The organism is Psychrobacter sp. M13 (assembly GCF_030718935.1).
GTDB classification, from domain to species: domain Bacteria; phylum Pseudomonadota; class Gammaproteobacteria; order Pseudomonadales; family Moraxellaceae; genus Psychrobacter; species Psychrobacter immobilis_G.
This window is the reverse complement of record NZ_CP132194.1, coordinates 1,152,503-1,210,173: the sequence shown is the minus strand read 5'-3', so window position 1 is coordinate 1,210,173 and position 57,671 is coordinate 1,152,503. Positions and strand designations below refer to the sequence as shown.

Sequence of the window (57,671 nt, the reverse complement as noted above, 5' to 3'; positions counted from 1 at the left end):
TGCCTAAGATTTCTTCCCAGTTAGGGCCCCATTCAATCTTTTGCATACGCTTGCCCGTGATCAAAGAACGTGGGCGCGCAATCGGTTGATACTTACCGATAGGGGCGGTATGTAGATGCTGATAATCAAAATCAAACGGCTCATAATAGTCGTCAATCTCCGGCAAATCAGGGTTGGCAAAGATATTAGCCAATACGCGGAATTTACCACCGATACGCGGATTAATAGTGCCATTAGCATTACGTATCCAGCCACCTTTCCATTTATTTTGATTTTCCCACTCTTTGGGATAACCAATACCTGGTTTTGACTCAACATTATTGAACCACGCGTATTCCATACCTTCGCGGCTGGTCCAAACGTTTTTACAGGTGACTGAACAGGTGTGGCAACCGATACATTTATCAAGGTTAAGCACCATGCCGACTTGTGAACGAATTTTCATGGGTGTGTGCTCCAGCTATCATTAAAAAGCATAATTAAAAACTTGTCTTATCCTAAAATACTGCAATGCCGTTTTATCCATCGATAGTGGTTGGCAATGGGCGCGGCAGTTCATCATCTGGTTTTTCTTCTAACCAGTCGATTTTTGACATTTTACGGATAACGACAAACTCATCGCGGTTACAACCCACTGTGCCATAGTAGTTAAAGCCATAAGATTGCTGGGCGTAGCTACCGATCATATGGGTGGGCTTTAAGATGGTACGGGTCATTGAGTTGTGAATACCGCCACGAATACCGGTTTGCTGCGAGCCTGGGATGTTGACTAGTTTTTCTTGAGCGTGATACATCATGACCATGCCCTCTTTGACCCGCTGACTGACAATAGCCCGGGCTGTTAGCGCCCCGTTAGCATTGAACAGCTCAATCCAATCGTTATCGACGATACCTGCCTTGCGCGCATCTGTTTCAGACATCCAAACACAAGGACCACCACGGCTTAGGGTCAGCATTAGTAGGTTTTCAGAGTAAGTACTGTGAATACCCCACTTTTGATGCGGTGTTAAAAAGTTTAGGACAATCTCTTTATTACCATTAGGCTTAGCGTCTTTGATGATTTCAGTGGTTTTGGTATCGATTGGTGGACGATACTGCTGCATCTGTTCACCAAAGGCTTGCATCCAAGGATGGTCTTGATAAAACTGCTGGCGACCCGTGATGGTGCGCCAAGGAATCAGCTCATGGACGTTGGTATAACCTGCGGTATAGCTGACCTTGTCAGACTCGATACCTGACCACGTTGGACTTGAGATAATCTTGCGCGGCTGCGCGACGATGTCTTTAAAGCGGATTTTTTCATGCTCACTAGATTTAGCCAAATGGCTATGATCGCGACCCGTAAATTCAGACAACGCAGCCCAGCCTTTAACCGCAACGTGGCCATTAGTTTCAGGGGCGAGCATTAGGATGGTTTCACAAGCGTTGGCAGCGGTCTCTATACGGGGTCGACCTTCAGCAACACCAGTATTCACAATTCTGTAGTTCAAATCGCCTAAATTAACAATTTCTTCTTTAGTATCCCAGTTCAGCCCTTTAGAACCATTACCTAACTCGTCCATGAGTGGCCCAAGCGCGGTGAATTTAGCATAAGTATTAGGATAGTCACGCTCAACGATTTTAATCATTGGGCAGTTTTTACCAGGAACAGGTCTTTCGCCAGCGGTCTTCCAATCCGTACCACCAAAAGGCTGAGCCAGCTCACCTGGGCTATCATGTTGCATCGGATAAGTGACCACATCGGTTTCAACGCCTAAATGCCCTTTAGAGACTTCAGAGAAGGTCTTGGCAATACCTTTATAGATTTCCCAATCGGTTTTGGATTCCCAAGCAGGATCAGTAGCAGCGGTCAAAGGATGAATGAACGGGTGCATATCTGAGGTATTCATGTCATCTTTTTCGTACCAAGTTGCGGTCGGCAAGACGATGTCAGAGTACAGACAAGTTGATGACATGCGAAAATCTAAGGTCACCACTAAGTCAAGCTTGCCTGTAGGACCCTTTTCGACCCAATCGACCTCTTTAGGTTGCAGATGCCCCGTCGGGTTTTCCTCATTGAGTAGACCGTTTGAGGTGCCCAAGAAGTACTTGAGCATATACTCATGACCTTTACCTGATGAGCCCAAAAGGTTTGAGCGCCAGATAAACATATTACGCGGGAAGTTCACAGGGTTATCGGGAGATTCACAAGCGAAGCGTAGGCTGCCTTTATGTAGCGAGTCAACGACGTATTCCTCGATGTCTTGACCTTTGGCTCTTGCTTCGGCGGCGATAGTCAAAGGGTTACGATTGAGCTGCGGCGCTGAGGGTAACCAGCCCGCCCGTTCTGCTTGAATGTTGTAATCCAGCATATGCTCTGGGAAGAACTTTTTATTCGCCAGTGGTGATAGTATCTCGTGCGCTGAGATGGTCTCGTGACGCCACTGCGAGCTGTGCGCATAGAAGAAGCTCGTACCTGCCATTTGACGTGGCGGACGATGCCAGTCGAGTGCAAATGCCAGTGGTAGCCATCCGGTTTGTGGGCGCAGTTTTTCTTGACCCACGTAATGTGCCCAGCCGCCGCCAGACTTACCGATACAGCCGCAGAGCATGAGCATATTGATGACACCGCGATAGTTCATATCGAGGTGATACCAGTGATTCATACCCGCACCGATGATAATCATCGATTTGCCGTGGGTTTTATGCGCGTTTTCAGCGAACTCACGGGCTACTTGAATCACGCGCTCACGGCTTACGCCTGTTATCACTTCCTGCCAAGCAGGCGTGCCTGGTACGGTTGCATCGTTATAATCGTCAGTGACATGATCGCCACCATGACCACTATCGACGCCTAAGCTGGCAGTGGTTAAGTCAAACACTGTGGCAACCGTAGCGGTTGTGCCATCGGTAAGGGTTATGGTCTTGCAAGGAATCGTTTTTTGCTGGATCGCCTCACCAGGTACACAGTTAAAATGAGGATGCTCGACATTACCGAAGTAATCAAAAGCGACGGTACAAGTCTCAGCGCTGTCTTTTAGGCTTAGAGTTAAATCAAACGCTTTACCCGTTGCGCCGTCTTTTTGCTCGATGTTCCATTTGCCTTTTTCGCCCCAGCGATAACCGATCGAGCCTTGTGGCGATACCAGCTCGCCCGTTTGACTTAAGCCAATCGTCTTCCATTCTGGGTTATTTTCTTGACCTAAATCATCGACCAAATCTGATGCTCGCAGATAGCGACCAGGACGACGCATGCCCTCCTCGCCCTCTATCATAACTAAGATAGGCAAATCGGTATAACGCTTGGCGTAGTCGTAAAAATAGTCGCTTGGCTGCTTGAGATAGAACTCTTTTAAGATAACGTGACAAAACGCTTGCGCTAATGCCGCATCCGTTCCTTGTTTAGGGTTAAGCCATAAGTCAGTAAGCTTTGACACTTCCGCATAATCAGGGGTAATAGAGACGGTTTTGGTGCCTTTATAACGAACTTCGGTAAAGAAATGCGCGTCAGGCGTACGCGTTTGCGGCACGTTAGAGCCCCAAGCAATAATATAGTCCGAGTTGTACCAATCCGCTGATTCAGGCACGTCCGTTTGCTCGCCCCAAGTCATCGGTGAGGCTGGTGGTAGATCACAGTACCAATCATAAAACGATAGACAAACACCACCAATCAAAGATAGATAGCGGCTACCTGCGGCATAGCTAACCATTGACATTGCAGGAATCGGTGAGAAGCCAACAATGCGATCAGGGCCATAAGTCTTAGCCGTATAGACGTTGCTAGCCGCGATGATTTCATTGACCTCGCCCCATGTTGAGCGGATAAAGCCGCCCATGCCGCGCTTAGACTTGTACTGTTCGGCTTTGATAGGGTCTTCGACAATACTGCCCCAGGCATCAACAGGATCTGGGAACTGGCCTTTGGCTTCGCGCCATAGCTTGAGTAGCGGCTTACGAACTTTAGGATATTTGACCCGATTAGCCGAGTACATATACCAGCTATAACTAGCACCACGTGGACAGCCGCGCGGCTCATGATTTGGCAGATCTGGACGGGTTTCTGGATAGTCCGTTTGCTGCGTCTCCCACGTTACTAGACCGTTTTTAACATAAATCTTCCAAGAGCATGAGCCAGTACAGTTGACGCCATGAGTTGAGCGCACAATCTTGTCGTACTGCCAGCGGTTGCGGTAAGAATCCTCCCACGAACGTGACTCTGCACGAGTCTCGCCATGTCCGTCAGCGAACTCGCCTTGTTTACGCTTAAAAAAACGAAATTGGTCAAGTAAATGGCTCATATCTCTATCCTTTATGTTGATGCTCGTTATATATCTAGCCCTAGCATGCGTTTAATAAATAGCTTTGATGCTTAGTCCTAACAGAGAGTTCTAATATTTGGTCTAATGCTTAGCTCTATGAATACAGCTAACAATACTATTTCGGTATCATCATTTTATGAAACCTTACATAGCCTGACTATTGACTAATATGAGCATGGAGCTACTCCCTTAGTAGTAGTGCTCGATGTTCGCTATCCGCTTGAATCTGATAAAAAATTAAATAAAAAAAGGCTACTCAGATAAGTAGCCAAACCGAACAATCATTTTGGATTTATTTTTTAGATTTAAAACCTCTTAACAAGGGATTTCAGCATGACTGCGGCTGTAATACCACCAAGTTAAAACGATACAAACGATATAGAAAATAATCAAAGCAATGAAAGTACCAGATACTCCTAGACCTGAACCAAACATCTTCGGTACAAAGAAAGCACCATAAGCTGCGATAGCTGCAGTAAAGCCAACAACTGCAGCTGACTCTTTACGTATTTCAATGAACAACGCTTCTGTGCCTACTCTACTAGGATGTAGACGCTCTAAAAAGGTTTTGAAAATAACAGGGATCATAGTAAAGGTTGAGCCGTTACCGATACCTGTAGTAATAAATAGCACCATAAAGCAGATAAAATAACCGACAAAGCTGCCTTGACTGATCTCACTAGGTAAGAAGTACATCACCCCAATGACAGCAATAACCATCACTATATAGTTCCAAAAGGTTACTCGTGCGCCACCTATTTTATCCGATACCCAGCCGCCTATCGGACGAAATATGGCACCGACAAATGGCCCTAAAAAGGCGTATTTAAGAGGGTTGATTTCAGGAAAAGAGCCTTTTATCAGCATTGGAAAAGCGGCAGAAAAGCCAATAAATGAGCCGAAAGTTGCCATATATAGAATGCACATAATCCAATTATGCTTACGGGTAAAGATAACCGATTGATCTTTAAACGATGCTTTGGCAGATGAGATATCATTCATCATAAACCAGGCCGCTATTGAGACAACAAAGATAAAAGGTACCCAAATAAATCCAGCATTTTGTAAGTACAGCTCTTTGCCAGCAGCCGTGACTTGCGGCGCGCCGCCTAAAGCGCCAAAGACACCTAGCACAATAACGACAGGGATAGCGAACTGCATGACTGAGACACCAAGATTACCTAAGCCCGCATTTAGACCTAGCGCGGTGCCTTGCTCTGATTTGGGATAGAAAAATGAAATATTAGACATAGAGGAAGAGAAGTTCGCGCCACCAAAACCACACAACAGCGCAATAATAGCAAAGGTTATGAATGGTGTATTTGGATCTTGTACCGCAAAGCCCATCCATAATGCTGGAATAAGCAAGGATGCGGTTGAAATTGCGGTCCAGCGTCTACCCCCAAAAATGGGCACCATAAAAGAGTAAAATATACGTAGTGTTGCCCCCGTCAGTCCTGGCAGCGCTGCTAGCCAAAACAGCTGACCATCATCAAAACTAAAGCCAATCTCAGGTAAGTTTACGATGACCGCGCTCCATACCATCCAAACCGCGAAGGCAAGTAACAGGGCAGGTATCGATATCCATAAGTTACGCGTAGCTACTTTTTTACCACCATTTTCCCAAAATTCTTGCACCTCAGGACGCCAGTCAGTAATTAGTTTACCGCCTTTTGTATAGTGTTTATTACTCATGCTCTTCCTCGCTTATCACTGCTTATATAAGTCGCTAGATATCATCAAGTAGTAGAAAACAGACTCTGAACCTCTGCGATATCGTCCACTACCTTTGCTTATCCGCCCTATTTTTTATCTTATTTTTGATCAGTACGGTTAAATCAGTACCGTTAAAAAGTCATTTATGAATAAAACCTTATATCTCACCTTACTCTGAGTGTTGTTTTATTAGTATTCATACATGGTGGTATACTGGCACCCTAAAGGAGTAGTCTTTAGTAGGTTTAAGGCGCTATCCTTCTCAATCTGTAGGGTAAAAGTTAAAAGGGTAAGAAGTTGAATAAGCAATGAGTGATTATTGTTTGGCTTTTTTATCCCCTAAATTCGTTATAGTATTTGATAAGTGAAGTGTTATTGATGATCAGAAAGTTTTTACGTCATTCTTTACCAATTCAAGCATGGGCTAGCGTTTGTGCTATTGCTCTGCTGTGCTTGGTGTCAGCGGTCGGCAGCGGTATGTTGGCATGGATATCAGAGACCGATGCTCAAGCCATTAATACAGCAGGATCAGTACGGATGGCCGCTTATCGAATTAATTTTCAATTGGCGACTGATTTTGTTGATGTTAATCCTACTGGTAGTGCTAGCACTGATATAGAAAGCTCTTCGCAGGTAAATGACTCTACTAGCCAGCAGACAGCTAATACCTTGACTGATAGCAAAACGGCTCATGTGCTTGGAGATGATGCAAAAATAGCGATTCTCATCACAGATATGGAAGCTAGGCTGGGAAAGTTAGATACTTATTTAATAGAAAGTAAGCGTAAGCATAAACTCATTGATCAAGGTTTTGACAGCATTGAAAAGCAGTGGTTACAGCAGCTAAAGCCTGCATTGATATTACAAGATAAAAGAGCTTTTTATACCGCCTCATTACCTTATGTTGATGATGTGGATGCGTTAGTGAGTGAATTGCAGTATAGGAATGAGCGGCGACAAAACTGGCAGCAATTACTGCAGTTTGCCTCGCTAGTGCTGACTATACTTATTATGATGGTCGGTTTACATAAGCTTCGAAGAAATGTGCTTTTGCCTGTAGAGCAGCTTATTAGCGCCAATACAAAATTTGAGCAAGGCCAATATAATACGAGAGTCTCAATATCAGGCTATAGCGAATTTGTGGCCTTAGGGAGCTCTTTTAATAAGATGGCTAAAACCATTGATACTTGTCAGGCCTCACTTGAAAACGAAATCGATATCAAAACTCAGCACTTAGTGACCGCCAATAGTGCATTATCCCTACTTTACGATTTTGCGCAGCACTTAACCACCAGCCAGTTAAGCTTGCATAAACTTGACAGCTTAATTACTGACTTTGGCGAGATACTGCCGCACCTAGAGCTCACCTTGTGCCTACAAAATGATGTACTTAATCATAAAGACTCTATAGCCTTGCACAGTGATAATATGCAAGAGCTGTGCGCCAAACTCACTTGTGATAATTGTAGTATCAAAAACAATGAGCATACTAAATCTTATCTTATCGCCCATCAAAAGGCTAAATTTGGTGAGTTAAGAGTGCGGCCTAAGTCTATGCTACCGACTACCCCGCCACAATCACAATCGCCTGATTTATCAACTTCTAGCGCTGCCAAGATGGGTGAAAAAACTTTTCAAAGATCACCGCAAGCCTCCAATCGTATTCCGATCATTGATGAAAATAGCCCATATTTTCGCTTTGAAAATGATGAGCTCATTACTACGCTCACCAGCCTAATCAGTACCGCGCTATCACTACGTAAACAAAGACAGCAGGAGTATCAGCTGGTGCTGTTTGAAGAGCGTACGACTATTGCAAGAGAGCTGCACGACTCTTTGGCGCAGTCCTTGTCCTATCTTAAGATACAGATTAGCGTGTTAGAAAAACACCTGAAAAAAGCCTTCACCCAACAAGAGATAGCAGCTGAAAAAAATGTTTGGGCGCATATTGAGCACATAAAAATAGGACTCAAATCTGCTTATCAGGAGCTAAGAGACTTACTAGTGACCTTCCGACTGACTATTGATAATGACAATTTTGATGAAGCCTTGCACGAATCGGCTAGCGAATTTGCCTTAAAAGGTGGCTTTGATGTGACCGTGAATAATAACGTCATGACGCTCAATCTAACCGCCGCTGAACAGGTGGATCTTATTCAAATCGCCAGAGAAGCCTTATCAAATATTAGCCGCCATGCTCATGCCAACAATGTAGAGATTGATTTTGGCCACAATGATGAAAACACTCATATCGTTATGGCGATTATAGATGATGGGGTGGGTATCGCAGGCGAGGTTGATCAATCCCTACATCATGGCCTGATGATTATGGAAGAGCGCGCGCACAGTTTGGGCGGCATCTTGATCGTGACTGATAATGAGCCAAAAGGCACGATTATAGCGGTTGAATTTGCTCCTGATTTTTTTAACCAATACTAACTTGATAGCTTTTAAAGCTCTTTTTACTCTGTTTTTAATTTGCGAGAATTCTATGAGTACTATCGTTTATACCGCAGCTTCACCTGCCAAACTATTACTAGTCGATGACCATCCTATGTTACGCCGAGGCATGTCAGATTTACTCAGTCTTGAGGGCGATGTCAAGGTGGTGGGCGAAGCAAGCGATGGCAAGCAAGCCTTAGACTTTCTACAAAACAATGCGGTTGACTTAGTTATCCTTGATCACAATATGCCCGTATTGACTGGTATTGAAACTTTAAAGGAAATCAAAGCTCGACATATTAAGGTAAAGACGCTGTTGTTTACCGTCTCTGATAGCGGTAATGATGTGCAAGAAGCATTAAAATTAGGGGTCGATGGTTACCTATTAAAAGATATGGAGCCTGACTTAATCATTGATGATATCAGGAAGATACTGCGAGGAGAGCTGGTCATTAGTCCAAACCTTGCGTCGATATTGGCACAGACACTACGCACCCCAAGTGCTAGTGACATTGCGGGCAACCTGACAATAAGAGAGCTTGAGGTCATTCAAATGATCGCCAAAGGTCTCAGTAATAAAATGATCGCTAATAAACTAGATATCGCAGAGTCAACAGTAAAAGTACATGTGAAGCACATTCTTAATAAGACGGGCTTGCGTACTCGTGTAGATGCTGCGGTATGGACTGTGAATAACTTGTCTAAATAACTCTTGATCAAAACTGATACATATAAAAACCAGCTAATTATAAATTGGCTGGTTTTTATATGTATAGGAAAAATAAAATTAGCCGTTATATTCTTTAGCAATCTGAATATCTACCGATGACATTTGATACTCATCACCAAAGGCATCTGCAGGCTCTTTTAACCAAAAGAAGCAAAGTACCCAAGCAATAAAGGCACCGATTGCGATAATAAAGAAAAACTGATTAGGCTCCACCAATGTAAATACGAATAAGTAGAATACCGCGCCCACGTTACCATAAGCGCCCGCTAATCCTGATATCTGACCTGTGAGACGACGCTTAATAGATGGAATAACGCCAAAGGTTGCGCCTTCTGCCCCTTGGACAAACACTGAACATAAAATAGTAAAAATCACTGCGATAAATAATGGCCACTCTGCATTTAGTAATCCCATCAGTGCAAAGCCAATCCCTATACCGAACATATATACCAGCATAACTAGGCGACGGTTGCCTATTTTATCAGAGATATAGCCACCGAGTGGCCGCGCCCATAAGTTCACAAAGGCAAAGGTTGAGGCGACAAGACCCGCTACTGTCGGATCAAGCGTCCACGTTGCCGCAAAGAACATCGGAAGCATCGATACTACCGCCAGCTCTGCGCCAAAGTTGGCAAAGTAGGTGACATTAAGAGCTGCAACAGAGGTAAACGGATATTTATCATCCTCAGGAATACCCGCTTTGATAATCGGTATGTTGACGCTGATGGCTTTATAGATTTGATAAACCACCATCAAGGCTATAAAGCCATAACATACCCATGCGCCCGTATCGCTCAAAAACCCCATACCTTGCGTGCGATAGACCAGTAATGACAGCACACCATATAACGGAATAATAAATAAGCAATAAAGCAGCAGATCCGCCCAAGTAGAGACTTCTAGGGCGCCCGCCTTACGTGATTTTTGATGCGTATTGACGTCTGGCCCATCGGTAATCAAGAACCAATAAGCAACGCCGTATGCTGCCATGAGCACGCCCGACAAGGCAACCGCCCAGCGCCACCCATCATCGCCGCCAAAGAACTGTAGCGCCACTGTCGGAATGGTAATCGCTGCTGCTGCCGAGCCAAAGTTGCCCCAACCAGCATAAAACCCTTCAGCAAAGCCAATGTCTTTAGGCTTAAACCAAAGCGCGGTCATATGAATACCGACGACAAAGCCCGCTCCAACGATAGACATAAACAATCGTGCTACGAATAGCTGCATCGCTGAGGTGCCAAAAGCGAAGAACCAAGTCGGTATGGCCATGACTACCATCAAAATTGAAAAGACTCGTCTAGGACCAAAGCGATCTAGCGCCATACCAACGATGACGCGACCAGGAATAGTCAACGCGACGTTGGCAATCAAGAATAGCTTGATGTGGTCGGGCGTCAAGTAGCTTTCCGTTTGCAGCATAGATGTTGCAAGCGGCGCCATATTGAACCAGACATAAAAGGTAAGAAAAAAAGCGATCCACGTATAATGAAGCGCTCTTATATCGCGACGTTCCATCTCCAGCAGCTCTTTTGCATGCATAGCACACGCCCTCCTTATTGATTAAAATATGGAGGTAATGTACCAACAAATACTGACGTTAACTATTGAGCAAAAGCGGTATAAAATACATACCAAGTACTACTTAAGAGGGATGAGGGTAGAGCCAAAATAGGCCTTGGATAGCGAGTGTAATTTATAAGAATAAAGCATATGAAACATGATTTAAGACAGCAATTGCTGAAGCTCTTTATTATTGAGAGTAATATCGGCAAGAGTATAGTCATCCATTACCTTGATAAAGGCTTGTGTGGCTTCATAAAACACGCCTTTTAGCTGGCATGAAGGATTAATAGTACATAGGGTCTTAGACGGACTATCAGCCAAGTCAATCTTCTCCTTGTCCGCACTCACCTTCTCGCTTTCCTCTTTGCTTTTCTCTTCGTCTAGTGCCTGCCGACTGCTATTACTGTCCACACTATTATCTGCGTTTTCGGCTACAACATCACCTTGCAAGAACTTGTTTCCAAAGCAAGGAACAATGGCAAAGTCCGGCTCAGTATGACGCAAGATCTGACCTAAATTAATGTCTTTGGCGGCCATAGCCAGTCGAATACCACCATTCTTACCACGTACACTATCTATATAGCCAAGCTGCGCGAGTTGATGCACGATTTTAGTCAAGTGGCTTTTGGATATCTGATAGCTATCCGCAATGTCAGATATCGTTGCCAAAGTTTCAGAAGTTGGCATCACTGCCAAATACATCAAGATTCGTAGCGCATAATCACTATAATTAGTTAGACGCATAGTATTAGCCCATTTTTAAGGTTTATTTATAATTTTCATAACTCTAAACGTATTATATTCTTAAAGCCTATACAAATCTTTATAAGCTCAGTATCTATCCCTTTTAAATTAACCAAATAACTTATCAGGACGCGCCCTAGATAACATCGGAATATAAGTCATACAGAATAAAGCAAAGCAGAGTATCCATGAAGTCTGCGCTATCATTAGCCAAACGATATAGTAGTCCATCGTGATAAGCGGCATAAGCACTCGAAAGATAAAGACGCCAATCATTAATACAAACATCACTGACACCGCCTTTGATGGCTGATGAATACTGCGACCCGTATGCCCTAAAGAGACGCGCGACATCATTGCCAAAGTCATCATGCCAACGCCTGATAGCGCTAAAGCATGCAGCGCTATACTATGGCTAAAGTGCAACCAAGGCTGCAGCGCAAATAAAATAAAGCTGCTGCACATGCCTACAAAAGCTAGATACAATGACCATAACAACGGTTTTCGCCAGATACCATGATGATACCAGCCCAGCAAACGAATGCCATTAACCAAGGCTACACTCAGTGCACTGATGGTGATTAAGTATTTATTAGGATAAAAAATATCAGCAAGCATAAACACTAAAAAAGTAACTAAGCTTAAGATATCGAGGACTTTACTGTTTTTGACTTTGACTTGTTCGGTACTCGTCGCGCTGATACCACGCTCGATAAAGAACGGCACGACTCGGCGACCAATAGTGAGCACTAGCGCGATAATGATATATAAACCAAGATAAATACCGACTCGCACATAGCTCATGTCACCACTATAAATACCCCAATAGCATAGACCATTACCGATCGTTAATAGTACTAGCTTAGAGATAATACCCATCTGTTTATATTGCTTGACCGCCATTACCGCTTTGGCGATGACCCAAGCCATCGATACCATAAAAGCCAAGTCCCCTACTGCCGCCAGTGCGAACCAAAGATTGGCGCTACTCACGCCTATTCCCACTAGCCCCCAGCTTATCCGAGCGACTGCCCAGCATGAGAAAATGCCCAGCAGCCGATAGCCATAGGGCATCATGACCCCTGTCCAAGTCTTAACTGCCGTCAATAAAAATCCTGCAATCACTGCTATGGTATAGCCATATAACATCTCATGCCCGTGCCAATACAGCGGGTTGATAGCAGTGACATCGATATCCGTCTTACCCATAAACACCAATGCCCAGAGCAGCATGGTTAACACTGCAAATAGCCCTGCGGCACTAAAAAATATACGAAAGGCAAGGTTTAAAATAGGATGGGGTGACGTTGGACGGCTCGTCGGCAACTGGATGTGCAGCATGTTGAGCACCTTATAGCAGGGCAAATCGGAAGATGGTATTACTAAACACTAGCAAAAGACACTTTGGATAAAACTATTTTTAAAGCATTATTTTGAAGACACTGCTTTAAAATAATCAATAAAGATATATTTAAAATGAATGTTTATTATAATACATAATGTCTGCTAGAGATAGTCTAAGTTGAGCGATGCTATAGAAATGGTTATTAGGCACTGTATAGTTAAAATACTTTAAAAGTGTGACAGTATTACTGGTATAAATTTTTGCAGCCTCTGTCAGCGTGCTCGCAGCAAGCAAAAAAAGTTATACCAGTAATACGCGATGATATTACTTTTATTCAATTATATATATTATTGCAAATACTAAAATACCCGCGAAGTGCGGGTATTTTTACAACCTGAGTTATGGCTACTCTTCTGGCTTATCGAACAGCTTTTCAATCGGCTTACTATGGATAGTTGAGCTGTTAAACAGTGACTTGCCCTCGTTTTTGCTCTCATTGCCGCCTTCTGTCCAAAAGTTAATATTAAACTGCGCATCATCGCTGAGCTCGACACGGTGCCAGTACTCAGGCGGACTAACCGCAAATTGTCCTGCCTCAATCACGATAGTTTGTTCAGGATCAGTTGCCGCCTCATTGGCAAAGCCGTAAAAAGTAACCACCCCTTGCATGACGCAAATTTGGCCAAAGACGCCTTTAGCGGTATTATGATGAGTCAGCAGAGCTTTAGGGACTTTATCTTTAGTGAAAAAATGTGTAGAACGTTTTATTTTCCAGTGACTTGGAATAACTTGACGATTCATAGTGACTCCTTACTGATTACATTTTATTTTGATTACTCTATTTAATAACTAACAGCTTTATAGTTAACGCAGCTCATCTAAATGCTTAATGTCATCTGGACTAGCTTTATAAATAGCGTCAAGCTCAGACTCTGTCAGATATTTTTCGGTAACGGGGAACAGCTCGCGCTCCTCAAAACGGACATGATCATATAATAAGCCTGCCAGCGCTCTAACCTGTTCGACGCTAGGCAAGCTCGATGCTGTCTTTAGAGTGGCGGCAATATCGGCAGTAAGCTCACGCAGCTCTTTATGCTGCCCCTCCAGTTTATCAAGCACAGCGGCGACCTCGGGTTCTTCCTTGCGATAAGGCTGCAAGCCCTCAACAATTAAGTCATCTTCGAGTCTAAAGTGATCCTGCATATCACCCATATAAGACGATAGCGCTTGCCAGTGTTCAGCGATCTGCTCTGGATTATCAGCGCACTCTTTGCCATGACGCCCGATATTTAAGCCAAGATGATGCTGTCGCGATAGAGGCTGTAACTGTTTGGCACGTTTCATAAATAAGCTCCCAAAGTTATTAATGTTATTAATGTTATTGGCATTATAGTCACTGAATAAAACACTATAGCGCCAGTCTACTCCTATTATTCATAAATACGAATGATAATTATTTAAAATTATGAATATAGTGCGATGATATAAAAAAAGCCTACCAATGAAGGTAAGCCTTTTGAACGCCTTTAAGTCTCAACTCATTCACTTGCCTCATTAATCCTGTAGCTTTTGCCAAGCACTCATACCGCCTAGATAGATATCAATATTACCAAAGCCTCTGAACTTATCATAATCAATAATATATTGATATACCGCCACATCCTAAGTCTAAGCTAATATTCATAGCGTATGCTACTTGTATTCCCTAACCAAATAATGCGGAGTACATACTATGAGCCTGCCTTTATTAAGACCCTTGTTATTAACAGTCGGTGCTACCTCGTTGGTATTTTTTGGCGGTGTCATTGCCTTGGCAATCCAGTCGTCTGAATCTATTGATCTCTTATCAGAGCCGACGTTATCAGCACCTAGCCTTGTTGATCAAAATACTAATGTATCTTCTATTGCTGCGCTGACTTCTGCGCAAGCGATAGCATTGGCCAAGCAAGACATGCCTAGTGCGCAACTACAAGCGACGCCTGAGCTTATCAACTATAACGGTACAGTTGCTTATGAGGTGCTATTGGATAGCGGCACGGCTTACATTGATGCCAATCTAGGAGTTGTCCTTAATCCAGTGGCTACCGATAACTATCGTGCTGATGACTTTGATGACAACTATGAAGATGGTCATAATGATGATTATGAAGACGATGACGACCATTATAAGAGTGAGAAACACGGCAATAAAAAACACGATGACGATGATTATGAAGACGATGAGTACTATAAAAACAATGAACGTTTAATCACAACGATTTACGAGCAGTATGACGATGATAAGGATAGCTAAGATGACTAATACTAAATCAAATTCGTCCCAAACGGCTGACAAAAGGGTTAAAAAAGCAGACCCTTTTGCGGCACTCAAAAGCAGCATTATGATGGTTTCAATCGTAGGCACTATGGCAGGATGGTTAGTGCTACTCAATCAAGAAACCGCTAGCCAACCTATAGATACTGCCCTATTCAATGCTTCTGTTTCTAAGAATAACGAGAAGGCTGCTGAGCCAATGCCAGTCGTAGATATTAGCCAGCTGCGACAAGTCAATGAAATCCAGCCTGTCGAGGCAATAACCGTCGTCGCTCGTACCCGTTCCTCTCAATAAATAGAAAAGGCCAGCAGTTATTACGTTAATACCCTATCGCAAAAAGTGGAGCCCGCTAATGATAAATAACGTATCTCATGAAAATGCACCACAACTGGCAACGATTAAGTTGTACGCGATGGGTTGTCACATTCAAATCAGCTTAAATACTGCAAGGCTAAATACAGAAAGGCTGAGCACGCCATACTCGCAAGCGTCTATAGACCAGCAAGTCGCTTTATTGGCAGATGATATTCAGCAGCAACTCGTCTACTGGGAGCACATCTTTAGTCGTTTTGATGACACTAGCGAGCTGATGACCCTCAATAGTAATACTGGCCAATGGACTAATGTGAGCGCAGAATTATTTGCGATGTTGCAGCGTGCCATTTATTTTGTGCCAAAAACTCAAGGCTTAGTAACCCCAACTTTACTAAAATCTATGTGGGTAGCGGGCTATAAACAGTCATTTGAAGCGCTGCCAAAACACGCTATATCATCCCTGCCCATTAGCACTACCAATACTGCTTCAACCGCTATTACGGGGGCAAGTCTACAAGATACGTCTGTAACGAATGATGCTCAATTAAACCACGCTAATCAGCACGCAGAACGTATCCGGATGCGCTTATTAGATAATGGGCAACAGCAAATTTGTCTACCAACGGGTATGGCGCTAGACTTAAATGGTTATGTCAAAGGCTGGTGCGCTATGCAATTGGCTGAGCAAATTAGCCAACTGCATAACTGGCATTTTCCCTGTTTAGTAGATATGGGTGGTGATATAGCGATTGGTGTCCCAAGCGATCAAGACATAGATAAGCCTATCGTTTGGGGAGTTGCTGTCGCCAAACCGCATCTTATGAATGGCGAGCCAATTCAAGATCAGGAAGACGTCGCAATCCTTGCTATCAAATCTGGCGGGGTCGCAACCTCAGGTCAAGACTATCGGCGCTGGTGGCATAAGGGCCAATGGCAACATCATTTAATCCATCCTCATTATTCTCGTCCAGTAAGCAGTGATGTCCTAACCGCAACTGTACTCGCTGACGATACCCTAATGGCGGAGGTGTACGCTAAATACTGTGTGCTACTTGGCGTTAATGAGGCAATGGCATGGCTTAACAAAAATCATATTGCGGCACTTTTGATTGCTACGGATAACCAAGTACTGACCTCCCACGCCATTTCTTCAAATTTAGTTCATTCAGAATCAATAGCGATTTAAATGATGAAGATAGATTTTTGAAGAGCTGTACATCAAAAAGCCATTCATTAAAAAGTCGTTAGGTATATATCCATAGGAGCATAGCTATGCAAACGAATCATCTTATTAGTAGTCATAATGACTCTAAATTGACAGCAGTAGCTAGAGTCTTATGGATTATATTAATTTTGGGCATTGGCATTTCGGCTGGTGGCTATGCACTTTTAATATGGGGAGATGCCACTGTTCAATTACTGAGCGCCACTGATAAGCATTTTTGGTATTTATCGCGAGCCAGTGGAATTGTCTCCTATAGCTTATTCTGGTTAGCGATGGTTTTTGGCTTATTGCTAAGTACCCGTTTAGGCAAAACTTTTAATAATGCTCGGGTATTTGCACTGCATCAATATTTAAGTCTAATTGCAGTGGGCTTTGCCGCCTTTCATGCTGGTATATTGTTAGCAGATAATTATCTAAACCTTAATTTATGGCAGATATTACTGCCCTTTGGTTTTCAGACAGATCGTGTGGGTGTTGCATTAGGACAGCTAGGGTTTTGGCTGTTATTTATCTGCGCTTTTAGCTTTTATATTAAGCAATACCTTGGCCAATCGGCCTGGCGATGGCTACACTTTTTGACCTTTATGGCTTACATGCTGATCAGTATTCATGTGTTTATGGTGGGATCTGACAGTCGAGCACTGCCATTATTATTATTTTATGCAGTCAGTCAGACGGTGGTGTTTTTACTGATAAGCTATCGGCTATTGATGTTAAGACAACTCAGATGATCCGAGATGAAGTTATAAGCTACAATGTCACCATGAACTTTATATTTGCAGTATTTGGGGATATCTATGCATCACTCTATTCATGACGAGGCACACCTAAGTAATCGTAATCATTGGTTGCGGGCAGCAGTACTGGGAGCAAATGATGGTTTGATTTCAACCGCCAGTTTATTAGTCGGCGTGGCTGCGGCAAATCCAAGTCACCAAACGTTACTATTAACGGGAGTGGCAGCATTGACTGCAGGCGCTTTATCGATGGCGGCTGGTGAATATATCTCAGTATCTTCACAAGCAGATACTGAAAAAGCGGATCTGAAGAAGGAGCTCTACGAGTTAACTCATAATGCTGAACGCGAGCTTATTGAGCTGACGAAAATATATGAGACACGTGGACTTGATCACACTTTGGCGCATCAGGTCGCGGTAGCATTAACCGAGCACGATGCGCTTGAAGCTCATGCTCGTGATGAAATAGGCCTGACTGATCTTAGCCAAGCAAAGCCGATTCATGCGTCAATCGCCTCAGGGTTATCGTTCATTGCTGGTGCCCTATTACCTATTATTGGCATTATGATCTTGCCTGAGTCAACGCTAGTCTGGTCATTAGCGACTGTAACCCTGATAGGTTTGACTTTGCTTGGGTTAGTGTCCGCACGCTTGGGCGGTGCGCCTATTGTTCCTGCTACCACTCGAGTAGTGGTTTGGGGCGCGCTTGCCATGCTAGCAACGTCGTTGATTGGGCGCTTATTTGGGGTAGCGGTTTAGAGCACACTTTATCCCAAAACATGCCCTTTATCTTAACGCTTTCTTAACACGCTGTTGATTATGCTAAAGAAGAGGTCATTAAGATTTGCTAGAGACCTTTGAGTAACTTCGACCATTGTCATTACTATCACTACACTCCTAAAAAACATCTACTAAATTATTGAAAAATAGAGTATAAAATAAATATAAGCTAATTAAAAACATTTAATCTAACTTAAATTAGTAAGCTCTTTATGTATTAGAATCTAACAATGGAATGTCGTTATGGTAAGATTTTTTCTCAGGCAATACCTAACACATTTTTATAAAGGGCTATCGCTATTACTGATCATAGTCAGTAGCACTGCTACCAGTTATGCGGCCAGTTACGTCATTGACTCTACTCAAACTAATGTACGTTTTGCGCTTGATAACCTCAAAACCTCTAGCACTACTGGCGGCTTTTATAACGTTAAGGGACAGCTCCAATATGATCCAAGCTCAAAAGTGGGCACTATCTCGCTTATTATCCCTATCAAATCTTTAGATACAGGTAATAAGGCTTTCAATCTTAAACTAACAGGTCCTGAATTTTTTGATATTCAGCAGTTTCCTTTGGCACGTTTTGAGTCTAGTAAATGGTATTTTAATAATAGTAAAACCAGTCCACAAGTCACTCAAGTCGATGGCAACCTTACCTTGCATGGTGAAACTCATCCTATCAGCTTAAGAGCGAATAAGTTTGAATGCTCCCTAAATCCTACTGTTAAAAAAGAAGTCTGTGGCGGCGCTTTTACAGCGACCATTGACCGAACCAAATGGAATATCAATAAGTATATTTTGTTTGGTATGACTAAGAATCTCACTTTAAATATTCAAGTTGAAGCCACTAAACAATAGTTTTTGAGTATGATAATAAGTTAAACCAACATAAGTAATATAGTTTTTAGTAGAATAACTTAGTATTATCTGCCAGCTCTATAAGGATATTATGCAGCCCACATCTATAAGACTTTCAGCATCAGTATTAGGATTGTTACTTAGTCTAGTATCTACTGCTGCATTTGCTGATAGCGAGCCAACTGTTGGCACTCTTAGCCCAATTAGCTTGCCCAACGTTAGCCCTGCCAATAGTGATTTGGCTAATCGTGGCGCTTATGTGGCGCGTACTGCTGACTGTATGGCTTGTCATCGCGAGGATTATAGTGGCGGTGTGGCGATTGAGACGCCTATTGGCAATATTTATTCAACCAATATTACGCCTTCTCGTCGCTACGGTATTGGTAATTATACTGAGGCAGATCTCAAAAAAGCGCTGCAAAAAGGCCGTTCGCCTGAGCATCAGATTTATCCAGCCATGCCCTATCCTTCCTATCATGGTATGAGCGATGACGACATTAGCGCCCTATTCGCTTATTTCCAGACTGTGCCGCCCGTAGAAGAACCCCCTGAAAAAACCACTAAGCTACCGTTTCCGTTAAATATTCGGACGTTGATGTTGGCTTGGAATGTCATTAATGTGCCCTCCACCGAGAACCGCACAGGATTAACGCCAGTGCAGCAACGCGGAGAATATTTAGTCAATAATACCGAGCACTGTGGGACTTGTCATACTCCGCGCAACTTAACACAAGGTCTCGATAAAGACCGCTATCTCTCTGGCGCGCCACTGGGCAAATGGTTCGCGCCAAATATCACTCCTGATAATAATACGGGTATTGGGCGCTGGAGCGAAGACGATATCGTCACTTATCTACGTACTGGAAAACTTGATAAACGCGCTTATGCAGGTGGACCGATGGCTGAAGCGGTCGCTCATAGTACGCGCTACTTAACTGATGCAGATTTGAGCGCTATGGCGGCTTATCTAAAAGTCGTGCCTGTTATCAAAACGGATGATTATCTTATACCTCTAAATACAGCTCGCTTGCCAAACCCTATCAGTAGCTCTATTACTTACGATTTAATTGAGCAAGAAAAGTATATATCACAGGCCAAAGCTAACTCTGTAACTAATGCCAGTATTAATAGTATCAATTCGCCCAAAGCGCTATACCTCACGCATTGTGTCAGCTGTCATGGTGTCGACGGCTATGCTCAGCCCGATGCTCGTTATGCCTCGATAGTAGGGCTTAGCAGTATTCGCCGCGCCAAACCTGATGCGCTAGTGAATGTTATTGGCTTTGGCGCAAAAGGCGCGTTAAATACTGCCCCGAAGATGCCAGGTTTTGAAAAAGATTTAACCCATGCACAGATTGCCAGTATTGCTAATTATGTACGCGTTAATTTTGGTGGTTTAGCCACTAGTACTGTCACAGAAAGTGATGTCAAAAACATAATGAAATAGCGACTTATACAGTCATGGACGAATGCTCTATAACAAGGATATATAATGATTGACCCACTTCAAGCACCAACGCGTAGACAACTATTAGCGATGATTGGCAAAACCGCTGGCGCAACGGCGATGTATCAGGCGATGACCACTTTGGGTTTCGCCTCCGAGTCTAGCTTTAAGCAGCAGATGGAGCTAAAGGGCGCGCCTGCTGGCTCTAGTATCGTTATTTTGGGTGCTGGTTTAGCGGGTCTTACAGCAGCTTACGAGCTACGTAAAGCAGGCTATAAAGTCACTGTACTTGAGTACCAAAATCGCGGTGGCGGTCGCAGTTGGACGCTTAATAGCGGAGATAAATACACTGAATTGGGCGGCGCGGAGGTCAGTTGCGACTTTCAAAAAGGCAACTATTTTAATGGCGGTCCGTGGCGCTTGCCGATTCATCATTATGCTGTCTTTCATTATTGTAAAAAGTTCAACGTTGCGCTGCAGCCCTTTATCCAAACTAATGATCGCGCCTACCTACATCGCACCAATCATTTTAATGGCGCACCGCAGCGCTTAGGCGAAGTACAAAACGATGTGCGCGGTTATGTCTCAGAGCTATTATCTAAAGCGGTTAATAAAGGCAGTCTTGATAGCACAGTAAACAAAGAGGACAAGGAAAAGCTGCTAGAAGGTCTAAAAGGCTGGGGCGTCCTTGATAATAATTATCGCTATGTCAAAAGCCACGCAACCAGCAAGCATCGCGGCTACAGTGTCTATCCAGGTGGCGGTCTTATGCCCGATGCCAAGCCCTCAACGCCTATTCCAATGGATAAACTACTAGCGTCAGGAATGTGGGCTAATTTGTATAACGACTATACTGTCCATGTCCATCAGCCAACGATGTTTCAGCCCGTCGGTGGCATGGGTAAAATCGGCGATGCGTTCACTCGTGAATGCCGCGACATGATTACCTTCAACGCCAAAGTCACCAAAATTAAGCAAGATGATAGCGGTGTCAGCGTTGATTATGTTGATGCTAATGACGTTGATGGCACTGCCAAAACCGTACGCGCTGACTGGTGTATCTGTACTATTCCGTTATCAATATTGACGCAAATGGACATTAATGTCTCAGAGCCTATGAAGCAGGCCATGGCAGCCGTCCCTTACGATAGCTCTTATAAAGTCGGCTTAGAGTTTAAGCGCCGCTTTTGGGAAGAAGATGAATGGATATATGGCGGGATTAGCTATACCGACTTGCCTATTACCCAAATATCTTATCCTTCACAAGATATGTTCAAGACAGGCTCAGGGGTATTACTCGGTGCCTATGGTTTTGGGGAAGCCTCTTATAAATTTAATAGTTTAACGCCTAAGCAGCGTATCGATGTCGCTTTGCAATACGGCAAACAAATCCATCCCCAGTATCCCAAAGAGTTCCGCTCTGGTACTTCGGTGGCATGGCATCGTATCCCTTGGGTACTTGGCTGTTATGGTATTTGGAGCGAGTCAAGCCGTGATCAATACTACGATACCTTATGCGCCATCGATCATCGTATTGTCTTAGCAGGCGAGCACTGCTCACATATTCCAGCATGGCAAGAAGGCGCGATACTATCCGGTATGGACGCTGCAACACGTTTGCATCAACGAGCCAAAAGTCTAGGCTAATTAACCTTAGATGCTGATCAAATTAGTAGTAATTTAATAATATATTTACAGGCGATTATAGCAATGATAAAACCTAACCTGTTTGCTCTATCTGTGATAACCGTAGCGTTTAGCGCTACCACTTTATCTGGCTGTAGTCGTTATAGCAAAGAGCAAACTGCTCATACCGCACCGACGTTAGCTAATTTGCAAGAGGCGCAAAACGTATTTGATAATCAAGCCAGCCGTAATAATGGCGCTTGGGGCGGCGTGTATATGTCTAAGGACGAGCTTAGAGCGCCACAAGCTAATATCGTCGATATCGACTCGATACCACTAATGGCAGCGGATATTGACTTGCAACCTTGGCTTAAGAAATTCGAAGGTAGTTTGCAAGGTAAAAAAGGTTTTTTTAGTACGGATGGTAAGAAGCTCTATGATGATTCCTGCGCAGGTTGCCATATGCAAGACGGTATGGGCGCTCAAGGCGCAGGCTACTATCCAGCGCTCGCTAATAATACTAAAATGCAATCGAAGTACTATATCATTAGTACCGTTATCAACGGTCTACGCGGTATGCCAAGCTTTCATAGCATGATGAGCGATCAGCAGATAGCCGCGGTCACGCAATACGTGCATAGTGATTTAAATAGTTTTACCGATATCGTCACTGCGGACAATGTCGCGCAATTACGTCATGAGTTTCCGCCAGGATCTGATCCAAGTGAATAAAGTAAAAATAATTTTCAACGCTACGTCTTAGTACTTAATACTCTATCTTTAAGAGTTTTAATATTCACGCTAAGAGACACTGCTCGTTCAATCCTCTTAACGTCTTCTTAACAGGCTGCTTGCTATCGTAGGGAATCTCATTCCTTACTATCCTGTTGAGAAGTCCACTTATGTTACACTCTCAAGCACTTAGCGCTGACAGTACTCAAGCTCATACCAAGAAAAGCTATCTAAGCAAGGTTTTTGATCGTGAGATTAACCTTAGCTTTTTGATTATCATCATCGCGCTGTATTTAGTCGCTACTGCAAATATTGGCTTCTTTGCACAAGTATTAAGCATATATCCTTTTAGCTCGAATGTTGGCTTTATAGTCTCTATAACAGGCTTGTTATTTGGCTTAATGTGGCTAGTTATTCAGTTGCTATGCTATCGACCAATCGCCAAACCTGTGCTAATAGCTTTAGTTCTGATAGCGGCTGTTTGTGGGTATTTTACCGATGCTTATGGCACCATATTTGATCGTAGTATGCTGGTCAATAGCTTACAGACTGATCAGGCAGAAGCGATGGGACTGATGGCACCAAGTTTTTTTATTCGGCTGCTGTTCTTGGGCGTTGTACCTGCTGTTATTATTGCTAAGCTTCGTATAAAGCACGCTCCCTTAAGACGCGCGATACTGCAAAAGGCAGCCACTTTGATAGCGGCTATTGCCTTAGTAGCCGTGTGCTTATTGCCCTTTGGCGATCAATACGCCACCTTTTTTCGCCAGCATAAAATGGTGCGCAGTTACGCCAATCCTATCACCCCTATTTATTCTGTCATCAAGTTTGGAATGGATTATACTGCTGAGCTGCGACGCCCTGAAACAATGATCATGCATGCCACTGATGCCAAACGTAGCACCGCTAATGGTCGTACAGCAAAACCTAAACTCATGGTATTTGTGGTAGGTGAAACGGTACGCGCGGATCATATTGGCCTGAACGGTTATCAGCGCGATACAATGCCACTACTCGCCCGCCAACCCGATATTTATAGCTTTAAAAACGCGAGCTCTTGTGGTACTTCTACAGCTTACTCAGTGCCTTGTATGTTTAGTTATGCTAATCGTTCAGACTATAATCCTGATGAAGCAGACTATAATGAAAACGTGCTCGATACGCTCAATAAACAAGGTGTAAACGTCATTTGGCGTGACAATAATTCTAGCTCTAAAGGCGTGGCGGATCGAGTGACTTTTGAGGACTTCAAGACGAGCGATCTTAATCCAAATTGTGATGACGAGTGCCGCGATAGTGGTATGCTCGATGGTTTTGATAAGCTTGTAAAAACAGAAGCTCCTGCTAAAGATACCCTTATTTTATTACATCAAATGGGCAATCATGGCCCCGCTTATTTTAAGCGTTACCCTAAAGAGTTTGAAGAGTACCAGCCTGTCTGTATGACTAATGAGCTGTCTAAATGCGATGACCAAGCGGTTATCAACGCTTATGACAATGCCATTCGTTATACCGATTATTTCTTGAATAACGTTATTGATACGCTAAAAGATTATCAGCAGGAATATGATGTGGTAATGGTATATGTTAGTGATCATGGCGAGAGCTTAGGTGAAAACAATATCTACTTGCATGGTATGCCCTACGCTATAGCACCTGCTGCGCAAAAGCAGGTTCCTATCATTATTTGGTCGCCTACTGACAATAGCATTGATAAAAACAGCTTAACGGATATGATTAATCAGCCTGTATCACACGATTTTATTACCCCAACTGTACTTAACTTTTTCGGTATTACCACCGATGAGGTAGCAGCAGCGCCAACCTTTTTTAAGTCTACTCGTTAAGTTTGTTATTTCAATCCCTGTTAGCTTTTAGGCACGAGACCGCTATGTATAAGATCCTTGTTATTGAAGACAATCCCGATATCGTTGCCAATATCTATGCCTTTTTTGAGCCTAAAGGCTTCGAGCTTGATAACGCTCATAACGGCATTAGCGGCTTAACGCTAGCCTCTAACAATCGTTATGACGTCATCCTACTAGATGTGATGTTGCCTGGCATGGATGGCACTAAACTGTGCAAAGCGCTTCGAGAAGATTTGCATAGTAAAACACCTGTGCTCATGTTGACGGCGCGTGATACGATTTCAGATAAAGTCGCAGGTTTTGATAGTGGCGCTGATGATTATTTAGTGAAGCCCTTCTCGCTCGTTGAATTAGAATCCCGCATTAAAGCTTTAATCCGTCGGCATCAAGATGATCACTTCCAGCATGATATTACCGTTGGTAAGCTCTCTTTAAATACCGATCAGCATACGATCACTCGTGAGGGCAAATCATTAAAGCTTACGCCAACAGGATTTAAAATACTGAATACTTTGATGAGTGCAGCACCTCGAGTCGTTAGCAAAAATGAGCTTGAGGAGAAAGTATGGGGTGAGGATATCCCTAGTAGCGATGCCTTGCGTACGCACATGCATGGTGTACGCGCCCAAATCGATAAACCATTCACTGAGCCGATGATCATGACCATAGCGGGTGTTGGCTATCAGATCATTGACCCTGATAACGCTTAAGCTTTAGTCATTATCTGTAATGATAAATGTTTCGTTCGTTTAAACGACTTCATAGGTTAAACCCAAATAAGCCACTGCCATTATGACTCTATCTTCTTTTAATTTAACTTCTATCGTTAATAAGTTTCGGCTGTCCTACTTCGTGTTTGCGGTTTTATTATGCGCAACTTTCGTCAGCATCTTTATGTATGCTGAAACCCGCATGGAGCAAGAGCTGGTCAAAGCGCGGCTGCTACAGCAATTAGAGCTAAGTCAAGAAAAGGAAGGTGAGCAATCTATTTATATTGCCGATCCAGGGATTAAAATATATCAGTATGATGTCGCACCTGAGCGCTTAAAGGATCAAGCAACTAATACGGTGCAAGAGACGTCTGTCACTGTAAATACAAAAGCAGGCATCACCAATACTAACCTACATTTTTTCATCTACGAGCAAAATGCACAAGAGTATATTTTGACCTACTTAGAAGACTCTGAGCTGGTGATGGCGAACTACCCTGTTCTTGCTATATTTGAACAATTGGAAGATATTTTTGCTAATGCCTTGAGAGTCGCTGTGATTTTGAGCTTACTGATTGCCATAATTTTCTCTCAGTTTTCCTCTCGGCAAATTACTAAGCCGCTATTAGATCTAAAAAAAGCAGTAGAGATCGATCATCAAAATCTTGCAGAGTTGACTCACCTGCCCTCAGAGGTTGGGGTATTAGCGAGGGCAATTGATGCGCAAAACAAAAAGTTAGCGCAGTATCTAAAGCGTGAACAGCTATTCACAGGGGATGTCAGCCATGAGCTGCGTACACCGCTAACTATCATTTTGGGCGCCTCTGAGGTGCTCGCATCGCAATTAGCAGACGATAGCTATCTAAGTGAATTTACCGATCGTATCAGTAATACTGCAAAAGAAACCTCAGAGATCATTACTGCCCTTTTACTATTATCTCGTAACCCTGAAAAGTTAGATAATCCAATAACCTCTATTAATACTATCGCTAATAATGAAATAGCTAGGCTCGGTTATTTAATAAAATATAAATCAGTAACTTGTACGGTCGTCGCTGAAAAAGATTACACGGTCAATGTTCGACCAGAGCTATTAAAAATGGCGCTTGGTAATTTAATTAAAAACGCTTTTCAATACACCGACGAAGGTGACGTAAAAATCACTATTGATAGCAACAAGATAACGGTAAGAGACACTGGACTTGGCATTTCAGAAGATATGATGCCGCTGCTGTATGAAAGATTTAAGCGTTTAGAACGTATGAATACAGATAATAATACTATCTCATCTGAGTCATCGAGTAATAAAGTAGAAGGGACTGGCCTAGGACTAAGTATTGTGCAGCGTATCATGACGCATATGGAATGGCAGCTCACTCATGAGGCAAATGAGTCCGGAGGTAGCACTTTTAGTATTCACTATCATTAATACTCTTGAAGTAATAAACAGATCAAACTTGCCATACTGATGAGGGCTCAGATTATGCAACCAAACTGAGCGCTACTAAATTTTAACCAAATTACCTAGCCCACCAGAGATAAGTAAAGTGGTATCGGTTAGCCCTTTAATCGGTTTCATGCCTGCACGAAGTCCCGTTTCAATCCCTATATAACGCGGTTCCCACTCAGGATTGAATTTTTCTTTAAAATGACGCAGTCCCGTAAAGTTATAATAAGTCTTACCGTATTTGGTCACGGTATTGGTCACATAGCGCCATTTAGGCCCAATAGCTTCTACTTCTGCTGGAATTTCCATATATTTACTATCTATAATATGTTGGCTCATCGTTTTTAAGGCTTCGTCGTCGTTTGAGTCATTATCTTTTGCAGTACTATCCTTTAAAGAATGGCTTTTGACTGCCGTCCTATCTTCAACTTTAAAACCAGTAAACGGTGCCATTCCTAAACTAAAATGGTGAAATCCCGCTTCTTTGCCCCACATAAACAAGCTAATAAATAGATAGTCCATCATATTTTTTATAGCTTTACCTTCGCTATTTTGCACCTCTCTATAACGCATCAAGTCGATAGACAGCTCATTGAGCTGACCACTTTGCCAGAGATTAGCAAAAGCGACGATTTCATTTTGATATTTCACCACTGCGCAATCAAAATACTTTAAGTAATCCTCATCAAAATATCCAAGCGAAAAGCCTTTTTCTACTGATTTTTTGTCCTTGAGCCAGATATCAGAAACCGCTTTTAGGTCCATCAGTGATTCAGGCACTTGTTGTTGTGCTATGACCTCAAAGCTAAGCCCATCCTTAGTAGCTCGACTAACAACTTGGCGAAATTTAGAGTTTTTACTGCCTTGTAGGCTAAACGCACCTAAGTCAACAATAGCCTCTTCACCGATTTTTAGAAGCTGTATGCCATTCTCTTTAAATAGATGACGATATCTATTGCTGACTTCATAAAAAACACAAGTCCCGCCAAAACTTTGGCATAATTTAATAAAACTTTCTATTAATACGCCAAATTCACTTTCATCACCTATGGGATCAGACATGACAATCCAGCTTCTTCCCTGAGTTTGATACATAATAAAGCTATTGCCTGTGTCGCTAAATAGCAGTTGCTTATCACCTAGCAAGCTTAAATTTGCAATCGAATAAGCAGAGTTACGAGCCACTTGTTCAGCTTGGGCAAGCTCTATTTGCGTAGGAAGGCTTGGAGATGGTTTTTTAAACCGAATGAGGCTAAATAAAGTATGGGCGATGGTTAAGATAGCGAGCATCGCTTATGAGCGTAAGAATCGTGCGCCGCTATCTCCTGACACATTCCACCATAGATCAGGGCTATAGGCTTCGTGACGATGGACATACATCCCTACCCAAAATAGACTAATCAAAAATACCGATAATAAAACGAGAGTTTGTGAGTTTAAGCGTAAACTCATCAAATTAGACTGACGGCTAAAGTAGCTACGATTAAAATAGGCTACCGCAAATAATAGCGTACAGATAACCGCAACTTCGATTTCCAAATGCTTTGTAAGTAAAGTCACTACGGATAGCCCTAGCAGCCACATTGATAGATGCCACGCGCCATTAAGACGCTGATGTAGTCCACGCGCAAGTACCAGTAAAGCAAAACCCATCAGCGTGTTGAGCAGATAAGAGGTCTCGATAATAGGTATCGGTATGAACTCCCCTAATAGCAGCTCTCGATCAGCAACAGGCGGTAGAATGCTGAGCACGAGCATAGTGATACCTAAGCCAGCCGTTGCCAAAGCAAGCAGCTGCGGCACCCATACACTAGGTATAATTCTACGTTTTCTAGTAGTATCCATACCTGAGCGAATATAAGCCTCATGCAAAAAGAACGACAATAAACCAAGTGCAAAGGGTATAAGGTAATAAAGAATACGGAACAATAGCAATACTGATAGCAGTGTGGTCTTATCTACTTTAGGTAATGAGGCCACCATAGACAGCTCAAACACGCCAAGACCACCAGGCACATGACTGATGATACCGACAGTAATAGACTGTACGTATGCTGAGAAAACCTCTAGATAGCTGACTGTGCTGGCAGGTATTAGCATATGAATGATATAAGCGACTAAAGCGATATCGATAACAGCTAGCACGATAAGTCTCAACAATACCGTAGCTGGTATTAAACTTTTCCTACGTAATATTTGCGGTTTTCAAAGTATGAAAGGCTAGACTAAGACTATTTTAAAACCATTTCTTATTTTTAAAATACAAGACAATACCCACTGTTATGGTTACCATCAAACCAAGCACAATAAAATAACCGTAGTGCCATTTTAGCTCAGGTATGACCTCAAAATTCATACCATAAACACCAGCTAGAAATGTCAACGGTATGAATACTACAGACACCAAAGTCAACGTGCGCATGATCTCATTTAAACGATGCCCCTGAATCGAAAATATCAGATTAGTTTTACTATCAAGCTCGAATAACTCAAAATCGATCTCACCAATCAAATTATTTGCTTGCTCCTTAAGCTCTGTGAAATACTTAACGTCCATAGTGATAATATCAATGGTTTCCAGCTTTACGATAGTGTTGCGTAAACTGAGTGTCGCCTTTTTAAAATTCAGCATACGTCGCTTTTGCTCCTCAACCTTTTCGGTAAAATAAGGCGTTGGATTAATATTGGCTACCTTTATAAAGTCGCTGTCAGTATTTAATAATTTTTCAAACGTCTCCTCATAGTTTGTTATTAACGATTCAATCAAAAGAAATATAAGGTAATTCACTTTTTTACTTCTGACTTGACCCCTACCTTGAAGCAAGCGATCGCGAACCCACTGAAAATGATTGCTACTATTCTCTTGCAAGCTCCACAGCATATTGGACGATATAATAAAAATTATTTGCTCGCTTTTGAGGCTCCTATCTTCAGTTTCCAATACCTTTAAGGCGATAAACAACACGTTATCCAGCTCAAGTACCTTATTAGCATGTTCTTTGTCTTGCAGTAGCTTGATCAAAAAATCATCAAACTGATTTTGGATGACAACCTGCTTTATCGCATCGAATTCACTTAACCCATAAGTATTCAGCCAAAATACTTCGTCACTGTATGAGTCAAATCTCAATTTTGTAATATCATCACAGGATGCTTTTGACACTTTTGACGATGAATAAGTGATAAGTGTCGTATTTTCTAAGAATTTATCCAACATCTTTTTTACCTTATAAAGAGGCTTTTAAACAAAATCTTAAGACCTCAAAAGCTTGAACAAATTTAATATTCAGGTTAAGCGTAACAATGAATAATGAATTTTAAAACGCACTATATCCACGCTTAAGTTAACAGATATTTGCCAGCGCAAGTTTAGGAAAGACCATTTAAATAGCATCTTGGATGGCTCAAGCAAATAATATTTATTATTTTTAACTCGCTAATTAAACCCTTACTCTACGCTAAGTCTCTCCTATGTCTTATTTCGTATTATAGAGCCATACCAACAAGGTAGCTGATAAACCACTAAGCGGCATGTCAGAAATCAACTTAATACAAAGGAATCATCTCATGAAAAACTTATCAACGTTAACCAAGTCAGCGATCATCGCTCTTAGTATTGCAGGTGTAGGTGCAGCAGCTATCGCAGCCCCTGCTGGCAACATCAATACCAAAGCCGTAACCAGCTCAAGTGAAGCCGTCAGCGCTATGCAAAGTAAAATCAGCCTGACTCAGGCGATTGATATAGCCAAACAAAACGCCAAAGGCGACTTGGTCAGCGCAGAGTTTGATTATGACGACGATGAAAAAAATAAAGGTGTCGTAACGGGTGAATATGAAGTTGCATTTGTAGCGAACGGTATTTCCTATGAAGTGAAGATCGATGCTAATACGGGCAAAGTGCTCAAGACTGAGCAAGAGACCCTAGATAAAGAAGACATGGCTGAGTATAGCGCTATGAAGCAGGCCAAAGTATCTATGAATAGTGCCATGCAAACTGCAATCCAAAGCGTAAATGGTAAAGTAATCAGCGCTGAGTTCGAGCTAGAAAAAGGTCAAGCTTTATATAACATCGAAATTGTCAAAGACAATCAGATATATGAGGTGAGTATAGATGCCAATACGGGCAAGGTGCTAAGCAGTCAAGTCGATATGGAGGAGGATGATTAGTCTTAAAATTTAATCTTACTGTTAATCAAAGCAGTAGCCTTTACCTCAATAGGACAGGTATTGGCTACTGCTTTTTGGTTTGTACAAGATTTAGGCATTCAGTTTAATAAAAGCGCTAGATTAAAAGTCCAAAACTCGTATCTCTCCCGCTTAAGTTAACGGTATAAATTTAAGTTACAGGGCATCATCTTAACGTTTTCTTAACAATCCTAAGTCCATAATGATACCCAAGTGCTAACCAGTGCCCTCCTACACTGGGATCATTACAACAATAACTGTATCAGTGATTGCACTTTTTTTATCTTCACAGTCTACAACATACTCTAATTTTAATGACTATTAAGCAATGAATATGAGCACTCTCAAACCTGTCACTCTCGATAATAAAGCCGAACATCTCGGTTATAAACCCAAAGAAACATCCGACGCTTTACTGGTAGCTGATAGCTTTGCGAGTGAAGTTAAAGGTAAAAAGGGGTTGGCTCGTATTTTAAAAGCGACGGGCTATTCGATAGATGGTTTTAAAGCAGCTTATAAATATGAGGCGGCTTTTAGGCAAGTTATTTGGCTTAATTTCATACTATTTATCACTCTAATATTCATGCCTTTTGCTATCCCTATAACAATGCTGCTGCTGATCGCTTCGTTTTTGTCGCTTATCGTCGAGCTATTTAACACAGGTATTGAAGCCTGCGTTGATCACACCTCAACCAAGCAACACCCTCTTGCCAAAATAGCCAAAGATGTCGGCTCTGCTGCGCAATTTTTGGCGTTATTACTATTGTTTATTCTATGGTCGATGGCTTTATTTAGTTTCTTATAGCGAAGAGTACTTGAGCTTTTGCAAATTAATATATTGAAAGGTATTTCAATGGCTTTAGAAAATAACTTATCTGCTTGGATGTGGCTCAAACTGCTTTGCTTAACGGTTATTGCCACTCTGCTCTTTGAGCATAGTCAGTTCGATATTCGCATCAGCGAGCTTTTTTATACTAATGGGCAATGGCTGATACAAAAAGGCGCTCAGCCTTATGCTTTTATTTTTTATGATGGTCCTAAAGTATTACTGATCTTGCTAGCCCTCTATTTAATCACTGTGTTAATTATCAAATACAAACAACGCTCAAGCAGTAATTCCATTCATAACAAAGGCAGGATCAATAAACTTATTGTGCCTTTTTCAATCCGTGAAATAAGTTACTTACTGATTATTCTTGTCGTAGTACCGTCTACTATTGCGCTATTAAAAGGGGTGACTCACGTCAGTTGTCCCAATCATTTAACGCTCTTCGGTGGTGATTTACCCTATCTAAACCTTTGGCAAAGCATGCTCGCTAAAACCGATGCAAAATGCTTCCCAGCCGCTCATGCCAGCGCAGGGTTCTCTTTATATGGCTTGGCGTTTTTACCTAGCTTGTATAAGTATCGCTATAGGATATTTGAAATCGTGACAGTTCTAGGCTGGACAATGGGACTGTATAAAATGAGTTTTGGCGATCATTTTTTTAGTCATACATTGGTATCGATGCTGCTGTCGCTGACGATAGCTTGTGCCCTTGCCAGCTTATTATTCAAAAAAACAACTATTTATGACAGTAGCAACATTGAATCTAGTGCTATGATAAATTGATAACTACCCTTATTATTCATACCTCTCATTATACGTCATAGCACCATCCTAACCCCAATAGCGATCAATACCAAACCGCCCAGAGCTTCTGCCCAGCTGCCAAGCCAAGTTCCTGACTGACGCCCTATATAAGCGCCTAAAATACTTAAAATAGCGGTCGTCAATGCAATAATTACACATGCCAAATAAGCATTGACGGACAATAGATTTAACGTAAAACCTGCGCCCATGGCATCAAGACTGGTGGCGATAGCCAATGACAGTAACGTTTTATGATTTAGACTGATTCGGGTATCATCATCGTTCACAGAACGTGACTCATAAAGCATCTTAATCCCAAGCGCTACTAATATAATAAAGCCTATCCAAGCCGCTCCTCTACTCAACCAACCAATCATAGCAGACCCAAGCGCATAACCAATCAGCGGCATTACCCCTTGCGCAACCCCGAAATAGGCACCGATAAGTAATGCCATTTTTATAAACTGCGACTTAGCATCATGTCTATGCGTTGAGCCAAGACCTATCGCTGCGGCAAAGGCATCTGCGGCTAGTGCTAATGCCAATAGTAGTATCTCTAACATAATAAAGTAGTACTCTTTGCAAAGATTGTCGAATGAACAGCCGCATTATAGCTCAAAAACAATAGCTCAAAAACAGTAGCAGCTAACTGAATCCTTATTTTGCGCTAAGTTTCTCCTATCTCTTATTCTGTATGATGGACTTCTACTAGCATTATATCTGACGAACCATTCATTTAGACGTCAGCACTAATTTTAAGATAGGGAGTAACTATCATGAAAAAACTATCAGCCTTGAGCAAATCAGCCATTATTGCCGCAAGTGTCTTAGGTATCGGTACTATTGCTATTGCCTCAGGTCAAATCTCCGCTATTTCAGGCGCTAAGACGAGTGACGCGGTCGCAATAGTCAAAAGTAAAATCAGTCTAGAGCAAGCCATTGCTATAGCTCAAAAACAGTAGTTCAAAAACAATAGCAGCTAACTGAATCCTTATTTTGCGCTAAGTTTCTCCTATGTCTTATTCTGTATGATGGACTTCTACTAGCATTACGAAGTAAAAATTGATGCGAGTACGGGTAAAGTTCTAAAATCTAAGCAGGAACAACTGGATCAAGACGACATAGCATAATATAACGCTATGAAACAGGCACAAACAACCCTAACCCAAGCGATGCAAAAAGCGACTCAAAGTATTAATGGTAAAATTATTGAAGCCAAATTTGATTTTGACAATGGCATGCCTGCTTATGAGATTGAAATAGCGAAAGGAATGGACATACACAAATTGGTGATCAATAGCAGCAATAGTCAAGTTATTAGCAGTCAGCTAGACTATGATAATTAATATTCTAAAAATCTGGTTGAATACAACTTAACAATAGCTCTACTCTGTACACACTAGTATCGATTAGAGCTTTTTGGTTTAAAGACGCTATCAAAAGTATCACTATAGATAAATATTTTTTACTCCTAATAGCCATACAGTAAGGATATCTCATGCGAGTATTGGTAGTCGAAGATGACTTAATGATCGGCGAGAGTCTGAGTGAAGCCTTGCAAGATGAGGCTTATACCGTTGACTGGGTCAAAGATGGTCGCCAAGCTATCCTAACGTTAAGGGTGCAGCCTTATGACATCATTCTATTAGATTTAGGTCTGCCAGAGGTTGATGGTATGGGCGTATTGACGGTTATGCGTGATGCCAAGATTGATACACCAGTGTTGATACTCACTGCCCGTGATCAATTAAGAGATCGTGTTAAAGGATTGGACTCAGGAGCTGATGATTATGTCGTCAAACCTTTTGAGCTGGCAGAAGTCTTTGCACGGATGAGAGTGCTTATTCGCCGAGCTCAAGGTAAGGCTGATAATCAAGTGACCGTTGGCAATTTACATTTAGATACCGCACACAAACGCGTGATGATGGAGGGCAATCCTGTCGATTTAACCGCAAAAGAGTATATGCTGCTCACTACCTTTATGCAATCTCCTGAAAAAGTGATGTCAAAAACTGAGCTTGAAGATTCACTTTATGGCTGGGGCGGTGAAGTTGAAAGTAATGCTATTGAGTTTTTGATTCATAGCTTACGTAAAAAACTCGGGCAAGAGCGGATCAAAAACGTTCGCGGCTTGGGATGGTACATCAGCAATGCCTAACTTTAATCACATAATACTAAAAACAATTTGTCATCCATAAAAGTTAATTGCTATGACTAAATTCCATAAGCTCTTTCACTCGCTACAGTTCCAACTTATCTTTTGGTCTGTTGTGTCCTTGTTGCTACTTGCCATAGTCGCTGGCGGTTATGGGTTTTGGTATAGCTATAACGAGCTCAACGACTTTCAAGATGACAGTCTAAAAAGTATGTCAGCGTTACTTGAGCAAACGCTTAATGTCAAAGTAGCTGACTCTGCTACGCTGCTCGAATCTAACATTCATTTTGATACCGATGATGACGACGGTAGTATCACCGTCGATGTTATTAATACAACAATAGCATCATCACTCGTGTATAGCTCTTCTCATGAAAATAATAATGATGATACCGATGATCATAATGAAGACAATTATAACGATCTGACGTTAGAGGACTTGCCTGCTATAGCAGAGGGGTTAAGTACGCAAACCATAGATGATAAAGTATGGCGCGTTTATCGTAGTAACGATGCTAATAGAGTGGTTATAGTACGCCAGCGTACCGAGTTCCAAGATGATCTCGCCCGATCTAGTGCATTGCAGTCTTTTTTACCCTTAATTATTGGCATGGTATTTTTGATACTGTTACTGCCTTTTATCATGTGGCGAATGATGAAGCCTGTACGCCAATTACAAAAAGAGATTGGCGCGCGTCGTGAAAGCGATTTGCACCCTCTACCAGTGAGTAACCTGCCCTCAGAGCTATTGCCATTAGCCGAATCATTAAATCGATTATTAGCACTGGTCAAAGTCAGTATAGAGCGTCAGCAACGCTTTATCGCCGATGCTGCGCACGAATTACGCTCACCATTGACCGCCATATCACTACAGCTACAACGGTTACAGCGTATCACTACTGATAGCGTGATGTCAGAAGGACTAGACAAACTAGCGATTCGTCTAAAAAGAAACCAAAGTTTGGTCGAGCAGCTATTAACGCTGGCTCGAGCTGGTAATATCAATACGGCGCTTGGTAATGAAGAAACTTTAACTTCTGTCAAATTCATTATCGAGCAAGTCATCGGTTTACTTATCCCTATTGCCGATAATAAAAATATCGAGCTCACGGTGGATCTACAATCTAACCGTAAAATAAATAGGGATGAAACCTCATTATTAGTTCTGGTCAAAAACCTGATTCAAAACGCTATTATTTACACGCCAGCTCATGGTCAAGTCATCGTTAAACTATTTCAGCTTGAGCGAAAATCAGATAGCTTGGAGAACTCATCTTTAAATGCTCAGTATAGTTTTGGCTCACAAGTGATTCACTCTGGAGCGTTAAATAGTTTATCTAAAATGATAGATAACAGATTAGTATTGCAAATAATAGATTCAGGCGCAGGCATTCATCCTAGCGATTATGAAACCGTTTTTGAGCCTTTTGTACGGCTTCATCAATCATCGAATGCATCTTATCCACTTAGCACTAATACTAGCGACTCAAGATCAGATAGCGCTAGCCAAAATTCACAAGAAATAAAGGGAACAGGCTTAGGACTCTCAATCGTCAAATCAATCTGCGAGCAGGCAGGCATTGATGTCTTTATGAATAACTCTACTTCTAAAATTTTAAACTTAAATGGCAATCGAGGACTTTGTATAACCTTAGTTTTCTAAGTTCATATAAATTTTTGATGAATCTTGATGCTTTTTTAACACCTACAGAGATACCTTAGTGAATCCACCAAAAAAAGCCGAATGCTACTGCTAACAGTAATATTCGGCTCTTTATATTTTATGATTACTTTATAACTTGTAGCTGATTTTAATAATCAAAAAGAAGTACGGCGATAGTTGCGATATTCAGGTCGCCAAAAGTTACTTTCTAAGCGACGCTTTAGATTCTCTGCTGTTATTGGTAAGGCTAGCTTATCCTCAACCGCTTGCAAAGCTACTGCATAAGCTATTCTTTCACTGATCTCTCGAATGACTTTGATTGGCGGTAATATAGCGCCTGGTGCTTTTTTGTATTCTACTGATATATCTGCCAGTGCTTGGCTTGCTGCTGTGAGCATATTATCGCTAATACCTGTTGCCCGCGCGGCAAGAACGCCTAAGCCAATACCTGGGAATATATAACTGTTATTACACTGAGAGACTTCAAAGACTTGACCTGCAAAAGTAGTATTAGGGAAAGGGCTACCTGTAGCAATAATGGCGCGGCCACGACTCCAATTCGTTACTTCTTGCGGTGTGGCTTCGATACGAGAGGTTGGATTTGACAGTGGTAGCACAATGGGTTGCTCAGCATTAGCACACATAGCTTCGATCACCTCTTGGGTGAATAGACCTTTTTGTCCACTGACACCAAATAACACCGTTACTTTGGCTTGTTTAACCACTTGTAATAAACTAAGTTGCTTACTTTTGTCCCAATGCTCAATGTCTGCCTGTTTTTGTACTAACGGTGCTTGGAACTCTTGTAGCTCTGTCATGTTATCGGTTAACAGACCATAACGATCCACCATAAATACTTGTTTGCGAGCCTGCTCCTCACTCAAGCCTTCACGCTGCATCTGTCGAACAATGTGCTCAGCGATACCGCAGCCTGCTGAACCTGCGCCCAAAAATGCTATGGTTTGTTGGCTAAGCTTTTCGCCTTTCTCCAAACACGCAGCGATTAAAGTACCGACTGAAACCGCTGCAGTGCCTTGAATATCATCGTTAAAGCAGCATAGCTGGTCACGATATTTATTTAACAAGGGCGTGGCATTGGTTTGAGCAAAATCTTCAAACTGTAATAACACCTCGGGCCAGCGGCGTTTGACCGCTTGAATGAACAGCTCGACAAACTCGTCATACTTATCGCCAGAGATACGTGGATTTCTCCAACCCATATACATAGGATCATCTAGCAGTTGCTGATTATTCGTACCCACATCTAATAAAATTGGCAAACAATAAGCAGGGCTAATACCACCACAAGCGGTATATAGGGCTAATTTACCAATAGGAATCCCCATGCCGCCAATACCTTGATCACCTAGACCCAAGATACGTTCACCGTCAGTAACTACGATCACTTTTACTCTTTGCTTAGTGGCATTTTGTAGCATATCATCGATTTTATGGCGCTCAGGATAAGAGATAAATAAGCCACGCTTACGGCGATAGATTTTGGAGAATTGTTCACAAGCCTGCCCAACCGTCGGGGTGTAAATAAGCGGCATGACCTCTTCAATGTGCTGCTCAATCAAATGATGATAAAGCGTCTCATTAGTATCTTGAATATTACGCAGGTAGATATGCTTATCCATTGCACTATCAAAAGAGCAAAGCTGATGGTAAGCGCGTGATGACTGCTCCTCTATCGTCTCGATGCTTTGAGGCAGCAAACCCGTTAGATTGAAGCTATCGCGTTCCTCCGAGGTAAAAGCGCTACCTTTATTCAGTAAAGAGGTTTCTAGCAATATTGGCCCAGCAAAAGGGATATATAAAGGACGTTTGTTTGACATAATAAAATCTTCTTAGTAAAAGTTTAGGGTAGTACGATGAGTAGTGATAAAAGCTAGAGGTTAAAACTTAGGTGTTAAAATTAAGAGTCTTAAAGTTTAATAATTTATTAGGCTGTGTCCTCAATTGACTCGTAGGGATAAGAACAGATTTTTGCTAATCAAAGTAAATTTTGCAGAGAATATAAACCTATTGTCTATAAATTTTTAGAGAGTGGCAAGAATATAGCCATTTTAATACCATTAAATGCAATGATGTTGAATGCGGACATGCCTTAGGGCGTGTTTAATAGTTCACAAGTAAAGACTGCTAATAGCCGATCAAAGCTATGTGCTAGATAAGACGAAAGTTAAAGATGATACAGGTGCAGTAGCTAGACTTGCAATGCATTCTAGGATGATTTTAATATCCGTTTGATAAGGCTGGACTGTTTTTTGACGATATGTGCCAAAACGAGGTGCATAGATTGTTTAAGCACTTTTAACGTGCTTGTATCTTAAGATATGCGTCTAAAAAGCAGTCCTTTGCCAATCCATGGTCGAATACGCCCTACGGTGTGTCATCAATTAGATTATGAAAGTAAAATATAAATGTTTCAATTTATGACAAGCCCTAGCTATTCTATTACATTTTCACCGACACTTGGCACAATTTTTTTAAAAAGCTGAATATTGTATACAAGCGCAACGAAGATTAGCTTTTAGATAACCGTGACAGCTTTTTGTTGATAGCTTGTTATCGATAGATTCTGTGCTATGAATCTATTAATAAGAAAGCAAAACCTTTATGTCGGAAAAGTCACCACATCATCGCCTTCTTGCCATGGCTGGACCTTGCTCATCGCTTGCAAAAAATAAGGCTGCTGCAACCAATATTGCAGCCAGTGCTGCACTTTAGGGTAAGACAAACTATAAAAAGTCTTGCGATCCACATGAGCAAATTGGCGGATAAAAGGCATGATGCTAATATCAGTAATACTCGCCTTATCCCCTAACAGAAAAGTATTATCCATTAGCAATGCCTCTAACACCTGCAAAAAGGCCTCACCTCGTAGCCGATACTCTGTTTGACTCATTTCAAGATGGCGATCAGCGTATTTATAGCGATCAAGCCAATACTTAAAGTCGCCATCATTTTGCTCAATCAACTCATTACTTTGACGTAAGTATCTATTATCTAACAATCCTTGCGGATCATGCTGCGTCAGCGCCCAAACCATAATCTCCCGACTCTCCTCAAGCACTTGACCACTTACAAGCTGTAGAACAGGTACTGTGGCTTTGGGGCTAATCGCTAATAACTGGGCAGGCTTATTCTTTAGCACAATCTCCCGTAGCTCTACCGATAACTCGGCAAACAAGATTGCGAGGCGGGCGCGCATCGCATAGGGGCAGCGACGAAAAGAGTAAAGACAGTGCTGTGAGAAAGTCATAAGGTTATCCGTGATTTAAGTTATCCATGATTTAATTAAGAACAATAGGCTGAACATCACTTATTTTTTATAGTTTTGAATACTATTTACTTTATAGTTAGCTTTTTCAAACAACAGACCCTAAACATCATCAAGCTGCAAAGCTGCAACACAGTCACTTAAATACCGTTGACAATAATGGCACTTTTGCTAAAGTATTGATCATCTATGTCAAACTTACCTATATCGAATTTATATCATTAATTAAGGATACAAACATGGCAAATCCTATTGTCAGTCGCGCGGAACTTGCGATCGGCGGCGAGCCGATGACCGTCAAAGGCGTAATACAAAAGACCAGCTTGTTACTAGGTTTATCTGCTATCACAGGTGTGGGCTTTTTCTTTTATGCCCTTATGACAGGTCTATCACAAGGTTTTACCACTATGGCGGCCTTTGGTAGTATGTTCGCCGCCCTCGGTTTAGCTTTATTTATGACCTTTAGACCTCATACTGCCAAAACCTTGGCCATCCCTTATGCCATTTTAGAAGGTATCTTATTAGGAGGTATCTCCTTATTCTTTATGCGTATGTACCCAAGTGTACCGGTTACGGCTATGTGCGCTACTTTTGTCACTGCAGCGGTAATGCTTGGACTATATCGCTCAGGACTGATCAAAGTCACGCAGAAATTTCGCTCAATTGTGACCTCAGCTATTATTGCTATTATGCTGGTTTATGTGGCGCAGTGGGTATTATCTTTAGCCTTTGGCTCAAGCTTACCTTTCTTGTTTGAAGGTGGCGCTATCGCTATTGGTTTTAGCCTATTCGTTATCGTTATTGCTTCATTCACGTTACTGCTTGATTTTGATAACATCGATCGCGGCGTTGCAGCAGGTATATCAGAAGATTACGAATGGCTATTTAGCGTCAGTATTCTCGCAACCTTAGTGTGGATGTATATTGAATTTATGCGTCTGCTAAGCTACTTACAAGACTAATCTATAAAATTTTCAGCCGTTATTCAAACATAAAAAACCGCCTTTAGAAGACGGTTTTTTATGGGAGAACTTTAAAAACTTATCTAAGCAAATCGTTTGAATTAGGCACGTTTTAGGCGTAGCGCATTCAATACTACCAATAAAGAGCTGAGTGACATACCAATAGCAGCCAGCCAAGGTGGTACATAGCCTAGAGCCGCTGGTATCAACACACTACCATTATAAATAAGTGCCCAACGAAAATTCTGCTTAATAATGCGCTCGGTCTTATTCGCGATACGTTTAGCGGCACTAATCGCTTCAATCTGGCCATTTAAGATAATACTATCGCTTGAGACTTGCGCCAAATCTGCCGCACCTGCAATAGAGGTGGAGACATCTGCCGCCGCGAGTACAGGCGCATCGTTAATACCATCACCAACCATCAGCACTACCGCCCCTTGAGCTTGCAATTGCTGAATATGAGCGACTTTGTCCGCAGGCGAGAGACCATTATAGGCCGATTGCATGCCCAAAGTATCTGCCATCACTAGCGCTTGTGGACTAGGATCACCGGTTAGCATCACTGATTCTAACCCTGCCACCTTTAGAGTATCTAACATAGCTTGCGTACTATCACGCACTTTATCATTGAAGTAAAAGCAGGCCAAAGCTTGCCAATTATCAGAGGCTTTACCAGCTTTATTAAAGGCATCTAAACCTTTATTATAAGATAATACTACTGCTGAGCTGGCGCGATGCTGATTTAAATCTACAGTCAAATTATTGTTAGCATTAGTAGCTGCATCTAAAGCAAAATTGGCATGACCGATTCGATATCGCACGCCATCGATGATAGCCTCTACGCCGCCAGCAGGATAATGCGCTAGGTTTTGAGTAGCTGGTAGATGCAATTGATAGGCTGCTGTCAGTAGCGCATGAGCGATAGGATGGCGGCTACCGACCTCTAAAGCGGCCGCAATGGATAATACCTCGTTTTTATCAAGTGCAATGGTCTGCTCATCCGACAATGGTAGTAGTTCAATGTTTAATAGATTGGGCTTACCATAAGTTAAGGTGCCTGTCTTGTCAAAAGCCACATGGGTAATTTCAGCAAGCGTTTGCAAGGTATGCCCACGAGTCGTCAAAAATCCATAAGTAGCAAGGCGGTTGGTTGCAACCGTCAAAGCAATAGGAGTCGCAAGCGACAACGCACAAGGACAAGTCGCTACCAAGACAGCGACTGTCGCCCAAATCGCTTGGCTTGGATCAACGATATACCAACCTATAAATACTAATACGGATAGCACTAATATCCGCGCCACAAACCAGCGCGCCAGCTTATCCGCTTGCTGAGCCAGTTTGGGCTTTTCACTAAGCGCACGGTTCATGAGCCGATCAATTAAGCCAATTTGACTGTCTTCTGGTAGTGCGGTCACCAGCATCTCGAACGGTTGACTGTCATTTTGCGCACCGCCAACGATATAGTCGCCTTGAGCCTTAGTAATGAGGTCGCCCTCACCCGTCAGCAGACTTTGCGAGACCGTAGCCATTGGACTAAGCAGTATGCCATCACTGATGATTTCAGCACCTGCTTCTACCATGATAATATCGCCGACTTGCAAGCTTTGCGCGGTGACCATTTTACTATCTTTGATAAGGTGATCCTCATGCAAAGATAGCGGTTCTTTTTGCTGCCAAGCTTGTGCAATGCGTGTAGTGATCAGCTGTGTGCCAGCATCCATCTGCGGCATAAAGCTGGCGGGTGTCTTTATGGTCAAAACCGATGAATTGCTAGCTAAACCACTAACTGCTATTGCATCAGTATTAATACCAGTATCAGTATCGAAACCATCAACTTCGCTAGGGCTTAGCTGTTGTAACACTAAGTTGGCCGCTTCTTTGTCTTCAGCTATTTTTCGGACTAGCATCGGTTCAATCACGACCAAATCATTCGCCATAGTCGCCGCTTTTAGCCGTGCATTATGCTCGATATAGCGCCCAGCCAATAAGAAGAAAATAAACATACTGACAGAGTCATAGTAAGTCTCACCGCTACCCGTAATCGTCGCATAAAGGCTGGCAAAAAAGGTCACAATCAGCGCTATGCTGACGGGCACATCCATATTGACTTGACGGGCGCGAACGGCTGACCATGCTGAGGTAAAAAACGGCACGCCAGCATAAAAAAACACAGGTATGCTGACAAAAAGCGATACCCAGCGCAAAAAGTCACGCTGTAATATCAGCATGCCATCGTGCGCGCCAAAGTATAGCGCTACCGCGTACATCATCGCTTGCATGGCACCGAGCGCGGCAATACCTAATCTAAGTAACATCTTATTATTATGCTTGGCAAGCATCGCCTCATGAGTATCTTGCCGATAAGGCTTAGCCTCGTAGCCGATCTCATTGATCACTGCTAATATCCGACTGATAGGCAGCTTGCCCTCATCCCAAACGATACGCATGCGCTGATTGGTTAGATTGACCTGACACTTATCTATGCCATCGATCTCATACAACCGCGACTCGATCAGCCAAGTGCAAGCGGCGCAGCGTAGATTATTGACGGACAACTCCGCGACCGATAGACCGTCTTGCGCGTAGACAAATTGCGACTTGATCTCATCATGGTCATACGCCTCCAATCGCGTCAATTGAGTCGGCAAGCTGGCCGTACGATTGATCTCTGAGCGATCAAGATAATACTGCTCAAGACCTGCCTCTACGATACTTTGCGATGCCAGCTGACAGCCCATACAGCACATTTCACGTTGAGATCCGAGCACTTCGGTATAAAAGGGCGGGCGTGGTACAGGATCACCGCAATGGAAGCAATGATTGGCTATTGGCAATACTAGCCCTTGGATGATTGACTCATCATAAGTAGAGACATTATTAGACAGTGATTTAGACTGTGACGAAGCGCTAGACATAGCTACTTTAATTTCCTTCAAACAAATTGGCTTGCAATGGCGCGGGCTTTTAGAACGACTGCTTTATTGAAAGCTCAAATAATTCATCAAAAAAACATCTTATCGATAGCTCTTAGCTGCTATTTTATAGAGGCGCTATAAGCTAAATTGAAAGCTAAGCGACGTTTAGTGTTATTATAGCGACGGCTTCATTATTACTGACTGTCATTATACAGGCTCACGCCCATAAGACGGTCAATACTTACCTATCAACACTTACCTAGATGACGATAGATTGAAAATTTTATCAATTTGCGTCATTATAAAGCAGTTTTTTATCTCAAAACGGTGTGTTATCAGTGCAAAAACCTTATTCTACCTCAGCAAAATCATCTAAAGTCGCGATTCACACGCTACCCTCGCAACAGCGTGGAGCCGTGATTAGCAGCATTTTATTGATCGTTATCATCGCAAGTATGGTGTTATTGTCGCTTTATTTAGTCAAGCTTGATCGAACCATTACCAAAAAATTTGAAGGTAAGCGCTGGGACATTCCTGCAAAAGTATACTCGCAGCCGCTTGAATTGTATCAAGGTGCTAATGTTGATAACGATACGATGAAGACTTGGCTTGAGCTGCTCAATTATCGCAGCAACAAGGCTTATGATCGTACAGGTAGCTATTATAAATCAGGTAATAACTACTTTATCCATACCCGCGGCTTTAGCTATAGCGCCAATGATGTTGATCAAGAACAAGTCATTAAAATGACGATCTCTGGGAATAAGATTGCCTCTATTCAAAGCACCGAGCAGAATGAGACGGGTATTATCCGCCTAGAGCCTGTGAGTATTGGTGGTATCTATCCTGATAGTAATGAAGATCGTATGATCGTCTCTTTGGATGATGTGCCTCAGCCTTTGATTGACGCCTTAATAGCGACCGAAGATCGTGGCTTTTATGAGCATAAAGGTGTCTCTGTCCGCGGTATTGCACGGGCAATAATGAATAACTCCTCTGGCGGCGCCCGCCAAGGTGGCTCGACTATCACTCAGCAGCTGATAAAGAACTTTTATCTCAATTCAGATCGCACGTTAAAGCGTAAAGCTAACGAAGCTTTGATGGCGGTGTTACTAGAACTGCATTACAGCAAAGATGAGATCCTGCAAGCGTATCTTAATGAGATCTATCTAGGTCAAAACGGCAATCGATCCATCAATGGTTTTGGCCTTGCCTCACAGTTTTATTTTGATCAACCGCTCAATGAATTGCGTATCGATCAGCAAGCGCTACTAGTCGGTATGGCAAAAGGGCCTAGTGTTTATAACCCTCGCCGCCATCCCAACGATTCCAAAGCGCGTCGGAATACAGTGCTCAACAACATGCTCACCATAGGCGTTCTCACTCAAGAAGACTATGATAAAGCTATCGAGAAGCCTTTGGGCGTAGTCGAGAAACCAGTAGAGGGCAAGAGCCGTTTTCCTGACTTTTTGGATATCGTCAAGCGTGAGCTCAATGATGTCTATTACTCAGATGATCTAAAGAACGAAGGTCTTATTATCATCAGTACCCTCAACCCTATTACGCAAATGGCAGCAGATAAAGCCGTCAGTCAAAAGCTTGGCAGTCTACGTGGCAACAGTAGTAAAACCAAAGATTTGCAAGGCGCGTTAGTCAGTGCCAATCCTGAAACGGGCGAGCTGGTAGCTGTCGTCGGTAGCGGTAGCGAGTTTACAGGCTTTAACCGTGCAGTTGATGCCAAGCGTCCTGTTGGCTCATTATTAAAACCTATTATCTATATGACGGCTTTAGAGAGCGGACGCTACAATCTAGCCAGCTCAGTCGATGACTCCCCTATTACGGTTAATCTTAGTGATGGCACTAAATGGAATCCAAAAAACTATGACAATCGTGATCACGGGTTTGTCCCTTTGACGACTGCGCTTGCCAAGTCTTATAACCAAAGTGCGGTGCGCTTAGGAATGGAGTTTGGGGTAGATACTTTTGCCAAACAATTACGCCGCTTGGGCATTGAAGAGAAGATTCCGCCTTATCCCTCAGCGCTGTTAGGTGCGGTCAATCTTAGCCCTATGGACATGCTTGGCGTCTATCAGGTCTTTGCTACGGGCGGCTTTCGTACGCCTATTCATAGTATTCGCACGGTGATTGATGATCGCGGACGTATATTGCAACGTACAGGGTTAAATACCCAGCGCAGTGTGCCGCCTGAGACTAACTTTTTGACCAACTATGCATTGCAGCAAGTGGTCAAGGATGGTACAGCTAGAAGCGTTCAGTCTCTTGGCAGTAACCTAAATCTAGCGGGCAAAACGGGCACTACCAATGACTTTCGTGATGCTTGGTTTGCAGGTTATAGTGGTAACTATGTCAGCGTCGTATGGGTAGGTCGTGATGACAATAAGCCTATCGGCCTAAGTGGCGGCAGCGGCGCACTACCTGTATGGGTAGACTATATGAAACGCTTAAGGCTAACCCCTGTATCTATGGCTGAGCCTGAGGGTATCGAGTGGATGTGGCTTGAGAATAACTCTGGTAAGCTCTCCAATGAGCGCTGTAGCGATGCGCGTTACTTACCTGTTATGTCAGCTTATCTGCCAGAAGAATCCAGTAGCTGTGCGCTTAACCTGTATCAGCAAGAGCGTGCACGTGAGCGCTCGCAGTTTGAATCAGGACAAGACGCTATCAATCAGCAGCGCCAACGCGAAGGGCTAGATATCCCCAATAGCGAGGTGATTGAATCTGGCGACAACGAGCAAAGAGATGCCGATACTTGGTATGATCGTGCGCTTGAATGGTTCTAAAATTAACGACACGTTTTGGTTTATCCGCTCATAAATAACACTAAGAGTCAGGGGCTTTAGGCATGATCGAATATAACAGTAACAAGCTGTCCTCTAAATGGCAGTTATCGATACTAGCGTTGTTTGGCGCTCTTACGCTAAGTGCCTGTCAAACGACACCACCTCCGCCTGTCAGCTCTACACCACTGCCGACTACTATATCGAAACAGACAGTCATAGTAGCTGCTGAATCACAGAATGAAGCGATTACACCTCAAGCAGATTCGGTAGATAATGATTATCCTGTAGATGATGAATATCAAGAAAGCTATCCTGATGATACTTTTGAGCAAAACAGTGCTATTGGGAACAATACCTATCCTATAGAACCTTATATACCGTCCAGTCAAGATACTGTTCAATACAACACCGATATCAGCACTGCAGAATCTGCCTATGAGTCTACCGTATATCAACAAAAAGTTGAGCAAGCCGCTGAACCGATAGTTGAGCCTTATGATCCAAAGTACAGTCAGCCCAGCTCCAATAATGCTATCACTGAACGCCCAAGTAACTCATCCATGCCTGCAATGCCATCGCATAGCGAGATGCTTGAGCGCGCTCGACAAAACTCTCAGCAGCAGACCCGTCAAAGCACCTCAGATAACAGTAGCTTACCTGCCTTTCGTAACCTGATGAACGTAGGTATAAACCAGCTAAAATCAGGGCAACTAACCGCTGCGGAGAACAGCTTTACCCGTGCTCAGCGCATGGCACCTAAGTCATCAGCGGTTTATTTTTATTTGGCACAAGTGGCACTGAAAAAGAACCAACCGCGTAAGGCTGAAGCTATGGCAAGGCGTGGTCTTGTGGTATCAGAAGATAGCAGTCGTCGGCGCGCACTATGGCAAATCATATTGCAGTCAGGGCAAGCCCAAAACAGTACTCGAGTCATCAACGAGGCTAAACAAGCGCTACGCTAGCCTGTATATTTGCTAAAACAATGTAATAAGACAATATAATAAGACAGTGCTCTTTTTAACAAACGCTCCTATGAGTCTTTAAATTTAAAATAAGGTAATTTTATGGCATGGCAACAATTGCACTTACAATGCGAAAAAGCAAACGTCGATCTTGCAGAAGCATTATTGTTAGAGGCAGGCGCTCTATCTATCGCCTTAGATGATGCTGGAGATCAGCCTTTATTTGAGCCGCTTCCAGGTGAGTCGCCATTGTGGGATGAAGTCATACTTACAGGTTTGTTTGATGTCAGTATTGAAAATAGCAGTGCTGACAATAGTAGTCGGCAAGCTATCGAGCAGTTAAGTCATGAAATTGGTGCTGAGGTTAATGCCAGTCGTCTGTGGTTAAGCGCTGTTGAAGACAAGGACTGGGAGCGCGAATGGATGAGTCATTATCATCCTATTGAATGTGCTAATAACTTATGGATAGTGCCTAACTGGATTAAGCCGCCCAAACCTGAGGCTATTAATATCATTATGGATCCAGGCCTAGCCTTTGGTACAGGCTATCATGCGACCACTCGGCTATGTCTTGATTGGCTCACTGAGCAAGACCTAAAGGATAAGATAGTCATCGACTATGGCTGTGGCTCAGGTATTTTAGGCATTGGCGCCTTGCTGCTGGGTGCAAAGCAAGTCTACGCGGTAGATATCGATCCACAAGCCGTACTAGCTACTAATCAAAATGCAGTACGCAACAAAGTTGAGAGTCAACTGCAAGCTTTTTTACCTGATGACTTTCGTGATTTTTGTCGCAGTCAATCTATTGCTCCTGTTGATGTTATGGTGGCTAATATTTTAGCGAAGCCCTTAATATCGTTAGCACCTTACTTTGCCACTCTGATGGCATCTAATAGTCGTATTGTATTAGCTGGATTAATTGAATCACAAACTGAGCAAGTCAGTGCCGCTTATAGCCCCTACTTCTCTCTCGATCCTAAACACGCTTTTACAGCGCAAGAAGATCAGCATTGGCAACGACTATCAGGTAAATTTACAGACTAGCAACAATTGATTACATCTGTTACGATGGGATCGTGAGTTAAAGCTTATTGGTATCAAGCGTGTCTACTTAGCTTTTTTAAATCTATGGTATTAAAGACAGTCTTCTATATAAATATTTCAAATACTAGCAGTAGATAAGCGGTGTCGTTGCCGCATTTTTTGGATTCAATAATATGACCCTGTCTATTCAAACGCGCTGTCCTCAATGCTATAGCCTCTTTGACGTTCTAGAAGAACAATTAGACCAAGCAGACGTCAAAGGCCGTTGTGGTCAATGCCAACAAGTTTTTTTGGTCAATGATCATCTCGTTGTTTCTGCTGATGATCAGCCTGCGATGCTCGAAAATGATTTTGAAAACAACAAAGGCATTTTTAATCAAAATGGTATTGAAAATATAGCAGGACGCGGTAGCTATAATTTTGCCTCAGTGATATATAGAGTTGCCAGTGACACTGGCCTTAATACCGATGCTGTTAAAGCCACCACAAAGACAAATAAAAACAAGTCAGATAAAAAGGGTGTTAAAAGCCCTAACATTAAAGATACTCAGCGCTCAGGCGAGCATGATTTAGAGGCTGCAGCACTTGATAGCTTTAATGCTTGGCAGAACCCAATAAATAAAACAACGCACAACGATGATTTGCATGCAAATAGCAAACAGCAATTAATAGATAAAGTTAATAAAACCTCATCGAATAGTGTCGCAGCAGCAGCGGCAATTGACGCAAAAGCACCTACTACTAGCGCCTCGATAAAGGCGAAGCCTGCACAACATTCAGCAGTTATCAATAAAGACAAATCCCCAGCTAGATCCGCGGTAGTTAGCCACCCTACCAATGATAAGCGTATTGACCAACAAAGCTCAACGGATAACCGTGCTCAACAAAAAAGTGATGAAAAAATCAGCACTAATAAGCTGGTTAAAAAGGAGCAGTCTTTATCTGATAGGTCACCTTCTGTCACCCATCTAACGCATCTACTAACCAATAAAAACACCATTTTGGACTACAAACCGTCTCTAAATCAGCAGTATAGCAATCCCATGCTAGATCGCGTTCAACCGACGGTTGCACCTGCCTCAAGATCCGCCTCAACACCTGTTGCTACCCTACTATGGATAGCGGGTTGCGCGGTACTAATACTACTGTTAATAGCACAGTATATTATCTTCAATCTAAACACTCTGATAAAAAACCCAGTACATGCCAAGCGCTTACAGGCGATCTGTTCAGTCGTTGTTTGTGGGTTGCCTAATGCTGATTTATCGGCTCTCAATACCACTCAGCTGTCTATCAGACGCAGTAGAGTCAATACCTATGCTGATTTTAGTGACTTACAGGCTGAATTAGTCAATAGCAGCGCGCAGGCGCAACTGCTGCCTAACTTGAAGGTAAGTGTTTATAGCGAAGCGGGTTTGCTTGGCGCGTTTATCGCTACGCCAGGGGACTATCTACTCAGTAACCAAAGTCAGCTTGGTGGTGAACAAAGCTTAGGTATCATGTTTACAATCCCTTTATCTGCCCAGAAAATTAATAGCTTTACCATAGAGCCTATTTATTAGAGGCCATGTATTTACTGTCAGCTTTACATTTACTCTTTAAGGTTTTAGGATATTAGCTTATGACATCTCACATCCCTTCCTCAGATGAGGGTGCTGATATTTTTAATCCTACTGAGCCTCTTCATGTTCATGTAGAGCGTGCGGTACGTGAGTATTTTTTCGCTTTAGGTGATGAGATGCCGACCGAACTTTATGAGCTCATTTTAGCGCAAGTAGAGCTACCATTATTGACGGTAGTACTCGAACAGACCCGTGGCAATCAAACCAAATGCGCCCAAGTTTTGGGACTAAATCGGGGTACATTACGCAAAAAACTAAAAACTTATGATTTGATGTAGTGACATAAATAGTTGATAAGACTTTCTCATCAATCAAATAAGCCTCAATGCTAACCCTGTTTTGTATAAAGCGCTCAAATGTTTTATTATGATGCTCAGCATCGCTATGACTTACTGATAGCTGCTAACCATCCCTCGCCAGACACTTTTGTCAGGCTTTTTTTACGGAAATTTTCTTATGAGTACAACCCCACTTGCTCTACTCTCAGTGTCTAACAAGTCTGGTATCGTTGAATTCGCACAAGCGCTAATCCAATCAGGTTTTCAGCTTTTATCAACTGGTGGTACTTATCGGCTGCTAAAAGAGCACGATGTCGCGGTCACAGAGGTATCAGATTATACTGGTTTCCCTGAGATGATGGATGGTCGTGTCAAGACTTTACACCCAAAGATTCATGGTGGTATTTTAGCTCGTCGTGGCATGGATGATGACGTCATGAGCGCCCATAACATTGAACGTATTGACTTAGTCGTCGTCAACTTATACCCGTTTGCGCAAACGATCGCTCGCGCTGATGTCACTATGAATGACGCTATTGAAAACATCGATATTGGTGGCCCAACTATGGTGCGCGCAGCAGCGAAGAACCATGCTCACGTAGGCATCGTAACCGACCCTAAAGATTATAATCGAGTTATAACAGCATTGGATGGTGGCATTCAGCTTACCCCTGCTCTACGCTATGATTTGGCTGTAAAAGCCTTTGAGCATACGGCTCAGTACGATGGTATGATTGCCAACTTTTTAGGTAGCCGGGTCAATGATACTCAAGAGCCAGAGACTTTTGCGCGCACCTTTAACGTTCAGCTCAATAAAGCTCAAGATTTGCGTTATGGTGAGAACCCTCATCAGCAAGCAGCTTTTTATATCGATAGCCAAGCCGATAGCCAAGCCTCGATCGCAACTGCTCAGCAGCTACAAGGCAAAGCGTTATCTTATAATAATATTGCTGATACCGATGCGGCTTTGGAATGCGTTAAAACTTTTAGTGCGCCCGCTTGTGTGATTGTCAAACATGCCAATCCTTGTGGTGTCGCTATAGATCATGACCAAGTAGCTGCCTATCGCACGGCTTTTAGCACTGATCCTGAGTCTTCTTTTGGCGGTATTATCGCTTTCAACACACCACTGACAGTAGCGACTGCAAAAGCCATTGTTGATAGCCAATTTGTAGAAGTTATTATTGCGCCAAGCATTGAAGAGGGCGTATTACAAATAACGGCTAGTAAGAAAAACGTGCGAGTCTTAGTATCAGGCACCTTACCAAAACCTGAACAACGTAATACTCAGCTTGATTATAAGCGTGTCACTGGCGGTCTTTTAGTTCAAGAGCAAGATTTGGGTCGAGTTGGGGTCAATGAGCTCAAAATAGTCACGGATGTTCAACCTACAGAGGCGCAAATTGCTGACTTATTATTTAGCTGGAATGTGGCTAAATACGTCAAGTCCAATGCTATTGTCTATGGCAAAAACCAGCGTACTATCGGTATTGGTGCAGGCCAGATGAGCCGCGTCAATTCAGCACGTATCGCAGCTATAAAAGCTGAGCACGCAGGTCTTGCGACAACAGGTGCAGTAATGGCCTCTGATGCCTTTTTCCCATTCCGTGATGGTATCGATAACGCCGCTGAGGTAGGTATAACTGCCATTATCCAACCAGGCGGCTCTATGCGTGATGAGGAGACTATCGCGGCCGCTGATGAGCATGGTATCGCTATGGTGTTTACAGGTATGCGTCATTTCCGTCATTAATATAGACTTAAGAACATAGACTTAAGAATAAAAATTTGGGAGCATAGATCTAAAAACATAGATTTAAGACAACTCTGTTAGTAAAACCTATATTCTAAAGTTAAAAAAGCCACTACGATAAAGTAGTGGCTTTTTGCTATAGACTGAACCTCAAAGACTTAGCCTAGCTAAGCTTAACTAATTAACGGCCTTGTGCACCCGCCATATTCGACTCATTGACCTCAACTTTATAGACTAAGCGTAGATAGTCTAGATAATCTTGTAGTTGATCTTGACCTAAATTATCGCGAATGATTCGAGCCGTTTGCGCTTGCTCTACTTCAGAGAGCTGCGCTTGTTGCTCGGTTTCAATACGATCACCAACAATTACTGTAGCGCCTGTTTCTGTAACACTAGTCAAAGCCACCACGCCATTAGCAGGTGCTTGTTGACTAAATGCCAAACTACGTTCTTTTTCACTCAATAGCGTCGTTTGACGATTGGTCTGACCCAGAGACTGAAAGTTTACCGCTTGTTTGTTAATATCACTGGCCGACTTGATACCAGCAGCAATACTTTGAGCATCTTTAAGTGCTAAGGCACTGGCTTTTTGTTTTAATAAAGTCTGCGTAATCTGCGGCATTGCTGCCTTTAAGCTCAAGGTTTGAGTAGGGCGATAGTTACTTGGCTGCGCCCATATGGTCCCTGTACCAACCCCTATACCAGAAGTAACAGCCTGATCTTGGATAGTAAATTCATCAAAAGCTTGTTTGATGACTACTGGCTGCGATAATACTGAGGTGTTGTTATTTTTACGATAGTCTTTGATACGCTTTAGCGCTACAGCCTCTTGCTGCGCAATATCTGCGATACTTAATCCGTCAGCCGCCATATCATTGATCGCGGTGACTTTATCCGCGTACACAGTCTGGCGCTTGTACTCTTTAGCTTTAGCACTAAGCTCAGAGCGCATGCTCTCAATAGTTGGCACTTGCGTACCATTATCTTGAGTGACTGTAAATATCTGATAGCCAAAGCTGGTCTTGATAGGCGCGCTGATATCACCAACGCTCAAACCTTGTAATGCATTAGTAACTGCGTCAGCATCATTCCCGAATACCGCAGGATTAAAGCGACCAATAGCGCCGCCGTCAGCTCCTGAGGGATCATCAGAGTCTTTTTTAGCGACCGCTGCAAAAGCCTCCCCTTTATCCAAACGCATCTTTATCTGATCCGCGCGAGCTTTGCTCTTATCACCCGTCACCAGAATCTGACTGATCTCACGTTCATCAACAACCGCTGAGCTTTGTTTGTAGGCTTCGTACTGCTGCTCGATTTCCTCTTCGGTAACCTCATCAATTTTGATGGTCGCTGGATCTAGCTGTATATAGGCCAAATCGACCATAGCGGCACTTTTTAAATCCCCTTTATTAGCATCGTAGTAGCTTTTGATATCTGCTTGGGTCAGCTTTACTTTAGCTTGGTAATCTTGCCAATTAAAGCGATGCACCCACAGATTGCGCGCCTCTAGCTGCAAACCAATGAGTTGACTGACCGCTTGCATAGGATAAATAGCCGTCCCTACGATACTCGCATTAAGCTGATCTAAGCTTAACTGATTGCGAAACTCTGCAAACAGCTGCTCTTTGTTCATGCCACGTTGACGTAAGAAGTTTGAGAACTGATCATTAGAGAACTCACCATTAGCATCCAAAAATACTTGCTCTTGGCGCAATAGACGATTGATAGTGTCATCAGATACAGTCATCCCAAGCTTGCCCGCTTGCTGCTCCAACAAAGTACGATCAACAAGCCCCTTGAGCACCTGTTGATGCAACACATCTTCATTGAGCAAACTGGCATCATCAAGCTGTTCTAGAATCTCAGAACGTCGAGAGTTTACTGCATTTTGGTACTCTGATAACCCTACACTTGCCTCGCCTACTTGCGCGATTTGATTAGGGTCAACTGAACCACCAAAATAGCTTTCTACCCCTAGCAGTGCAAGGGGTGATAGGCATAGGATCAATAAAATGCGACCAGGCCAGCTCTTCAAAAAATCCCGCAGTTTATCCATAATTTATTCTGCTTTTTAACCTATGATAGTGAGAACCATTGCAGTAGTCAGTCTTGCATTCAAGGCAACGGTAAAATAAGAGATGTCAGTATGCTATAAAGTGGTAGTAAAATCTATGCTAGTCGTCCTACTAGCGCGCTCTATGATACGTGAATTTTGATCTAGACTCAAAATATTCACGACAAAACACTAGAAATTGTTCGCATGATTCAATTGACAACACGCTTCAATATTTAGCCATAAAAAAAGCACCTCTGCTAAGGTGCTTTAATTCAAATACAAATAATGCGCTTATTAACACCTACTTTCGACAAATCACTACTCTCAAAAATAGGCTAAAGCGTCGATTAGCAATAGTAGCTTAGTTTAAACGCTCTTTTAAATTCTTACCTGCTTTAAAGCTAGGCACTTTGCTGGCAGGGATAGCCAACTCTTCACCAGTCTTAGGGTTACGACCAGTACGAGCTTTGCGGTCTTTTACGCTAAAAGTACCAAAGCCTACTAATGAGATGCTGTCACCAGCTTCTAAAGCTTGGCCAACGCTTTCCATAACGGCATTCAAAGCATCACCAGCTTGAGTCTTATTTAAACCGCTTTTTTCTGCAATGCTATCAACTAATTCTGACTTATTCATAAGTTTTCCTTCAAGTTTAAGGGCTGTAATACACGCTAACGTCAATTATTGTATCGCTCTACACAAAGATAAGCAATATAAACCATACTTGCTATGCGTATCGATCGATAACGAGGTATTAACGCCTTTATATCAAGGGTATCAAGGCAGCGCAAGCAATTTTACATATTTTAATGACCTAGGCTACGTATTTAACACTCAACTTTACGCAAAACACTAGTAAGTAATCCCTACCTTACTCAGTTAATTGATAGCATCTACTTTGATAAATCAACCACTTATCGTTTATGTTTTGGACTTATCATTGGGGTTTTGAATGACGCAACAATATACAAACTGACATAGCTACACTTACTTTTTATTATGAATTCGTTATGATAGGCGAAGCGACCCAATTAAAAGACCAAGTAGAGTCTTTATATTATTTATTGTGTATCATTTCATACTATTTAGTTATTTAAAAAAAACTACTTGTTAAAATTAACTATCTTGAACAATTACCTATTTTTATTTTAAATATAAACTTGCTACATTTAATGGATTATTCCTATGAAGCGCTCTACTTTATCCCACTCTTTACTTAATATTATATTAGTATTCATCGAATCTGCCTTGACGTTATTGTTGCGTCTAGATTCTGACTTGCGCAAAGCGGCTTATCCCCTTGCCAAACAGGGTACTGTGGTTTGTTTACGTCTATATCTGCCACATATCGAGGTATTCGCAACCTTCAGTTATAAAGGGGTGCTGTTAGATGCCAAGCTCCCTGCTAATCGCAGCGAGCCTGATGTCATCATTAATGCTTATAGCGTAGAGATCATAAAAGCGATAGCGACTCATGACAGCGATACTATTGATAAATTGCAGATGCGCGGTGAACATCTACAAGTGCAAATGGTTAGAGCGTTTATCACTCAAGTAGGTCTAGGCGGCCTCGTCCAAAGTTTACTCAAAAAGTTCAAAGGTTCAGACAACAGCAATAACCCTAGTGCTGCTGAAAAAGAGGAAAAAGCCAATCGTTATAAGGTTCGCATTGCTGATCAACAAACTAAAATCAATACCTTAACAATCAAAAATCGTGAACTTGAAACCAGCGTTAAGGAGCTGCAAAGCAAGCAAAAAACAATGATGATCACAGCTGTTATCGCTATTGTTATCGCTATCATTGCTATTTTATACGCAGTTTTGAGTTAGGATAATTCCTGAAATATAAGGGGCTAAAGTACTTATAATATCTACGTTATAAATACTTTGGCCCTCTTGTTATGTTGTCTATTGCACTGATTAACTTTATGAATAATAGGTATCTGTTAACCTAATCATCAGTAACCATTTTAATCTTGACTAAATTAGTCGGGATTAAGTATAATAGCCCTATCGCAGCATATATTACACGCAGAAGCTGTTATATATTGATTTGAGTATCTGTTGTTTAATAGCGATAACTTGTGACTTATACCATGTTTGGTATCGGACAGTGTCCATACAGCTGTTATTAGATCAGTAATCTTTATAGGATGACTAACCAATAACAAGCTATCAATGCCCGATCAAACAATAAGCTCGTTATTGAATTTAATGGATTATTTATTAGTTGGAGATACTTTATGCGTTTGACTACCCGAGGTAGATATGCGGTCACTGCGTTACTAGACTTAGCGCTGCAAACCAGTCAACAAGATAGCGCAGTTTCCTTATCTGACATCGCCAAGCGCCAATCTATCTCAATCTCTTATTTAGAGCAATTATTTTCTAAATTGCGTAAGCAAGGCTTAGTCACTAGCATTCGCGGTGCTGCCGGTGGCTACTACCTAGCGAAGCCACTTGATCAGATCGACGTCATGAGTATAATCTCAGCCGTTGATGAGTCTGTCAATGCGATGCAATGTGAAGGTCGCGGTGATTGCCAAGGCGGTACTATGTGCCTAACTCACGACCTGTGGTGTGCTCTATCCAATCATATTGAGCAGTACTTGAAAAATATAACATTAGCACAATTATTAGAGATGAAGAACGTTCAATCCATCTCAGAGCGTCAGATGATAACTTCTTTAAATGACATTACTACTATTACTTTATCGACCAGCGAGGCAAACCCAGCATGAGTCAACATAACCAACTAATTTACTTAGATTATGCCGCCACTACCCCAGTTGCTAGACCAGTAGCTGCTAAGATGAGCGAGTATCTGACTGTAGATGGCATTTTTGGCAATCCAGCATCACGCTCACATGGCTATGGGTGGCAGGCTGAAGAGGCAGTTGAAACGGCGCGTGAACAAGTCGCTAACGTTATCAATGCTGATCCTCGCGAGATCGTATTCACCTCTGGCGCTACTGAGTCAGATAACCTTGCTATCAAAGGCGCAGCTCATTTTTATCAGTCTCGTGGTAAGCATATTATCACCAGTAAGATTGAACATAAGGCAGTATTAGATACTTGCCGTGAGCTTGAGCAAGAAGGGTTTGAGATCACTTATCTTGAACCACAAAAAAGCACAGGGTTAATCTTACCACAGCAAGTGGCTGATGCACTGCGTGAAGATACTATCTTAGTATCACTTATGGTCGTAAACAATGAGCTAGGTACTATTACTGATATCAAAGCCATTGGCGAAATTACTCGTGCTGCTGGCGTCGTATTTCATGTTGATGCCGCGCAAGCAGTCGGTAAAATAAAAATTGATGCTGAGACTACTAAATTTGACTTGATGAGTTTTTCAGGTCACAAAGCTTATGGTCCTAAGGGTATTGGCGCACTATTTGTTCGTCGTAAGCCACGTATTCGCTTGAAGGCTGAGCAGCATGGCGGTGGTCATGAG

48 protein-coding genes (2 of these 48 running past the window's edge) are annotated in these 57,671 nt (G+C 42.5%); 31 read left to right on the top strand and 17 right to left on the bottom strand.

Annotation, left to right across the window (positions count from 1 at the left end; translation table 11 throughout):
• The 3 genes from narH to Q9G97_RS05040 form a co-directional block, all read right to left on the bottom strand.
• Positions 1 to 445: the 5' portion of a nitrate reductase subunit beta gene (gene narH / locus Q9G97_RS05050; RefSeq protein WP_305899969.1), read on the bottom strand. 1,097 nt of this gene lie to the left of the window's left edge; the window shows 445 of its 1,542 coding nt (coding positions 1-445); the start codon lies at positions 443 to 445; its stop codon lies off the left edge, out of view.
• Positions 446 to 518: 73 nt separating this feature from the next.
• Positions 519 to 4,277, bottom strand: a complete 3,759-nt coding sequence (locus Q9G97_RS05045) for a nitrate reductase subunit alpha (RefSeq protein WP_305899968.1) — start codon at positions 4,275 to 4,277, stop codon at positions 519 to 521.
• Between the two features lie 336 nt (positions 4,278 to 4,613).
• Entirely contained in the window at positions 4,614 to 5,993 is a 1,380-nt protein-coding gene (locus Q9G97_RS05040; RefSeq protein ID WP_305899967.1) for a NarK family nitrate/nitrite MFS transporter, read from the bottom strand.
• 399 nt (positions 5,994 to 6,392) lie between these two features.
• Here Q9G97_RS05040 and Q9G97_RS05035 point away from each other — a divergent pair, with 399 nt between their 5' ends.
• Both Q9G97_RS05035 and Q9G97_RS05030 read left to right on the top strand, forming a co-directional pair.
• On the top strand, positions 6,393 to 8,453 hold the full coding sequence (locus tag Q9G97_RS05035) for a histidine kinase (protein WP_305899966.1): 2,061 nt from the start codon (positions 6,393 to 6,395) through the stop codon (positions 8,451 to 8,453).
• 52 nt (positions 8,454 to 8,505) lie between these two features.
• A complete protein-coding gene (locus tag Q9G97_RS05030; RefSeq protein WP_305899965.1) occupies positions 8,506 to 9,165 on the top strand; it encodes a response regulator in 660 nt (219 codons plus the stop codon).
• 78 nt (positions 9,166 to 9,243) lie between these two features.
• Here the strand turns inward: Q9G97_RS05030 and Q9G97_RS05025 are convergent, their stop codons facing one another.
• The 5 genes from Q9G97_RS05025 to Q9G97_RS05005 all read right to left on the bottom strand — a co-directional run bounded on the left by Q9G97_RS05025 (position 9,244) and on the right by Q9G97_RS05005 (position 14,182).
• Positions 9,244 to 10,725 (bottom strand): MFS transporter, encoded by a 1,482-nt coding sequence (locus Q9G97_RS05025; protein ID WP_305899964.1) that lies wholly within the window; start codon positions 10,723 to 10,725, stop codon positions 9,244 to 9,246.
• A gap of 183 nt (positions 10,726 to 10,908) precedes the next feature.
• Entirely contained in the window at positions 10,909 to 11,493 is a 585-nt protein-coding gene (locus tag Q9G97_RS05020) for an Rrf2 family transcriptional regulator (protein ID WP_305899963.1), read from the bottom strand.
• A 108-nt stretch (positions 11,494 to 11,601) separates the two neighbouring features.
• Complete coding sequence (locus Q9G97_RS05015; protein WP_305899962.1) at positions 11,602 to 12,834, bottom strand: NnrS family protein; 1,233 nt, start codon at positions 12,832 to 12,834, stop codon at positions 11,602 to 11,604.
• 409 nt (positions 12,835 to 13,243) lie between these two features.
• Positions 13,244 to 13,639 (bottom strand): DUF1971 domain-containing protein, encoded by a 396-nt coding sequence (locus Q9G97_RS05010; protein ID WP_201572848.1) that lies wholly within the window; start codon positions 13,637 to 13,639, stop codon positions 13,244 to 13,246.
• A 63-nt stretch (positions 13,640 to 13,702) separates the two neighbouring features.
• Positions 13,703 to 14,182 carry a hemerythrin domain-containing protein gene (locus Q9G97_RS05005; RefSeq protein WP_305899961.1) on the bottom strand — a complete coding sequence of 160 codons (480 nt, stop codon included), beginning with the start codon at positions 14,180 to 14,182 and terminating at the stop codon, positions 13,703 to 13,705.
• 388 nt (positions 14,183 to 14,570) lie between these two features.
• Between Q9G97_RS05005 and Q9G97_RS05000 the strand changes: the two genes are divergently transcribed.
• The 12 genes from Q9G97_RS05000 (at position 14,571) to Q9G97_RS04945 (ending at position 26,880) form a co-directional block, all read left to right on the top strand.
• Positions 14,571 to 15,131, top strand: coding sequence for a hypothetical protein (locus Q9G97_RS05000; protein WP_305899960.1), 561 nt, complete (start codon positions 14,571 to 14,573; stop codon positions 15,129 to 15,131).
• Position 15,132: 1 nt separating this feature from the next.
• On the top strand, positions 15,133 to 15,447 hold the full coding sequence (locus tag Q9G97_RS04995; protein WP_305899959.1) for a hypothetical protein: 315 nt from the start codon (positions 15,133 to 15,135) through the stop codon (positions 15,445 to 15,447).
• A gap of 58 nt (positions 15,448 to 15,505) precedes the next feature.
• Positions 15,506 to 16,654, top strand: a complete 1,149-nt coding sequence (locus tag Q9G97_RS04990) for an FAD:protein FMN transferase (protein WP_305899958.1) — start codon at positions 15,506 to 15,508, stop codon at positions 16,652 to 16,654.
• Between the two features lie 86 nt (positions 16,655 to 16,740).
• Entirely contained in the window at positions 16,741 to 17,424 is a 684-nt protein-coding gene (locus Q9G97_RS04985) for a ferric reductase-like protein (RefSeq protein ID WP_305899957.1), read from the top strand.
• A gap of 66 nt (positions 17,425 to 17,490) precedes the next feature.
• The gene (locus Q9G97_RS04980; RefSeq protein WP_305899956.1) at positions 17,491 to 18,189 is read left to right on the top strand and encodes a VIT family protein; all 699 of its coding nucleotides are present in this window, start codon (positions 17,491 to 17,493) and stop codon (positions 18,187 to 18,189) included.
• Positions 18,190 to 18,453: 264 nt separating this feature from the next.
• Positions 18,454 to 19,068: a YceI family protein gene (locus tag Q9G97_RS04975; protein WP_305899955.1), complete on the top strand. Its 615-nt coding sequence runs from the start codon at positions 18,454 to 18,456 to the stop codon at positions 19,066 to 19,068.
• Between the two features lie 91 nt (positions 19,069 to 19,159).
• Positions 19,160 to 20,515 (top strand): cytochrome c, encoded by a 1,356-nt coding sequence (locus tag Q9G97_RS04970; RefSeq protein WP_305899954.1) that lies wholly within the window; start codon positions 19,160 to 19,162, stop codon positions 20,513 to 20,515.
• A 45-nt stretch (positions 20,516 to 20,560) separates the two neighbouring features.
• On the top strand, positions 20,561 to 22,162 hold the full coding sequence (locus tag Q9G97_RS04965; RefSeq protein WP_305899953.1) for a flavin monoamine oxidase family protein: 1,602 nt from the start codon (positions 20,561 to 20,563) through the stop codon (positions 22,160 to 22,162).
• Between the two features lie 63 nt (positions 22,163 to 22,225).
• Positions 22,226 to 22,873 carry a cytochrome c gene (locus tag Q9G97_RS04960; protein WP_305899952.1) on the top strand — a complete coding sequence of 216 codons (648 nt, stop codon included), beginning with the start codon at positions 22,226 to 22,228 and terminating at the stop codon, positions 22,871 to 22,873.
• Positions 22,874 to 23,043: 170 nt separating this feature from the next.
• Positions 23,044 to 24,720, top strand: coding sequence for a phosphoethanolamine transferase (locus tag Q9G97_RS04955; RefSeq protein WP_305899951.1), 1,677 nt, complete (start codon positions 23,044 to 23,046; stop codon positions 24,718 to 24,720).
• Between the two features lie 44 nt (positions 24,721 to 24,764).
• On the top strand, positions 24,765 to 25,451 hold the full coding sequence (locus Q9G97_RS04950; protein ID WP_305899950.1) for a response regulator transcription factor: 687 nt from the start codon (positions 24,765 to 24,767) through the stop codon (positions 25,449 to 25,451).
• 82 nt (positions 25,452 to 25,533) lie between these two features.
• Positions 25,534 to 26,880: a HAMP domain-containing sensor histidine kinase gene (locus Q9G97_RS04945; protein ID WP_305899949.1), complete on the top strand. Its 1,347-nt coding sequence runs from the start codon at positions 25,534 to 25,536 to the stop codon at positions 26,878 to 26,880.
• 75 nt (positions 26,881 to 26,955) lie between these two features.
• On the opposite strand, the gene Q9G97_RS04940 is transcribed toward Q9G97_RS04945, so the two are convergent.
• The 3 genes from Q9G97_RS04940 to Q9G97_RS04930 all read right to left on the bottom strand — a co-directional run bounded on the left by Q9G97_RS04940 (position 26,956) and on the right by Q9G97_RS04930 (position 30,115).
• A complete protein-coding gene (locus tag Q9G97_RS04940; protein ID WP_305899948.1) occupies positions 26,956 to 28,188 on the bottom strand; it encodes a phosphatidylglycerol lysyltransferase domain-containing protein in 1,233 nt (410 codons plus the stop codon).
• Between the two features lie 3 nt (positions 28,189 to 28,191).
• A complete protein-coding gene (locus tag Q9G97_RS04935; protein ID WP_305899947.1) occupies positions 28,192 to 29,043 on the bottom strand; it encodes a hypothetical protein in 852 nt (283 codons plus the stop codon).
• A gap of 91 nt (positions 29,044 to 29,134) precedes the next feature.
• The gene (locus Q9G97_RS04930) at positions 29,135 to 30,115 is read right to left on the bottom strand and encodes a CorA family divalent cation transporter (RefSeq protein WP_305899946.1); all 981 of its coding nucleotides are present in this window, start codon (positions 30,113 to 30,115) and stop codon (positions 29,135 to 29,137) included.
• A gap of 350 nt (positions 30,116 to 30,465) precedes the next feature.
• Between Q9G97_RS04930 and Q9G97_RS04925 the strand changes: the two genes are divergently transcribed.
• The 3 genes from Q9G97_RS04925 (at position 30,466) to Q9G97_RS04915 (ending at position 32,695) form a co-directional block, all read left to right on the top strand.
• Positions 30,466 to 31,065: a PepSY domain-containing protein gene (locus Q9G97_RS04925; protein WP_305899945.1), complete on the top strand. Its 600-nt coding sequence runs from the start codon at positions 30,466 to 30,468 to the stop codon at positions 31,063 to 31,065.
• 352 nt (positions 31,066 to 31,417) lie between these two features.
• The gene (locus Q9G97_RS04920) at positions 31,418 to 31,888 is read left to right on the top strand and encodes a diacylglycerol kinase (protein ID WP_305899944.1); all 471 of its coding nucleotides are present in this window, start codon (positions 31,418 to 31,420) and stop codon (positions 31,886 to 31,888) included.
• A 48-nt stretch (positions 31,889 to 31,936) separates the two neighbouring features.
• Entirely contained in the window at positions 31,937 to 32,695 is a 759-nt protein-coding gene (locus Q9G97_RS04915) for a PAP2 family lipid A phosphatase (protein WP_305899943.1), read from the top strand.
• Between the two features lie 35 nt (positions 32,696 to 32,730).
• On the opposite strand, the gene Q9G97_RS04910 is transcribed toward Q9G97_RS04915, so the two are convergent.
• Positions 32,731 to 33,279, bottom strand: coding sequence for a manganese efflux pump MntP family protein (locus Q9G97_RS04910; protein ID WP_305899942.1), 549 nt, complete (start codon positions 33,277 to 33,279; stop codon positions 32,731 to 32,733).
• Positions 33,280 to 33,492: 213 nt separating this feature from the next.
• Here Q9G97_RS04910 and Q9G97_RS04905 point away from each other — a divergent pair, with 213 nt between their 5' ends.
• The 4 genes from Q9G97_RS04905 to Q9G97_RS04890 all read left to right on the top strand — a co-directional run bounded on the left by Q9G97_RS04905 (position 33,493) and on the right by Q9G97_RS04890 (position 36,534).
• Positions 33,493 to 33,678: a hypothetical protein gene (locus tag Q9G97_RS04905; protein WP_305899941.1), complete on the top strand. Its 186-nt coding sequence runs from the start codon at positions 33,493 to 33,495 to the stop codon at positions 33,676 to 33,678.
• A 177-nt stretch (positions 33,679 to 33,855) separates the two neighbouring features.
• Positions 33,856 to 34,062, top strand: a complete 207-nt coding sequence (locus tag Q9G97_RS04900) for a PepSY domain-containing protein (RefSeq protein WP_305899940.1) — start codon at positions 33,856 to 33,858, stop codon at positions 34,060 to 34,062.
• A 152-nt stretch (positions 34,063 to 34,214) separates the two neighbouring features.
• Complete coding sequence (locus tag Q9G97_RS04895) at positions 34,215 to 34,874, top strand: response regulator (protein WP_305899939.1); 660 nt, start codon at positions 34,215 to 34,217, stop codon at positions 34,872 to 34,874.
• Positions 34,875 to 34,926: 52 nt separating this feature from the next.
• Positions 34,927 to 36,534 (top strand): ATP-binding protein, encoded by a 1,608-nt coding sequence (locus Q9G97_RS04890; protein ID WP_305899938.1) that lies wholly within the window; start codon positions 34,927 to 34,929, stop codon positions 36,532 to 36,534.
• A gap of 155 nt (positions 36,535 to 36,689) precedes the next feature.
• Here Q9G97_RS04890 and Q9G97_RS04885 read toward each other — a convergent pair whose 3' ends face one another.
• Positions 36,690 to 38,372, bottom strand: a complete 1,683-nt coding sequence (locus Q9G97_RS04885) for an NAD-dependent malic enzyme (RefSeq protein WP_305899937.1) — start codon at positions 38,370 to 38,372, stop codon at positions 36,690 to 36,692.
• Positions 38,373 to 39,154: 782 nt separating this feature from the next.
• Positions 39,155 to 39,802 carry a glutathione S-transferase gene (locus Q9G97_RS04880; protein WP_305899936.1) on the bottom strand — a complete coding sequence of 216 codons (648 nt, stop codon included), beginning with the start codon at positions 39,800 to 39,802 and terminating at the stop codon, positions 39,155 to 39,157.
• A gap of 257 nt (positions 39,803 to 40,059) precedes the next feature.
• Between Q9G97_RS04880 and Q9G97_RS04875 the strand changes: the two genes are divergently transcribed.
• Positions 40,060 to 40,782 (top strand): Bax inhibitor-1/YccA family protein, encoded by a 723-nt coding sequence (locus Q9G97_RS04875; protein ID WP_305899935.1) that lies wholly within the window; start codon positions 40,060 to 40,062, stop codon positions 40,780 to 40,782.
• A 101-nt stretch (positions 40,783 to 40,883) separates the two neighbouring features.
• Here Q9G97_RS04875 and Q9G97_RS04870 read toward each other — a convergent pair whose 3' ends face one another.
• Positions 40,884 to 43,700 (bottom strand): heavy metal translocating P-type ATPase, encoded by a 2,817-nt coding sequence (locus Q9G97_RS04870; protein WP_305899934.1) that lies wholly within the window; start codon positions 43,698 to 43,700, stop codon positions 40,884 to 40,886.
• A gap of 416 nt (positions 43,701 to 44,116) precedes the next feature.
• Between Q9G97_RS04870 and mrcB the strand changes: the two genes are divergently transcribed.
• The 6 genes from mrcB (at position 44,117) to purH (ending at position 52,160) form a co-directional block, all read left to right on the top strand.
• Entirely contained in the window at positions 44,117 to 46,501 is a 2,385-nt protein-coding gene (gene mrcB, locus Q9G97_RS04865; protein WP_371747930.1) for a penicillin-binding protein 1B, read from the top strand.
• Positions 46,502 to 46,563: 62 nt separating this feature from the next.
• On the top strand, positions 46,564 to 47,463 hold the full coding sequence (locus tag Q9G97_RS04860) for a tetratricopeptide repeat protein (protein ID WP_227680371.1): 900 nt from the start codon (positions 46,564 to 46,566) through the stop codon (positions 47,461 to 47,463).
• Positions 47,464 to 47,565: 102 nt separating this feature from the next.
• Positions 47,566 to 48,507 carry a 50S ribosomal protein L11 methyltransferase gene (gene prmA, locus Q9G97_RS04855; RefSeq protein ID WP_201572793.1) on the top strand — a complete coding sequence of 314 codons (942 nt, stop codon included), beginning with the start codon at positions 47,566 to 47,568 and terminating at the stop codon, positions 48,505 to 48,507.
• 173 nt (positions 48,508 to 48,680) lie between these two features.
• Positions 48,681 to 50,069: a zinc-ribbon and DUF3426 domain-containing protein gene (locus Q9G97_RS04850; protein ID WP_305899932.1), complete on the top strand. Its 1,389-nt coding sequence runs from the start codon at positions 48,681 to 48,683 to the stop codon at positions 50,067 to 50,069.
• A gap of 59 nt (positions 50,070 to 50,128) precedes the next feature.
• On the top strand, positions 50,129 to 50,407 hold the full coding sequence (locus Q9G97_RS04845) for a helix-turn-helix domain-containing protein (protein WP_305899931.1): 279 nt from the start codon (positions 50,129 to 50,131) through the stop codon (positions 50,405 to 50,407).
• Positions 50,408 to 50,585: 178 nt separating this feature from the next.
• On the top strand, positions 50,586 to 52,160 hold the full coding sequence (gene purH / locus Q9G97_RS04840) for a bifunctional phosphoribosylaminoimidazolecarboxamide formyltransferase/IMP cyclohydrolase (RefSeq protein WP_305899930.1): 1,575 nt from the start codon (positions 50,586 to 50,588) through the stop codon (positions 52,158 to 52,160).
• 181 nt (positions 52,161 to 52,341) lie between these two features.
• Here the strand turns inward: purH and Q9G97_RS04835 are convergent, their stop codons facing one another.
• Positions 52,342 to 54,216: a SurA N-terminal domain-containing protein gene (locus Q9G97_RS04835; protein WP_305899929.1), complete on the bottom strand. Its 1,875-nt coding sequence runs from the start codon at positions 54,214 to 54,216 to the stop codon at positions 52,342 to 52,344.
• Between the two features lie 361 nt (positions 54,217 to 54,577).
• A complete protein-coding gene (locus Q9G97_RS04830; protein WP_201572785.1) occupies positions 54,578 to 54,850 on the bottom strand; it encodes an HU family DNA-binding protein in 273 nt (90 codons plus the stop codon).
• A 549-nt stretch (positions 54,851 to 55,399) separates the two neighbouring features.
• Between Q9G97_RS04830 and Q9G97_RS04825 the strand changes: the two genes are divergently transcribed.
• The 3 genes from Q9G97_RS04825 to Q9G97_RS04815 all read left to right on the top strand — a co-directional run.
• Complete coding sequence (locus tag Q9G97_RS04825) at positions 55,400 to 56,044, top strand: hypothetical protein (protein ID WP_305899928.1); 645 nt, start codon at positions 55,400 to 55,402, stop codon at positions 56,042 to 56,044.
• Between the two features lie 413 nt (positions 56,045 to 56,457).
• Positions 56,458 to 56,955 (top strand): Rrf2 family transcriptional regulator, encoded by a 498-nt coding sequence (locus Q9G97_RS04820; RefSeq protein ID WP_201572781.1) that lies wholly within the window; start codon positions 56,458 to 56,460, stop codon positions 56,953 to 56,955.
• Positions 56,952 to 57,671: the 5' portion of an IscS subfamily cysteine desulfurase gene (locus Q9G97_RS04815; protein WP_201572780.1), read on the top strand. It continues 507 nt past the right edge of the window; 720 of the gene's 1,227 nt are visible here — the first part of the coding sequence; its start codon is at positions 56,952 to 56,954; its stop codon lies beyond the right edge, outside the window. The genes Q9G97_RS04820 and Q9G97_RS04815 overlap by 4 nt, the downstream gene beginning before the upstream one ends.

What these genes read in the sequence shown, in the direction of transcription:
- Q9G97_RS04880 (WP_305899936.1), bottom strand. Translation starts at nt 39,802, where the DNA reads ATGACTTTCTCACAGCACTGTCTTTACTCTTTTCGTCGCTGCCCCTAT.
- Q9G97_RS04980 (WP_305899956.1), top strand. Translation starts at nt 17,491, where the DNA reads ATGCATCACTCTATTCATGACGAGGCACACCTAAGTAATCGTAATCAT.
- Q9G97_RS04885 (WP_305899937.1), bottom strand. Translation starts at nt 38,372, where the DNA reads ATGTCAAACAAACGTCCTTTATATATCCCTTTTGCTGGGCCAATATTG.
- Q9G97_RS04990 (WP_305899958.1), top strand. Translation starts at nt 15,506, where the DNA reads ATGATAAATAACGTATCTCATGAAAATGCACCACAACTGGCAACGATT.
- Q9G97_RS04920 (WP_305899944.1), top strand. Translation starts at nt 31,418, where the DNA reads ATGAGCACTCTCAAACCTGTCACTCTCGATAATAAAGCCGAACATCTC.
- Q9G97_RS04900 (WP_305899940.1), top strand. Translation starts at nt 33,856, where the DNA reads ATGAAACAGGCACAAACAACCCTAACCCAAGCGATGCAAAAAGCGACT.
- Q9G97_RS04875 (WP_305899935.1), top strand. Translation starts at nt 40,060, where the DNA reads ATGGCAAATCCTATTGTCAGTCGCGCGGAACTTGCGATCGGCGGCGAG.
- Q9G97_RS04860 (WP_227680371.1), top strand. Translation starts at nt 46,564, where the DNA reads ATGATCGAATATAACAGTAACAAGCTGTCCTCTAAATGGCAGTTATCG.
- Q9G97_RS05045 (WP_305899968.1), bottom strand. Translation starts at nt 4,277, where the DNA reads ATGAGCCATTTACTTGACCAATTTCGTTTTTTTAAGCGTAAACAAGGC.
- Q9G97_RS04940 (WP_305899948.1), bottom strand. Translation starts at nt 28,188, where the DNA reads ATGCTCGCTATCTTAACCATCGCCCATACTTTATTTAGCCTCATTCGG.
- Q9G97_RS05020 (WP_305899963.1), bottom strand. Translation starts at nt 11,493, where the DNA reads ATGCGTCTAACTAATTATAGTGATTATGCGCTACGAATCTTGATGTAT.
- Q9G97_RS04825 (WP_305899928.1), top strand. Translation starts at nt 55,400, where the DNA reads ATGAAGCGCTCTACTTTATCCCACTCTTTACTTAATATTATATTAGTA.
- Q9G97_RS05030 (WP_305899965.1), top strand. Translation starts at nt 8,506, where the DNA reads ATGAGTACTATCGTTTATACCGCAGCTTCACCTGCCAAACTATTACTA.
- Q9G97_RS04835 (WP_305899929.1), bottom strand. Translation starts at nt 54,216, where the DNA reads ATGGATAAACTGCGGGATTTTTTGAAGAGCTGGCCTGGTCGCATTTTA.
- Q9G97_RS04870 (WP_305899934.1), bottom strand. Translation starts at nt 43,700, where the DNA reads ATGTCTAGCGCTTCGTCACAGTCTAAATCACTGTCTAATAATGTCTCT.
- Q9G97_RS04890 (WP_305899938.1), top strand. Translation starts at nt 34,927, where the DNA reads ATGACTAAATTCCATAAGCTCTTTCACTCGCTACAGTTCCAACTTATC.
- Q9G97_RS04995 (WP_305899959.1), top strand. Translation starts at nt 15,133, where the DNA reads ATGACTAATACTAAATCAAATTCGTCCCAAACGGCTGACAAAAGGGTT.
- Q9G97_RS04830 (WP_201572785.1), bottom strand. Translation starts at nt 54,850, where the DNA reads ATGAATAAGTCAGAATTAGTTGATAGCATTGCAGAAAAAAGCGGTTTA.
- Q9G97_RS04965 (WP_305899953.1), top strand. Translation starts at nt 20,561, where the DNA reads ATGATTGACCCACTTCAAGCACCAACGCGTAGACAACTATTAGCGATG.
- Q9G97_RS04970 (WP_305899954.1), top strand. Translation starts at nt 19,160, where the DNA reads ATGCAGCCCACATCTATAAGACTTTCAGCATCAGTATTAGGATTGTTA.
- Q9G97_RS04985 (WP_305899957.1), top strand. Translation starts at nt 16,741, where the DNA reads ATGCAAACGAATCATCTTATTAGTAGTCATAATGACTCTAAATTGACA.
- Q9G97_RS04930 (WP_305899946.1), bottom strand. Translation starts at nt 30,115, where the DNA reads ATGTTGGATAAATTCTTAGAAAATACGACACTTATCACTTATTCATCG.
- Q9G97_RS05040 (WP_305899967.1), bottom strand. Translation starts at nt 5,993, where the DNA reads ATGAGTAATAAACACTATACAAAAGGCGGTAAACTAATTACTGACTGG.
- Q9G97_RS04955 (WP_305899951.1), top strand. Translation starts at nt 23,044, where the DNA reads ATGTTACACTCTCAAGCACTTAGCGCTGACAGTACTCAAGCTCATACC.
- Q9G97_RS04910 (WP_305899942.1), bottom strand. Translation starts at nt 33,279, where the DNA reads ATGTTAGAGATACTACTATTGGCATTAGCACTAGCCGCAGATGCCTTT.
- Q9G97_RS05000 (WP_305899960.1), top strand. Translation starts at nt 14,571, where the DNA reads ATGAGCCTGCCTTTATTAAGACCCTTGTTATTAACAGTCGGTGCTACC.
- Q9G97_RS04895 (WP_305899939.1), top strand. Translation starts at nt 34,215, where the DNA reads ATGCGAGTATTGGTAGTCGAAGATGACTTAATGATCGGCGAGAGTCTG.
- Q9G97_RS04845 (WP_305899931.1), top strand. Translation starts at nt 50,129, where the DNA reads ATGACATCTCACATCCCTTCCTCAGATGAGGGTGCTGATATTTTTAAT.
- Q9G97_RS04905 (WP_305899941.1), top strand. Translation starts at nt 33,493, where the DNA reads ATGAAAAAACTATCAGCCTTGAGCAAATCAGCCATTATTGCCGCAAGT.
- Q9G97_RS04975 (WP_305899955.1), top strand. Translation starts at nt 18,454, where the DNA reads ATGGTAAGATTTTTTCTCAGGCAATACCTAACACATTTTTATAAAGGG.
- Q9G97_RS04960 (WP_305899952.1), top strand. Translation starts at nt 22,226, where the DNA reads ATGATAAAACCTAACCTGTTTGCTCTATCTGTGATAACCGTAGCGTTT.
- Q9G97_RS04820 (WP_201572781.1), top strand. Translation starts at nt 56,458, where the DNA reads ATGCGTTTGACTACCCGAGGTAGATATGCGGTCACTGCGTTACTAGAC.
- Q9G97_RS04945 (WP_305899949.1), top strand. Translation starts at nt 25,534, where the DNA reads ATGACTCTATCTTCTTTTAATTTAACTTCTATCGTTAATAAGTTTCGG.
- Q9G97_RS05025 (WP_305899964.1), bottom strand. Translation starts at nt 10,725, where the DNA reads ATGCATGCAAAAGAGCTGCTGGAGATGGAACGTCGCGATATAAGAGCG.
- Q9G97_RS05035 (WP_305899966.1), top strand. Translation starts at nt 6,393, where the DNA reads ATGATCAGAAAGTTTTTACGTCATTCTTTACCAATTCAAGCATGGGCT.
- Q9G97_RS04850 (WP_305899932.1), top strand. Translation starts at nt 48,681, where the DNA reads ATGACCCTGTCTATTCAAACGCGCTGTCCTCAATGCTATAGCCTCTTT.
- Q9G97_RS04950 (WP_305899950.1), top strand. Translation starts at nt 24,765, where the DNA reads ATGTATAAGATCCTTGTTATTGAAGACAATCCCGATATCGTTGCCAAT.
- Q9G97_RS05010 (WP_201572848.1), bottom strand. Translation starts at nt 13,639, where the DNA reads ATGAATCGTCAAGTTATTCCAAGTCACTGGAAAATAAAACGTTCTACA.
- Q9G97_RS05005 (WP_305899961.1), bottom strand. Translation starts at nt 14,182, where the DNA reads ATGAAACGTGCCAAACAGTTACAGCCTCTATCGCGACAGCATCATCTT.
- Q9G97_RS04925 (WP_305899945.1), top strand. Translation starts at nt 30,466, where the DNA reads ATGAAAAACTTATCAACGTTAACCAAGTCAGCGATCATCGCTCTTAGT.
- prmA (WP_201572793.1), top strand. Translation starts at nt 47,566, where the DNA reads ATGGCATGGCAACAATTGCACTTACAATGCGAAAAAGCAAACGTCGAT.
- Q9G97_RS05015 (WP_305899962.1), bottom strand. Translation starts at nt 12,834, where the DNA reads ATGCTGCACATCCAGTTGCCGACGAGCCGTCCAACGTCACCCCATCCT.
- purH (WP_305899930.1), top strand. Translation starts at nt 50,586, where the DNA reads ATGAGTACAACCCCACTTGCTCTACTCTCAGTGTCTAACAAGTCTGGT.
- Q9G97_RS04915 (WP_305899943.1), top strand. Translation starts at nt 31,937, where the DNA reads ATGGCTTTAGAAAATAACTTATCTGCTTGGATGTGGCTCAAACTGCTT.